Genomic DNA, 57671 nt, shown 5'->3' with positions numbered 1-57671 from the left:
AGGAGCAGTCGCCATACACGTATTTTTGCAAAAAAGACAGGGAATCACTCCGCCGTTCAAATCAGAGGGTGAAGAAGTGAAATACACATCTCATTTCTGGCCCGATCAGCTCCTGAAAGATGGAATTGCAATACTTATCGTATTTATATTGCTTTCAGGATTTGCAATATACTTTGAAGCGCCTCTTGAAGATATCGCAAATCCCACCGATACATCATACGTACCGAAACCCGAATGGTATTTTCTTTCGATGTATCAACTTCAAAAATATTTTCCGGGCAATCTCGAAATAATAGGAACAATAATAATACCAACAATAGGAGTACTCGCACTAATGCTGCTGCCGTTTTACGATAAAAACAGATCAAGAAAATTGAAAGACCGGAAATTAGCCCTAACTTTAATGTCATTTGCTCTTATTGCCGTGGGAGTGCTCACTTTATTAGGTTCTTATGATGATGTGATTGCTGTGAAGCCATCGTCTGTCAATGATTCCGCTTCACCTGATAAGGAAACCTCCACAAGAATTCAGCCTTTCGAGTTGGCGGGAAGGTATATTTATGAGAACGGTTCATGCGTTCAATGCCACAACATCGGCGGAGTTAACGGAACCGGAAAATCAGACCTTTTAAAATCTGCCGGAAAGTTTGATGATAAATGGAAAGCGGCACACTTCATAAAACCATCCCCCGAAATTGAAGAAGTTAAGTTCAGAACCGATCAATCCGCGGCGTTAACTTCATTTGTCGCAAGGCTGTCAACTCCTCAGAAGAGCCAACTTTTAGAAACACCGGATAATATCACATTCGCCGCTAATTTGTTCTTGAATTATAACTGTGGTGTCTGCCATGCGATTGAAAGTGAAACACCCGGGTTTGGTCCGAACTTAGCAGGGGTCACAAAAAAATATGACCGGAATTATATCTACGAACATCTTATAGACCCGCAAAAATTTGTGCCTGCGAGTATAATGCCGAAATTCAGCAGACTCCCTGAAAACGAGTTGAACGCATTAACAGATTTGATGTACTATATAGATAAATAGTTATTCGTCGTTAGGCATCAGAGATCTTTTAGCATAACGCTGTATGTTTCACATTCTTTAAGATTGAATTGAACCGAGTTTTTAACTTCCGACGGAACTTCTTTTCTTGTGATGAATCTGAACCCGTTCTTTTCAAAAAAACCAACGGCGCCTTTGGCGAGAAGAACTACGCTCTCGAGCTTCATCTTTTTTGCTTCGTGCATTATAGCGTCATAAAGCTCTTTCCCGAAACCTTTAGCCCTGTATTCTCCGGCAATTACAAACGACCTGAATAATCCGATTTCCCCCCAAACTTCAAGTCCGACACCCCCGATTGTGATGTTGTCATTCTTCAGCACTAAAAAAAAGTCTATCCATTTTTCAATATCGTCGGGCGGAAGGTTCTCTTTTCTGAGGAGCTTGCTCAGCGGTTCAATATCATCTATTGTGGCTTTAAGGATTACCGGGTTTAAAACGTTTTCAACATACATAATCAAGATTCCCGTTTAAAAACAGATTGATATTCTCCAACGGTTCTTTAAGCGGAATAACATAGATGAATTTACTATTTATTTTAATAATTCGATAATACTAAAACTATCGAATCATTATGGCAGTTTATTCTTAAACGCTACACTATTATTAAAAATAAAGTGAATTTTATTGCTCTGATTAGCGCAAAAGCTTGCAATATCACTGAAAATAAGTATATTAAGCCGAGATATGAAAAACGCAAATTATATGAATCTTACACTCACAAGGGCATTCCTCTTGATACTTCTAATACTCTCTCCTATGGCAGGAGTGTTAGCGGATATCAGGTGCATTGAAGATTGTAATGATCACTCTCAGATGAAAATGATTATGACTCAATGTTGTCATATGGTCAAAATGGGAATTTCAGTGCAGTCAGCACAAGGGTGTGATGATGAACTGACTTTTAATGTAGATGAGTATAGACAGCTGATTAAAACAAAATCAGTTAAAAATATTTTATTCTCGGAGAAAAATAGTTTTCACATCGAAGAAGCATTTCCTAAGTTTCGACTCGAGAATGATTTGTCTAATAATTTCTTAAGTATCACAGCTAATGCCATTTATCTTCTTGATTCAGCTTTCTTGATTTAACGCCGCCATCTTTCAGACTGTTTGATTTCCCTCTTACGGGAAATCTTTAAAATATTCGCATATATGCGAATTAGTAAAAGAATGGGGTTAAAATTATCGTGAAATACTTATTTGTAGTAATTATCAGTTTCGTCTCACTGACAACAGTGGCGGCGCAAGAGTCGGAACCCAAAAGCGACGTTATCTCTGTCGAGGAAGCGATCAATGTTGCATTAGAATCGCATCCGTCTCTTAAGGCGGCGGAGTGGAAGGCTAAAAGAGCCGTAGAGATATCGAAACAAGCCGGTTCGTGGAAGGATCCGATGATAACTTTCGGATTAGTGAACATACCCTATGAGAGTTTTGCTTTCAATCGAGAGCCGATGACAGGAAAAAAGGTATCGCTCATGCAGCAAGTTCCATTTCCCGGAAAACTCGGCGCAAAAAAAGCGGCGGCACTATCGGAAGCAGAGGCAGTAAGTGAGGAAATTTCCGAGCTCGAAGGATACCTTGTAAAAAGGGTTAAGGAAAGTTACTATAATATATTCGCTATTGATTGGTCTATTAAGATTACGAATGAAAGTCTCGATTTACTCTCGAGATTTGTCGATATTGCGGAAACGAGATATTCAGTAGGAAGGGGGATTCAGCAGGACGTATTAAAAGCTCAGGTGGAACTCTCCAAATTTGAGGAGCGGCTGATAAAATTACAGTTTAAGAGGGTAAAATCTGTCGCGAAGCTGAATACTCTTATGAACAGAGATTCTAATTCGCCTATCAAAGTTATCGAAATTTTTACTCCGACGAAATTTGAATATACTGAAATGGAACTAATTGAATTAGCAGAGGAACAAAGACCCGCGCTGAAAGCCGCAAGATACCGTATTGCAAGTAAAGAACGATTGGCTGATTATTCCCGAAAACTTAAGATGCCGGATTTCGGGATCGGAGTGGCATATACACAGCGGGACGAGTTGGTCGGAGGGAATTTGCTGGGTGCAGACTTTATATCAATGACTGTGGGATTTAGCCTGCCGATAAAACCCGGGAACAGACAATCGAGTAAAGTTGAGCAATCTGAAGCAGCAACCCAGATGGAACGGGAAATATATAATAATTTTTTTAATAATGTTAAACAAGACCTTAAAATTTATTATGCTGAGGTGGAGAAAGGTAAAAAGCTGATTTCACTTTATGAAGAGCGGCTGCTGCCTCAGGCAGAACAAAGCTTTAACTCCGCCCTATCAGGTTATCAGGTAGATAAAGTGGATTTTATCACGCTACTGAATAATGAGGTCACGCTATTTAATTACAGAATTAATTACTATCGCATATTAACTGATTATGAAAAATCAATTGCGGCAATCGAAGCCGTCGCCGGCTTCCGAATAAATAAGTAGATGGGGATGATAAAATGTTAAGAAAAACCATATATATAATTGTAGGAATAATCGTGATATTGGGTGGATTCGGATATTATTCAGCTGTCAATGACCATGAAGAAACAATAAATGCTGTGCCTGATAATGAAGATCAGAAACAGGATGAGCGAAAGATAAAATACTGGGTAGCTCCGATGGACCCGAATTTCATCAGTGATAGACCGGGTAAATCTCCTATGGGAATGGACCTTGTGCCTGTATATGAGGATAAGAGCGGAGGTTCTGAATCAGTGATAATAATTGACCCTACAGTTGTTCAGAACACCGGAATAATGACAACCCCGGTTGAAATACGCAGCATATTTAAAGAGATTAGAACTATTGGGCTCGTTGATTATGACGAGACACGATACACTCACATTCACACTAAGGTCAAGGGTTGGATTGAGCGTCTCTACGTAAATTTTACAGGTCAGAGAGTTAAAAAAAACCAGGCGTTGCTTGATATTTACAGTCCTGAACTTGTCTCAACACAGGAAGAATATCTCTCAGCGCTATCGAGCCTTACCACCAGTAGTGTAGGTTCTGAAGCACTTTTGCGTTCCACAAGAGACCGGTTATCAAATTGGGATATAACTTCGGAACAGATAGATAAGCTCGAACGAACCGGTAAGGTGAGCAAAGTAATGACCCTATACTCTCCCTTTAACGGTATTGTAGTTGAAAAAAAGGCTTTAGCGGGAATGAGCGTAGTTGAAGGGATGAATCTTTACGCCATCGCCGACCTATCAAAAGTATGGGTCTATGCAGATATTTATGAGTTCGAGTTGCCCTGGCTGGAAGAGCAGCAGGAAGCCGAAATGACTCTTACTTATATACCGGGAAAGAAATTCAAAGGCAAGGTAGCGTATATCTATCCGTATTTGGATTCTAAGACAAGAACAATAAAGGTAAGGCTTGAGTTCGATAACGAAAATGGTGAACTTAAACCGGGAATGTACGCTAACATTGTTATAAAAGCTGCAGAGAGAAAAAACTCAATTGTAATACCGAAGGAATCTGTTATACATTCAGGAGAACGTGATATAGTATTCATCTCTTATGGAAAGGGGAAATTCGAGCCTCGCGAAGTTACTCTTGGAGTCTCCGGCGAAGGAGGATATTATGAGGTTCTTGACGGGCTTACAGGAAATGAAATGGTAGTTACTTCCGGTCAGTTTATGCTTGATTCCGAAAGTAGCTTAAGAGAAGCCGTCAGGAAAAGGTTAAGAGCGATGAAGAGAAAATCAAATGATGAGAATATGAATATGGAAATGGAGTAGTACCGGTGTTCATCTATAAACTTGGGCGGAGGATGAAAAGTAAATCAAATCTGATAATATACATGATTCTGTTCGTATCATTGCATTATAGCAATGTCGTGTTGGCTCAGGAAAATCCTATTCATATTTCAACAATGAAGATATCTCTTTGGTCAGAATATGATAATCAAAATGTGCTTGTGATGTATAAAGGGAGCGTAAGCGCGAACGTGAAATTGCCGGTCAAAATTAAATTCAGCATCATTCCGGGCGTTGAGCCGCACGTGGCATCTGTTACGCCGACCAATGACCACATTCATGACCCTTTCGATATTGAAAAAGAAGAAGGTGATACCTACGTAAAATTCCTCTTAAAAGAAAGGGATTTTGCAATTGAATATTATTATAAAGCGTTCCCAAAGTTGGGATCGAACAAATCGTTTATCTATAATTATAAATCGTATTATCCGATAAAAAGTTTTTCATACGAAATTCAGCAGCCGATAAGCGCAACGAATTTTATCACACAGCCCTCAAGCATCAGAACTGTTTCAGACAGCAAAGGAATTCTCAACCATTTAGTCCTGACAGGTAAAGTAGCAGCAGGCGAGATTAAAACTGTCAGCGTGAGCTATTTTAAATCGAGTAAAAAGACAAGTTTACAATTATTAGAAAACCCTGACGGGAAATGGAGCGCATATAATATAATTTCCACAATTGTACTCGTGATGTTAGTTGGTTTGCTTATTAAGTCTTACATTAAAAAAGGCGGCGGAAAGAGGAGCAAAATTCAAAGAGCAGGCGCTAAAAGAGCCGCTCAGAAAGTACAGAGTCATAATCAAGAGAGAAAAATTCCCGTTGAGAAATTGGAGTATAGATCCGATAGAGTTCCAAAATTCTGCTCTAATTGCGGAGAAAAAGCAGATGTTGATGCGAATTTCTGCGGAAGTTGCGGTAACTCATTAGGTTAATAATAAAGTTGATAAATGTTATATGAAGAGTTAAATTTGAGCTGAAAGGGATGAAAATGAAAACGATATATAAATTTATTATATTAAGTTATTTACTGATTCTTCCGTTCGGCAGTGTGGCAGTGTCACAATCGAAAACCAACGCGGATGATGTTATTCACAAGCTTACATGTCAGTGCGGTACCTGTCCTAATTTAGCCCTTTACTCCTGTTCCTGCGGCACAGCGGAACGTATGCGTACAGAGATAAGAGATTTGATTGACAAGGGTATGGAATCGAATGAAATTATGGCACGGTTTATATCAACTTATGGGGACAGAGTATTGGCTACTCCAAGGGCTGAAGGATTTTATCTCACCGCATGGGGAATGCCGATTCTGTTAATATTAGGTTTCGGCACATTGATCATTATTACTTTAAAACGCTGGTCTTCGAGCTCGGCAAAAGCAGCTGTAGCAAATGCTCCGGGGAAAAATAAAGTGATTAACGAATATTCAGACAAGTTGGATTCTGAGCTGGACGATTTTTAGTGGGGATTGATTGACATTTCTGATTATGGGAATGCTGGTAGCGTTCATTATCTATATATTGCTTCGTCCTGTCCTGAGCGAAAAGTATAAGGTAGACTACAGAAGAAGCGATGAAGCTATCGCAATTGCGGAGCTGGAAAGAAAGAAGTCCGGTCTTATCAGGGAAATAAAGGATATAGAGCTCGATCATCAAATGGATAAAATTGATGACGCTGATTTTGAGGAACTTACAAACTCATATCGATCTAAAGCTATGGCGGTGATGGAAGAGCTGGATTCTATAAAAGGCGTCAGCGAGAAAAAGGAATATTCGGTCAGTTCCGAATACAACGTTCCCGAAAAAGAGCAATCAGGTTTTTGCAAGGAATGTGGTAATCCGCTATTCAGTGACGCTTCATTTTGTGGAGTTTGTGGAAACCAAGTTTAACTTTGTCGGATAGTCCCAAAGCTTTATTCCTGTTTGATATTGACGGTACTCTGATTTCTACCGGAAAAACCGCCCGAAATATATTCATTGAAATCGTTAGGGAGCTTACCGGTAAAGAAGTGACATTGGAAGTTCGCCAGGTAGCCGGATTTACAGACCCTAAAATCCTCGAAAATATGCTGCAGCGTGCGGGATTGAATGACATTGAAATACCTAATGCTATGGAAAAATTCTTTCCTGTTTATTACGAACGACTGGAAAAAGAATATCATTCCGCGGAAGATAAAATCCTATTCAGCGACATTTCTGAATCCCTTCCGGAATTGTACGAAGTGGACAATATTTATCTGGGATTAGTTACCGGAAATATGGAACGCTCGGCAATGATAAAATTGTCTCCTTTCGGATTAGAAAAATATTTTGACTTGGGCGCTTACGCAAGTGACGAAGCAGACAGGAATGAATTACCTCCTATAGCTGTGGCGCGCGCGGAAACGCTATGGAAAAAGAAATTCGGGATGGATGAAGTATTTGTTGTGGGCGACACTATCTTCGATGTTGAATGCGCTCTACACAATGGATTCAGGGCGATAGGCATAGCCCGTAATGACGGCGAGAAAGAGATGGAGCAGTTAAAAAACGCCGGCGCATCATGGGTATATACATCGCTTCCGGACGTACCGCAACTTAAGGCTATTGCAAATTTAAATTAACCGTATAGATTATATGTTTGTAATGCGGGACAAATTCAATATCATCTTCTTATTTTTTATTTTGTACCTGATTTCCGGTTCAGCAATTTCTGCACAGGGCATTCTTAAGATCGAACGAATAGCTATTGCTGTCGCTGTGGAAGATCGTCAGCCTATAGGAGTATCAGATGTATTCGCTGATACTGTAGGAGCGCTTTATTGTTTTACCGAGATTAGGGGGATGGGAGAAACCACCACCGTGAGCCAGGTCTGGTATTATGGCGAAAAACGGATGGCGGAAGTAAAATTAACTGTGCGGGGATACCGATGGCGGACATGGTCAACAAAAGTTATGCAGGTTGAGTGGACGGGGGATTGGCGCGTTGATGTTGTATCTGAAGACGGTAAAATATTAAAATCAAAGAGGTTTCGAATCGTGGCAACAAATGAATCTGTAGCTGTTCCGGACACTCTTTCCAATCAGTAAATAGTCAGCTGATAATACCGTAACTTCCCGGTCGTCTGTCTTTTAAAAAATAATTTGTCGCATGAGTATCCTTCAATATTCCGAAATCCAGATCGGCATAAAGTATCGCTTCCTTTCCGCTTGGAGCAGATGCGAGTACGCTGCCATCGGGAGTGGTAATAAAAGATTCTCCCGCAAAAGTCAGTTCGCTTTCCTCTCCAACCCTATTCACCAATGCAACAAAATAGCCGTTCTGGAAAGCCGCAACCCGGACTTCAGCTTCATATAGTCCGTTGGGCCATTCACCGACAGTTCCCGCTTGCGGAATCAGTACAAGTTCGGCGCCTTGTAATCTCAGCGCGCGCATAACCTCAGGATAGTGCCTGTCATAGCAAATGGCTACGCCGATTTTGCCGACAGCTGTGTCGTAAACACCGGGAATGTTGGCAGAAGGTGAATAGTAATCCTGTTCATGAAAATATTCATAATCGGTTATGTGCATCATTCGCGTTACACCGAGAATTGAGCCGTCAGAATCAATTACGGGGGATGAGTCGTAAGTTTTTGATCCGTCGCGCTCAAACAAATTCAATACGATTACCAATCCAAGTTCTTTAGCTTTGCGACAGAACAGATCAGTCAGATCACCGGGGATAGTTTCTGCCAGCTCCATGTGCTTTCCGTCTGAATGACATCTCGGGTAAAAAGGTTCGAACGCAAGCTCGGCATAGGCCACAAGATCGGCGTCGTTGGATGCGGCCTCTTCGAGCGCAGCTAATCCTTTGCTGATATTCTCTTTTTTATTCGGTGTGACGAATTGCTGAACCAGCGCAATTTTCAATCTTATTTTTCTCCGGTTTTTTTGTTATCCATTTGCCAGATATAATTCAGGCCTTCAAGAGTGAGATGTGTATTGATTTTATCTACTGTTCGACATTTTGGAGTTATGATGTGAGCGAATCCGCCTGTAGCGACAGTGTTTACTTTTTCTCCTAATTCCTTTTCGATGGCAGTTACAATTGAATCAACAACAGCAACGGCTCCGTTCATTATTCCCGATTGCATTGAATGAATAGTGTTTGTTCCTATTATCTTTTCGGGAAAGTGAAAATCTATTTTAGGCAGCTTGGCAGCTCTCCTGAAAAGATCTTCCGCGGAAGTTTCTACTCCGGGCGCAATAATACCTCCTAAGTATTCGCCTTTTTTCGAGATTACGTCAAATGTGGTCGCAGTTCCGAAATCCACAACTACCAGAGGGAGGTCATAATCCCGTACTCCGGCAACCGCGTTACATATTCTGTCCGCACCTAACTGTTCGGGATTGTCTATCAATAGCGGAACTCCACAATCTAATTCGTGAGAAACTATCAACGGAGTCTTACTTAAGTATTTTTCCGACATATGGGCGAAGACATCAGTGAGAGAGGGAACTACAGATGATATTACTATTCCTGTTATCATATCGATTGATTTGTCAGCATTAGAAAGAAATTGATTTATGAGAACGCCATATTCGTCTGAGGTTCTGTGGGTGCTGCTTGTGGTTCGCCAATCGTAAGCAAGAGTGGAATCAGAAAATAATCCCAAAGTAGTGTTGGTATTGCCTATGTCAACTGCTAATATCATCTATTCTATTCCTCCATATCCAAAGAAATTTCTCCATATTGTATATTATGTATTCTTCCTGCTTCTTCCCGGAGCTTGAACGAAAGGTCGGCAGAAACGTCATTAAAAAATCCACGCAGCGTTTCACCGTTGGTCATTAAGGTAACTATCCGGTTTGAATGAATACATTTGTTCTCCCACATATTAATAGTGCACTCAACTCTATTGGAATAATAATCGTCAAATATAGATAGTATTCGATTCATCAGCTGTTCACCGTTAACTTCCTTACCTGTTACTTCTTTGATGGAAATAGCTTTATTCCGCAGCTCCTCAGGATAATCTCCTGAAGAATGATTGAGGTTAATTCCTATGCCGACAACAGCGTGTTGCAGCGTTTCTCCCGAGATTACCGTCTCCAACAAGATGCCGCCGAGTTTTTTCCCGTCCATATAAATATCATTAGGCCACTTAATTCCGGCGGGAATTTTTGTTACCTCCTCAATAGCCATGCACACGGCTACGGCTGATTGGAGAACAAGAAAGTTTGCTTTTGTTGCTTCCGTCATTGGTCTGAGGAGAACTGAAAAATATAATCCCATTCCGGGAGGGGAATACCAAATTTTTGTGCGTCTGCCTCTTCCTTGAGTCTGTGATTTTGCGAGAAACACTGTTCCCTCGGCGGCTCCTTCAGCAGCAGCCAGAAGAGCGGACTTATTGGTGGAGTCCACACTGTCAAATCGGATTATAGTGTTACCAAGAGGCACGGAAGGATGCATAGCTAAGAAGGAGTATACTCCCCGAACACTTTTCTTAAAGAATCGGAAATTTCTCCGAGAGTGGCTTTTGTTTTAACGCAATTAAATATATCGGGCATAATGTTTGCTGTGCTCTCGGCAGTTCGAGACAACTCCGATAACGATTTTTCAACGGCGTTCGAATCTCTTTCGTTTTTCAATTTGGATAAATTTTGAGATTGTCTCTCGGCGATCTTCGGATCAATTTCAAGAGTTTCGGGTTCAATTTCCTCGTCCGATTGATATTTATTCACACCCACGATAACAGATTCCGAGCTTTCAATAGATTTCTGATATTCATAGGCGCTTTTAGCGATTTCCTTCTGGATATAGCCGGATTCGATCGCCTGTAACGCTCCGCCCATATCATCAATTTTGGAAATAATCTCAAATGCCTCAGTTTCAAGCCGGTCGGTGATGTGTTCTACAAACCAGGAACCTCCTAAAGGATCAACTATTTTCTCAACACCTATTTCATTAGCGATAACCTGCTGAGTGCGGAGGGCAAGCCGGACTGAATCCTCAGTCGGCAGAGCAAGCGCTTCGTCAAAAGAATTTGTGTGAAGCGATTGGGTCCCGCCAAGAACGGCGGCAAGCGCCTGAAGTGAAGTGCGGACGATATTCACAGATGGCTGTTGCGCAGTAAGGGTGGAGCCGGCAGTTTGTGTATGAAACCGTAAAGCCATGCTTTTCCGGTTTTTTGTTTTAAATCGTTCTGTCGCAATTCGCGACCAAATACGTCTTGCTGCTCTGAACTTTGCTATTTCCTCAAAAAAATCGTTATGACAATTAAAGAAGAATGAAAGATTGGGAGCGAATGAATCAAAATCCAATCCGGCAACGATTGCAGCATCACAATAAGCGATTGCATTGGCGAACGTGAATGCAAGCTCCTGTGCTGCCGTCGCTCCTGCTTCCCTGATATGATAGCCTGATATTGAAATGGTATTCCAGCTCGGCAGATTTTCCGAGCAATAAGCGAACGAATCGGTAATCAGCCTCATGCTTTCTGACGGCGGATATATATAAGTTCCGCGAGCGATATACTCCTTTAACACGTCATTCTGGATTGTGCCCGAAAGTTGGGATAAGTCGGCGCCGTTTGATTCGGCGACTGTTGCGTAAAATGCCAGCAGAATAGGCGCGGTGGAGTTAATTGTCATCGAAGTTGATACTTTCTGAAGATCTATCCCATCGAATAAGGTCTCCATATCAACGATGCTGTCAATTGCCACACCGACTCTGCCTACTTCGCCTTTGGCAAGCGGATTGTCGGAATCGTAGCCAATTTGAGTCGGAAGGTCAAACGCTACCGATAGCCCTGTGATACCCTGTTCAAGCAAAAATTTATAACGTATATTTGATTCCTCTGCGGAGGCATAACCTGCGTATTGCCGCATAGTCCATAATTTTTGCCGATACATTTCCGGATATATTCCACGTGTAAACGGCGGATTGCCCGGATCGCCTAAATCTTTATTATAATCGTGCGATGCGTCTGCCGGTTTGTAAAAAGGTTTGTCGGTATTAATTTTAGAAGCGCTCATTTGATAACCATCAGTAAAGAATTATTTGAAACGCTTTGACCTTCTGAAACAGTGATTTTTATGATTTTACCTTTAACCGGAGATTTAATCTCATTTTCCATCTTCATAGCTTCAAGAGCAAGTAACGGGGTGCCTATTTCAACGCTGTCGCCTATAGATACATTAATTCTGACTACGAGACCGGGAATAGGCGCATGTACATTACCCAAATTCTTTTGAGATGGTTTCCGAATTCCATATTCTTTTTGCAGCAGGCTGAGTCTGTCTTCAATCTCAACAGATAATTCCTCTCCGTTAACTGATGCGATGATACCATTGGCGGTTTTTGTAATTGAAATTTGGAACGAATGATTATCAATCAGCAGATGAAAAATTCCGCTGCTCATCTGTACTAAATCAATAGTTTCGCCGTTAACGGAAGCCACTTCTATATTATTTCCTTTTCGGTCGAGGGTAAACGAAAACTCTTTATCTCCAATTTTACTTGTGTATTTCATCTTAAAGAGGATTTTCTGCCGTGAGTTTTCCACCGGGAACCGCTTAAATTCGATGCCTTGCCATTTAAATTGTAATTTGGCGAGGAGGAGAATTTAAACGCGGATGCTCCAATGGCAGCAGCATTTAGCAGATGCCCATTAACGATTTTGTTTTTGGAATTACCTATTTTGCCTGTAAGATTAAGGTCATACTTACCGTTCCTGAATTCTGCGTTTGTCAAAACCTTTTTACAAAATGGAAGGGAAGTCGGCAGACCCGCAATAATGTATTCTGATAACGCTCTCACGCATCGGTCAAGCGCCTCATCCCTGTCATTTCCCCACACAATTACCTTAGAAAGGAGCGAATCGTAATAAGGAGATACAACCGTACCGGCTTGAACACCGCTGTCAACCCTGACACCGGGTCCTCCCGGCTCAAAATAATCGGTGATAGTGCCAATGGCAGGCGCAAAATCATTAGACGTATCTTCCGCGGTGATTCTGCATTCAATCGAATGACCTGAAAACGAAATGTCGTCCTGAGAAAATGGGAGCTTTTTACCTTCGCCGATTCTTATTTGTTCCTTGACCAAGTCAATGCCTGTTCTCATTTCGGTGACGGGATGCTCAACCTGCAAGCGAGTATTCATTTCGAGAAAATAAAAATTCATACTGCTGTCAATCAAGAACTCCACAGTTCCTGCGCTTCTATACTTAGCCGCTTTAGCTAAATCTACGGCAGCTTTTGCCATCTTTTCCCTGATATCGTTCGTGATAAACGGGGAGGGTGATTCTTCAATGATTTTCTGGTATCGGCGTTGAACCGAGCATTCTCTATCGCCGAGATGAACAACATTTCCGTGGCTATCGGCAAGAATTTGAATTTCTACATGATGAGGATCTTCAATCAACTTTTCAATAAAAACAGATGGATCATTAAATGATGACTCAGCTTCTGAACTTGCGGTTCGGAACTGTTCTTCAAATTCAGCTGCCGAATTCACTGTTCGCATTCCTTTTCCGCCGCCGCCTGAAACCGCTTTCAGCAGTAACGGAAACCCGATTTTTTCAGCAAATTCAAATGCGGGTTCCACAGCTTTGAACGCTTCAGAAGAACCGGGTACGGAAACGATGCCGCATTTATCCGCCATATTCTTAGCTGAAGTTTTATTACCCAGTATTTTCATAGATTTCGATGAGGGTCCCAAAAAGATAATTTTATTTTTCTCTACTTCAGAGGCGAATTCGCTGTTCTCAGAAAGAAAACCGTATCCGGGGTGGATTGCATCAACGCGTGCGGATTTGGCGACTTCCATGATCTTGTCAATCCGCAGATAGCTTTCTGCGGCAGGCGGTTCTCCAATGGAGTAAGCTTCATCCGCATATAAAACGTGTCGGGAAAGTCTGTCGATATCGGAAAAAACCACAGCCGACGTTATATTAAGTTCGCGGCATGCTCTTATAATCCTGAGCGCTATCTCTCCTCGATTAGATATGAGTATCTTTTTTATTTTCAATTTTATTCAACTTGGTCAGCTTGTATCAAGGTAATGAAAATAATACTAATCTTCCTCTCCAATAGTCAAGATGTTTGAAAAGGTCAGGTTTGGGCATTTCAGACCGAATTTGTAATGTATTGGCACCACGCTTTACCTGTATTCCTTAAATGTTCATAACCAAGAATTAGAATCAGATCACCTAATTTAAAGTAGCGTTTGATAACGAAATCACTGAATATTACAGTTAAAATAAAGATTGCATAGGTATTGTAATTTTATTAAAATATAAAAGAATTTTTTTGGTGGCTCACTAATTCAATCCACCTGATAAGAAAAACGATAATACGCGATATTTATGACCACCACGCCGGACATAATGGAAGATATAAAATCTTACACCGAAATTCTTAGTGACTTCGAATTGGAATTTCTCCTCAGAACTGCAGCTGAATGTAAAATGATTCGCAAGGATGATGGACTGGCGGAATTTATCGAAGCATTTGAAAAAACACCCGACGATGATCAAAAAGCTGAAATATTAAAAGCGTTAGGCAATATTGCTATGGGTGTTGACGGTCCTTTATTGGCGGGCGAATTCCTAATGAAAGCCTATTCTATTTCTAAATCAGATAAGGTGAAAACCAAGGTTAATACCGCATTAGCAAATTATCATATAAGTTTATCTCAATACAATAAAGCATCAGAGGCTATTGATGGAGCAATGACCACTGCTACCGATGACTTCCAAAGCGCGGACACACTTAGCGCTAAAGGTACGTTGAATCAAAGAAAAGGCGATTATAAAGGAGCCATCGCTTTGTACGGGAAAGCAGTTTCACTTTATTGGAAGGACGAAGCTCACAAAGAAATCTCCGAAATTCATAGTAACATCGGCGACGCTTATCTGGCTACAAATGAAATTGAATTGGCGCTGGACTCTTACAGAGAAGCGCTGCGATTTGCTCAAAAAACCAAAGGAAAAATTCCGTTAGCTCCTTTATTCTTTCGTTTAGGGGAGTTGAATCTGACTACGAATAAGATCATTCCGGCGATTACATATTTCGAGGATTGCTTGAAAGATAAATCGTTCCCGCTATTGAGAGTGAAAAGTTTACGAAAATTAGCACAATGTTACTCAATTATCGGGGGAGAAAAAGATGCCAATAACTTATATGAGGAGGCCATCTCTCTGGCGACGTCCCTGTCGGATGATTCTGAAATAGCGTTAAGCAGAGATGAATTTTCTGCACATCTAATCTCAAGCGGAAAGTTTAAGGAGGCTAAAGAACTTGTAGATAAGAATTATAGTCTAAGAGCCGAATATTTTTCAGGAAAGGGAAAAGAACTGCCAGGTGCGTGGAATTATGCTGAATTGTTATATAAAATTTACTCACATCAAGAAATTAAAAGTGAACCTGAAAAGGGAAGTAATGCCTTAGACGAAACAACCGATAAAGCGTTATTAACCGGTGAAATAGTGTCTGAGGTAAGAAAGCTGATAGAGATGATGCATCATGTTATGGACAGACCGAAAAACATAGCTCTTGATTATGAGAATCTGTCGCTTAAAGAAGCTGTGAGATTGTTTAAAAAGGAATTCCTGACAGAGAAGCTTGCGATTAATAATTGGGATAAGAATAAAGTAGCTGATGATTTAGGCGTCACTCTGAGTAATCTTTACCATCATCTTGAATCACTTGGAATGAATAAATAGCTTCAGTGTCAGAGCGAATATTATTTCGTAAGTAAATTTTCTCTGCCGGGAGCGACAGAAATCATATTTATCGGAAAGTTTAAAAACCCTTCTAACGCGGTTATATAATCCTTAGCTTTTTGTGGAAGCTCGTCATAGACAGTGACATTATCAAGCGGAAGCTTCCATCCCTCGAATGATTCGTAAATTGGAGTCACTGAATTAAACTCATCTGCATTTATCGGGAAGTGATCTATTAGAACACCGTCATTAGCATATCCGACACAAACCTGAATTTGATCAAGATCGTTCAACACATCAAGTTTTGTCAGGGCAATTTGAGTTGATCCATTGATATCTATGGAGCGTTTTGCCAAAGGAACATCAAACCATCCACACCTTCTCTCTCTGCCTGTTGTCGCTCCAAATTCATATCCGGCTTCCCTTATAAGTAATCCGATTTCTCCTTTCAGCTCTGTGGGGAACGGACCGAGACCGACTCTGGTTGTGTATGCTTTCATTATAGATACTACCTCGTCAATCTTGGTGGGACCTATTCCCGTTCCTGAGCAAGCGCCACCTGCCGACGAATTAGAAGAGGTGACGAATGGGTAAGTTCCATGGTCAATGTCCAGGAAAGTTCCTTGCGCGCCCTCTAATAGAATATTTCTACCGTTCAAAATATCGCGATTTAAGAGTGAAGTTACGTCAGATATGAATGGCTCAAGCTTTGAAGCATTTTCATAAAATGCGTTGAATATTTCATCGAATGAAGGCAGGTCGCTGATATTCAACGAATCAAAGTTTCGAAGCAGTTTAGTTCGAAATCCTTCCTTGTCAAGAACATCTATGGCTCGAATTCCAACACGGGCTATTTTATCGGTATAAGCAGGTCCGATTCCTCTTAAAGTGGTACCGATGGCAGCTGAACTGAGTTCAGACGCTTTATCTGCAATCTTATGCAGCGGCGTTACGAGATGAGCGTTTTGGCTGACGAATAATCGGTCTTGTACACTTATGTCTTCGCTGTTTAAGAACTCAATCTCAGACAGAAAAGCTTCAGGGTCGATTACAACGCCGTTTCCTATATAGCAGGTTGTGCTTTTTCGAAGAATGCCGGACGGAATAAGGTGTAATATAAACTCTTTACCATCAAAAATTATTGTATGCCCTGCGTTTGCCCCGCCTTGATAGCGCGCAACAACATCCATTTTTTCCGAGAGAATATCGACGATTTTTCCTTTGCCTTCGTCGCCCCACTGACCGCCTACAACTATTGTTACAGGCATAGAAAAATAAAGTTCGAAGTATTAATAATGTATCCTATTTAGTAAAAACAGCCAGACTAAACTACATGAAGCTTGCGATGGCTTCATCCATATTATCGTATGATGTGAAAACCGAAGATAATTTAGTTATATTAAGAATATTTTTAATCTTATCGCTTGGATGAGCTAGACAGAGATTCCCACCGTTGTTACGGACAGTCGTAAGACCGCTGATTAAGATTCCCAACCCGGAGCTATTTATCCAATCAACACCCTTTAAATCAATCACAACGTTCTTAACATCCGCGTCAATCAGCTTATGCAATGATTCATGCAGTTGAGTTGCATCAGGACCACCCATCAACTTCCCCTGCAACTGTAGAACAGTCACATTACCTTTGTCGATTTGTTTTAATTCCATGATTTACCTCGTTCCGCTCGCTGCAACAGTAGCGCGTTTTTTGGCAGCATCTCTTGCCTGCCATTCGATGAGAACCGGGCTTGCGATAAATATAGATGAATACGTTCCGATTACCACGCCGATCATCATCGCAAATGAAAATCCTGAGATAACTTCTCCGCCCATTGTATAGAGAATAAATACCACCATAAATGTAGTAAAGGAAGTGACAACAGTTCTGGCAAGTGAATTGTTTATACTTGTGTTGACAATAGTTTCGTACGAATCATGACGCATGGATTTGATATTCTCTCTTATCCGGTCATAAATTACTATAGTATCATTCAAAGAGTAGCCGACAATCGTTAGAAATGCCGCGATTACAGCAAGATTGATTTCGATATCTAACACGCTGAATATGCCGAGAGTGATTATCACATCGTGAGCCAAGGCGATTAATGCGCCGATGGCGAATTTAAATTCGAACCGGAAAGTTATATAAATAACGATGCCGATCAGTGCTACGAAAATTGCCAGGACAGCATTTCCTCTCAATTCCGCTCCGATTTTGGGTCCCACTTTTTCTACTTTCCGAATCTCATAGGCATTACCTGAGAAATAATTTCCGAGTGCCTCAGAAATTATTTTTGCATCTTCTCCACTTCCCTCTGCTTCAAGTATTCTGATAAGCACTTCACGGTCATCGCCGAACTGTTGAATAACAGCGCCTTCATACCCTGCTTCGGAAACAGCCGAACGAACATCAACGCTTGAAACCGGTTCTTCAAATTTCATTTGAACTAACGTTCCGCCGAGGAAATCAATTCCCAATCGCGGTCCGCCGTGAACGATCAGCGAAAGTATGCCAACGATAATCAATGTGAGTGAGAATTTCATTCCAATTTTACGTTTCCCGATAAAATCTATTTTTGTGTCTCTAAAAAGTTCCATATTATATACTTAATTTTGTGACCGTAAAACGATCTGTTATGAATGTGAATATAGTTCTGGTTATGAAAATCGCCGTCAACATACTGGCAAGAATTCCCCAAAACAGAGTAACTGCGAATCCTTTTATTGGTCCTGTCCCGAACTGGAATAGGACTAAAGCCGCTAAAATTGTCGTGACATTTGCGTCAATAATTGTTGTTAACGCCTTAGAAAAGCCTGCGTCAATGGCTGAACGAACAGTTTTACCTTTTCTTAATTCTTCTTTGATTCGTTCGAATATTAACACGTTTGCGTCCACAGACATTCCCACTGTCAATATCAACCCTGCGATTCCGGGTAGTGTCAAAGTTGCCCGAAGCGTTGCCATAATTGCCAGCACAAACGTAAGATTCAGTACAAGAGCGAAGATTGCAATTAGCCCTGACCCCTTATAATAAAATGCCATAAAGATTACAACGAGTATAAAGCCTGTGAGCGCCGCTCTTGTTCCAAGTTCGATTGAATCTCTTCCCAGCGATGGTCCTATAGTGCGTTCCTCAATTATTTCCATTGGGGCGGGAAGAGCGCCGGCTCTTAAAATTATAGAAAGATCTTTTGCCTCATTTATGGAAGACATCCCTTCTATGACAGTATTGCCTGATGAAATTTTATCTCTGATAACCGGAGCTGAGTGAACCTTATTATCCAGAACAATGGCAACTCTTTTATTTACGTTTGCTCCGGTAAGACGTGACCAAATTCGCGCTCCATCGCTGTTCATGCTAAGATAAACTACGGGCTGACCGGAAATGGAACTTGCTCCACCGCCGAAATTGGCTGAGGCAGAAGTAACAACTTCGCCTGTCAAGCCGGGTTCTCTGTTGATTGCGTATAAAACATGGAATGTTTGAGAGGGAAGACCTGTCCCGCCGTAATCTTTTGTTTTGTTAGCCCAAACGAATTTCATATCAGCAGGTAGAGCGGCTTTAACTTCATCTAAATCTAAAATTCTTTTTACTGCTTTAAGGTTTTCCGCCGGTACGCCAATATCGCCCTGAATATTTCTCAGAAGAGCCGAAAAAGGTCGATCTTCAAATATCTGTTCGTCAACTATTACTGAATTATCGGAAGTTCCGAAATTTGCGTCACCAATCGATTCGCCGAATATTTCCGAGACGCTGATAGCTTTGTCTTGACTTTCCTGAGGAGCAACGGCGATGGTATCGGCATTCTCGTACTCGTCAGCTGTTTTGTTAGAGGAAATAAGACTATCCAAAGGTATACCGGTTCTCCTGCTTTTCAAAACGTTGTCGATGCGGGCTATGACGGTTTGTACGACATCAGGTTCTTTAAGAAGGCTGAATTCAAGAAGCGCCGTTTGGCGTATTAGATTTCTTGCCCTCTCGGTGTCTCTAACACCGGCAAGCTCAACAATTATTCGATTATTGCCTTGCTTCTGAATTGTCGGCTCGGATACTCCGAACTGATCAACTCTATTCCTGATAACCTCAAGTGCGCGGGTCACCGCGTCATCGGCTTCGTCTTTTAGCGAAGAAATAATTACCGAGTTTTCAATGCCTCTGTCAATAAAATGTCTGGCAAGTTTAATGTCCCTTTCATTTACCTCTAAGAGGAGAGCGTCAAGATATTCAATCCCATCGTTTTTCGCCCGGACTTTAGCGGATTCCAAAACATCGTAAAGGACTGTTCTGTTACCGGCAAGATTTTCCACAAGTTTTGGAATGTCCACTTCCATAACAACATGCATTCCGCCCTGAAGATCAAGCCCCAACTTCAATACGTTTTTCTCAACAAGCTCGCCGTCGCTTGATTCTGTAGTATTTAAAAAGTAATGCTCAATAGTAGGGATGAGATTATAGACTGCTAAAGTTATAACAATCCCTATTAAAATTAACTTCGGTGTTTGTCGCGTTCCCAAAAAATCCTCGTATTTTCTAATGTTTCAGCAAAAAAATGAATTTAGCTCAAAGAGCAGGTTATGTCAAATGAAAATTTCAATTATTCTAACATATATTTTTATAAAGCGCTCAAAAGTCTAAAAGGTTATAAATTAATACCGGAGAGATTTATCAACCACACAGTTCAATTCCTTTCCATTCATATATCTATCAAGATTTCTTCCGAAATCCGTAGCCGCAAGTGGAGTGTATTCGGAAAAATTTCCGGCAACGTGCGGCGACATAAAAACATTATCCAAATCAAACAGCGGGCTTTCTTCGGGAAGGGGCTCGGTATCATAAACGTCAATTCCGGCGCCGGCTATTTCCTTTTTAACAAGTGATTCATAAAGAGCCGATTCGTCAACTATCGCCCCTCTGGCAATATTAATCAGGATAGCGCTCTTTTTCATTCGGGATAATTTTTTTGCATCAATTAATCCACGGGTTTGTTTGGTTAGGGGCGCACAAATAGCAAAGTAGTCCGATTTTGACATCAAATCTTCCAATTCATTTAGAGGATAGGAAATATCCACATTATCAAATTGGGACTTAGAGTCGGAAGTTCTGGTAGTCACAATTACCTTCATTCCAAATGCTTTCGCCATCTTTGCCAATTCGCGACCGATAGCGCCCTGACCAAGAATTCCGAGCGTCTTTCCCGAAAGAGTGCCGGTTTGCTTGACGATCTCCTTCTGGTTCCACTTTCGAGAAGATTTAAATTTCAGAGATAATTCAAGATTCCGTTCAAAGTATAGCATCATTGCGACTGCATATTCAGCCGTTACTTTCGAATGAAAACCAATGGCTTTGGTTATTAAAACATCGCTGCTGACGATGCTCTCGTACATAGCGTGGTCAATTCCCGTTACCGCGAAATGTATCCATTTCAGACCCGAAAGTGTTGAAAAAACAGCTTCTTTCATTCTGAAACAAACTGCTACTTCAACGTCAGAACCGGCTGATGCGAATTCCTCGTCTGAAGAGCAGAAGATGAATTCGACCTTTTCAGGCGTTTGCAATTCCGCGCGGATATTTTCCGTTACTCTGTCGAACATCGGCTGATTGTTAGTCATACGGATGGCGATCTTGAGATTGTCGGAACTCATTCTAATTTAATCTAAAGTGAAGGTTTACCGGAAGCAACTTATAATATGAGTGAGTGGAAGTGGTTCATTTTAAACAGATATTGAAAGATTAAAACGCATTTGTGAATATCGGTATCACACCCTCCGTCACTTCCCCCGCCGATGGCGGGATTCGTGACACCTCCCTCAAGGGAGGAGATTCAGATCCCCTTCTTTAAAAGGAGGTGTGGATTTTGGTGGAGCCAAAATTCGAGGTGGTTCGGGAGTTGAAGACCTTGAGCAGTGCGAATACTATGGACTAAGCCAAGTAACATATTGGCGTGCGGTCAGAGCAAGTGAATCCCGCTGTAAGCGGCGGCCCTAACCCGCACACGGGGAAAAGCTTATTGAGTTATGAAAACGTGCTGGTTGGGGCTTGCCCCGACAGCATGTGGGATTTCCCCGGATGAACCTTCTATTGTTATTTGGAATTAAAGTCAAATAATATGTTTCAGTAAGGAGTCTGAGCCACTGAAATTGCCGTTTCTCATTCAAAGCGTTCTTGCATTTCGTCCGATACGCAACTACATTAGAAAGTTGAATAATAAACTTATTATAGTAACTGAATATTGACGAAAACTATTGTTATAGCCAATCAAAAAGGCGGTGTGGGAAAGACAACCACGGCGGTGAATCTCGCGGCCTGTATGGCGGTCATCGAAGTACCTACTCTTATAATCGATATGGATCCGCAGTCAAATGCAACGAGCGGATTAGGGGTTGAGCTTACCCCGAAAGACAAATCTATTTACGATGTTTTGATTAATGATACGGATACCAACGAAGCGATTCATAAATCTGCTCTTCCTCTTCTTGATATACTTCCTGCGGCAACGAAATTAGTCGGAGCGGAGATTGAACTGGTTCCGGCGTTGGCGCGAGAGACAATCCTCAAAACAGCTTTGAAATCAATCAACGGAAAATACGAGTATATTTTTATAGACTGTCCTCCCTCTTTGGGCTTATTAACGCTAAACAGTTTAACGGCAGCTGACAGTGTGCTGGTCCCTGTGCAATGCGAGTATTATGCTCTTGAAGGGTTAAGCCAACTTTTAAACACGATTAGGCTTGTGCAGAAAAGTTTAAATCGGAAGCTTGAGATCGAGGGCTTCCTAATTACTATGTTTGACGGACGGCTAAATCTCAGCAGGCAGGTTGCCGATGAAATAAGAGAATATTTTAAAGAAAAGGTATTTAAGACAGTCATCAACAGGAACGTTAAACTTGGAGAAGCGCCGAGTTTCGGTAAGCCTATAATATTGTATGATGCGGTGTCAACCGGAGCAAGTAATTATATGAATCTTGTTCAGGAGATGTTAAAAGATGCCAGCTAAATCACTCGGGAAAGGACTTGGAGCGCTAATACCGGAAGTAACTGAACCTTCTTCCGCAGACGTGGCAGAAATCCTGGTGGACGATATATCAGTTAACCCGCAGCAACCGAGACAGGACTTTAATTCTGTAGCCCTTGAGGAACTGGCTGCCTCTATAAATGAGAACGGGATTGTTCAGCCGATCACCGTTCGACAGAAGAACGGCAAGTATGAACTGATAGCGGGAGAGAGAAGACTTAGGGCTGTAAAGCTGATAAATATGAGATCTATCCCCGCATATGTAATGTCCGTTGATGATGAACGTATGCTGCAACTTGCGCTCATTGAAAATATACAGAGAGAAGATCTGAATCCGATTGACATTGCGCAGGCGTATGATGATCTGATTGAAACTCATGGATTGACACACGGCGAAGTGGCGGACAGGGTCGGTAAAAACCGATCCACGGTGGCAAACTTCCTTCGACTGCTAACTCTTCCTCCTGAAATAAAAGATGCTCTGCGAAAAGGAGAAGTTTCGCAGGGTCACGCAAGAGCTTTGTTAGCGTTTAAAGATGTGAACAAAATTAAAAATCTGTTCAGAAAATTAATGAAAAACGGGTTGAGTGTTCGGCAGGTTGAGGAGATGGTTAAACGCGGTGATGGTGCTGCGCAAACATCATCGTCAAATAAACAGAAGCCGCTTAAATCGCCTCAGCTCAAAGCAATAGAAAATGACCTGATGATGAAACTCGGTACAAAAGTAAAAATACGTGAAAAAGGATCAGGCGGAGAACTGCTTGTGGAATATTATTCTGACGAAGACCTCGACCGGCTGATAGAGCTTTTCGGTAAATTGGCGGATTGATTAGTACAATCGGTTGGTATCTATGAAAAAAGGTAAATATTACACAGTTATTCTAATTCCTGACGATACGGATAATCCCAGAACATATCGATTAAACCGAAAATTAGTACGGTCGGTAATAGTGTTTTCTGTACTTTTGATTTTTTCAATAGCTGTTTCATTAGCTATTATTCTTCCGAAAGCATTACGATTTAATCAAATCGAAGCTGAGAATAAGAAGCTAATGCGTGAGCATTTTAAGGTACTTGGTCTGATTGACGATTATGCGCGCATAAAAAAAAGGGATATAGCCATCAGGAAATACCTTGGTCTCGGTCTGAATCTCAAATCTCCATTCGGCTTTATAGAAGTGGAAACCGATACCAATACTGTAAACTTTGATTCACTGATGTTGATTCCGCTGAACAATATAGATCCAAAAGATATTCCAAGGTTTAGTAATATTAATTTCATTGAAAATGTGCCTACCACGCCTCCTCTTGAAGGAGTGGTTACGGCAGGATTTGCCCGGTCAACAATATTCCGGGAAGACCAGCATGTGGGAATAGACATTGCCACACGAGTTGGAGAGGCGGTTGTGGCGGCGGCGGAAGGGATTGTAATATTTTCTAATTGGACTTACCGTTCTGGTAATAGCGTAATTATCTATCACGGTGATGATTATTTTACGGTTTACAGCCATAACGCGCGCAACATAGTCAGGGAACACGAAAGAGTTCATAGGGGTGATACAATAGCTCTCGCGGGGAATACGGGGATGAGCAGGGGACCGCATTTGCACTTTGAGATTTGGAATAAAGGAGTTCCAATTGACCCTCGAGAATTGATTCCTTTATACCGCGAAAAGGATATTTCGGTCAAATAAGACAATAGAGGTTTTATGAAAGGATTCAGTAAAAAAAATGTTGATAGAATCGAGACGCTTGTTGGCGTAGGTTCGACGATAAATGGCGATATTGTCGCTAACAACAGTTTACTCGTTAACGGTGTTGTTACAGGAAACGTAACCACAGATAGCACAATCAGAGTTGGAACTACCGGTATTATTAGGGGAGATGTGAAAGCAAGGTCGGCGATAATCGGCGGCGTAATTGAAGGAGACCTCAATACAAAAGAGAATACAATATTAGGGCCTCAGTCAAGATTATTGGGAGACCTGAGGACATCGAAGTTGAAAATCGAAGAGGGTGCAACATTTGAAGGCAGATGTATTATGCTCAAGGATGATTCAAAAAATGAATCGTCCGAAAAATCCGGAGCTGAAAAAGAAAACGAGAGCAAGTTTAATTTAAGTTGACAGATATGTCACTAAATGATGAAACAAAAAAAAGAACCCCTCAATCAAATACAAAATATTATGCATTCGGAATGCAGATTGCAGTCTCATTCGCATTTTACGTCCTCGGCGGCTATTGGCTTGACACAAAATTTTCTACCCTGCCGCTGTTTTTAATCATAGGTGTGGTTTTCGGTATCATTTCATTTATTTACTTTATGAAAAAGCTTTACTACGAAAAATGAACCTGATTATTTTTCCTGAAATAATTGTGTAGATGAAAAATAACTTTCATCTGTTAGGCTTCGGTGTGGCAGCTGTCGCCGGAACTTCGATATATCTTATCCTTTCGATGCTGAAGGAAGTGAACGGATTCCTTTTTATATTATCCCTCGCTACAGCGGTGGGATTGATGGAAGTCAGTTATCTTATCAGAGAATGGGGAGCAAGAGGCGATCAAAACCGCGTATTAAAAAGCGTTTCATACAGTTTGGGAAGTAAAATATTGGTGGTAGCGACCTCATATTTCACAATAAGATTCCTGACTAATTTAAATTCTAAAGATTTTTTGCTAATTCTGGTTGCTATTTACTTTCTCTTATTTATCTTTGAGGTTCTGTATATGATGAAAGTAGAAACCGGGAGTTTGAAAAAAGAGTAAATGTTGTTATCAGAGGGGTCAAAAAAGGTTCGTAGCTTAGATGAGATAGAACCTATTCATGTAGTGGGGGACATCTTTCACGAAGTAAGCGATCAGGTTTGGATACCTCTTGATCTGTACGGTTTTGATCTGTCAATTACAAAACTCACGATATTTATGTGGATAGCCTCGTCAATTTTACTCGGGGTCGCCTTTTCGGTCAGGAAAAATCTTTCTCTTGCTCCTACGGGTCGGCTCGCTAATGCTGTGGAAGCATTATTTATGTTCGTTCGTGACGATATCGTCAAGCCGAATCTGCATGACGATTGGAGAGGGTTTATGCCGCTATTCGCTACTTTCTTCGTCTTCGTGTTGATAAATAATTCAATCGGAATGATTCCATATTTTGCTAATCCAACAGGCAGTATCAGTGTTACGCTTATGCTGGCAACTATGACGTTTCTGACGATAATAATCGGTAGTATACATAAAAATGGAATTGGCGGATTTCTAAAATCATTCGTTCCACCCAATGTGCCTACTTTTATTTTACCGATAATAGTATTGGCGGAAGTATTGGGGCTTTTCACAAAATCATTTGCTTTATGCATCAGGCTGTTTGCTAATATGATAGCGGGTCACATAGTAATTTTAACATTGTTCGGTCTTATCTATATCCTTCACAGTTGGATATTAGTTCCCTTCACAATAGTTACGAACATTGGTATAAGTATACTTGAAATTTTAATAGTTCTGATACAGACGTATGTGTTTACATATCTTTCCGCAATATTTGTGGGAATGAGTTTAAATCCGGAACATTAAATAATTAAAAATAGATAATAATTAAGGAGAAATTAAGATGGATTCACAAGCATTAGCGTGGTTGGCTGCGGGTATTGGCGCAGGAATGATCACAATCGGAACTGCTTATGGAATCGGGAGTATCGGTGCAGCGGCAATGGAAAGTATCGGAAGGCAGCCTGAAGCAGCCGGTGATATCAGAGGCGCAATGATTGTTGCCGCAGCGCTTATTGAAGGTGTAGCATTCTTCTCGATAATCGTAACCATTCTGTTGATAGTTCTTACAGGAGCATAGGCGAAGAAAAAATATGGAATTTACACTATTAGATGTAAGTGTGGGACTTGTATTCTGGTCAACAATTACATTTCTATTGCTTCTCGTTATCCTGAAAAAATATCTATGGAAACCTCTTATAGATAATTTGGATAATAGGGAGCGGATGATAAACGAATCAATAAAAAACGCCGAAGAGATTCAGAAGAAATCGGAAGAATCTTTTGAAGAATATAATGCGAAGCTTGCGGAAGCGAGAGAAGAAGTTCGTAAAGTGATTTCCGCAGGCAAAGATTCCGCCGAAAAAGCAAAAGCCGAGATTCTTGAGGAAGCTAACAAACGGGCTGCCGCTCTGATAGACAAAGCGAAAAAAGAAATTGAAGCGGAGAAGACCGGCGCTCTGAATGAAATCAAGAAAGTAGTGGTGGATATATCGCTTGCTGCTGCGGAAAAAGTGATTAAGAGTAATATTAGGTCAGAAGATCATATGAGGCTTATTGAGGAAACGATGAAGAGCATGGCGGCGAAGGATTGAAGGACTTAGCGGCCGCGCGAAGATATTCTTCTTCACTCCTCGAACTCGCGATTGAAAAGAACGAAGTTTCTGAAACTGCTGAAGGACTAAAAGATCTGAAACAAGCTCTAAAAGAGCTGCCGGAGCTTAGAGCCTTCCTCTATTCGTTTAGATTCGAGACTGACAAAAAAGTAGAAACATTGGGCATAGTGTTCGGTGATGATTTTACCGATCTTTTGTCCAAATTTATGAAAACGATAATTAACAACAAAAGACAGGACTTGATTCCCGATATTTCAGACCGGTTTAACAAGATGGCGATGGATTCAATGAACAAAATTCTCGTCTCAGCCTTCACACCTGAAGAGCTTTCTGAAGATACCAGTAAGATGATAAAGAAAAAATTAGACGGTTTACTCGGCAAAGATGTGGTAATCAATTCAATAATCGACCCGAATCTTATCGGCGGAATGATATTGCGGATTGACAACAGTGTCATAGACGGTTCTGTTCGAGGTTACTTGACGCGTATGCGCAGGGAACTTTTGAGTTAGCTGATAATTAGGAGTTAGAATGGCAATAAAAACCGACGAAATAGCCTCTCTATTAAAAAAGCAGATTGAGGGTTTCAAGGTATCGGTCGACGTTCAAGAAGTCGGCGAAGTAATTATGGTTGGTGACGGAATTGCTCGTGTTGTTGGGCTCGAAAATGCTATGGCATCCGAGCTTATCGAGTTTTCCGGAGGAATTTTCGGAATGGCGCTCAACTTAGAAACGGATAACGTTGGCATAATCCTTTTTGGGGATGACAGAGAGATTAAAGAAGGCGACACCGCGAAACGCACAGGAAGATTAGTAGATATCGGAGTTGGTGATGAGATGCTTGGAAGAGTCGTTAATCCCATAGGCATTGCGATTGACGGTAAGGGCAAACTCGATCCCAAAAAGAGAATGCCCATCGAAAACAAAGCGCCCGGCGTTATAGCCCGTGCGCCCGTATCGGAGCCTTTAGCCACAGGCATAAAATCGATAGATTCGATGATTCCTATCGGACGTGGACAAAGGGAACTGATAATCGGCGACAGGCAAACAGGAAAGACTGCAATCGCCGTGGATACCATTATCAACCAAAAGGGCGGCGATGTAAAATGTATCTATGTGGCGATTGGACAGAAAGCCTCTACAGTAGTTTCCGTGATTCAGACATTGGAAGATCACGGCGCGATGGAATATACGGTTGTCGTGGCGGCTAACGCTTCAGACCCTGCTCCGATGCAATTCATCGCTCCATATGCGGGAGCGGCAATCGGTGAATTTTTCAGAGATAAAGGAGAGCATGCTCTCATAGTTTACGATGATCTTTCAAAGCATGCCTGGGCTTACAGGCAAATTTCGCTTCTGCTTAGAAGACCTCCGGGACGGGAGGCATATCCGGGCGATGTGTTCTATTTGCATTCGCGGTTGTTGGAGCGAGCCTCGAAATTGAGCGATAAACTCGGCGGCGGTTCACTTACAGCGCTCCCAATAATCGAGACGCAGCTGAGCGATGTATCGGCGTATATCCCTACAAATGTTATATCAATTACCGACGGTCAGATATTTTTAGAAAACGATCTTTTTTATTCCGGAATCAGACCTGCTATTAATGTAGGCATTTCCGTCTCCCGTGTAGGCTCAAACGCTCAAATCAAGGCTATGAAACAGGTGGCCGGCTCGCTGAAGATAGACCTTGCTCAGTACAGGGAGATTGAAGGCTTCGCTAAGTTCGGCTCTGATCTTGACAAGGCAACGTTAGCTCAGTTAACGCGTGGTGAGAGACTTGTGGAAATTCTGAAACAGAAACAGTTCAAGCCGATGAATTTCGGAAATCAGATAGCTCTGATCTTCGCCGGAACTAAGGGTTATTTGGACGAAATACCAACGGAAAAGATTGTCCAATTTTCATTAGATTTTGACGCATATATGGAACAAGAGCACAGTGATATCCTTAAGGAAATCGATACGGAAAAAATCATTTCCGATGAGCTGGAAGGGAAAATGGCAAAAGCCGTCGTGAGCTTTGTAGAGACTTTCAAAGTTAAAGAGGGATAGTGGCAACACTAAAAGAAATAAAGACACGGATGTCTTCTGTTAAAGGCATCGAGCAGGTTACCCGCGCTATGAAGATGGTAGCCACTGTAAAATTACGTCGTGCTCAGGAAAAGATAATTGAAGCCAGACCTTATGCGTTCCGGATTAGAGATTTGCTAAATGATCTGATTCCGCAAGTAGATGTGACGCTCAACCCTTTGCTGGCGACACGCGAACAGAAAAAATATTGTGTTGTAGTAGTCACATCGGATAGAGGGCTTTGCGGCTCATTCAATACGAACGTACTGAATAAATCGGAAGAGATTATAAACAGCTATGGGAAAGATTCTACATATGTAATTGCCATCGGGAAAAAAGCGCGCGATTTCTTCAAAATCCGGGATTATGATCTGGTGGAATCCTACGTGGATTTTTCCAAAAAATTAAATTTCGATCACGCAGTGGAAATCACTGAGACAATTACGTCGCAATATCTTTCCGCTGATATTGACAGGGTGGATGTGGTCTATCATGAATTTAAATCAGCTGTAAGACAGGAATTGATAGCCGAGCGATTTTTGCCCTTGAAACCGGGTGATGCAAGAGAAGATTTTATGCCCGGAGCAGCTGATGAGACCGCTGTGGAGGAAGATAGCAGTGTCAAAAGCGGTGATATGTTGTTCGAACCGTCTGTTGAAGCGGTGGTTAATGCTATCGTCCCGAAATTTCTGGTAGTTCAGATGTGGAGAATTCTACTCGAATCTAACGCTTCGGAACAGGGGGCAAGAATGACGGCAATGGAAAATGCCACAGATGCGGCAAATGAAATGATAGATGATCTTCAGTTATCATATAATAAAGCAAGACAATCTTCGATAACAAGCGACCTCCTCGATATTATAGGCGGAGCGGAGGCGTTAAATAATTAATAATTTAGCTGTAGATAATTCAAGGAACAGGAATGAACAAAGGTAAAGTACTTCAGGTAATGGGTCCCGTTGTGGATGTAGATTTCAGTGACGGCGAAATCCCTCCGATATTTCAGGCGTTAAAGATAGCAAGAGATGGAGGGGATCTGGTTTTAGAAATTGAGCAGCACATTGGCGAATCGGTAGTTCGTACGGTAGCAATGGATTCCACCGAGGGACTTGTTCGCGGTGATGAAGTGGAGGACACGGGTGGACCGATTACAGTTCCCGTAGGTCCGGAGGTGCTTGGCAGGATGACAGACCTTCTGGGGAATCCTATTGACGAACTGGGCCCTATCAATTCGAAGATCAGGCTTCCTATACATCGTAAGGCGCCGGATTTCAGCGACCTTTCAACATCGCCTGAACCGTTTGAAACAGGTATAAAAGTAGTAGATCTCCTTGAGCCGTATATGAAGGGCGGTAAAACAGGCCTTTTTGGTGGTGCGGGAGTCGGTAAAACTGTTCTGATTCAGGAACTAATTCGAAATATCGCTACCGAGCATGGCGGATACTCAGTGTTTGCGGGAGTGGGAGAGCGAACCCGAGAAGGTAATGACCTTTGGTTAGAGATGAACGAATCCGGCGTAATTGATAAGACCGCTTTGGTATTCGGACAGATGAACGAGCCTCCGGGAGCAAGAATGCGAGTTGGTCTATCCGCTCTAACAGTTGCCGAGTATTTTAGGGACGAAGAAGGAAAGGATGTTCTTCTTTTTATTGACAACATCTTCCGTTTTGTGCAGTCGGGTTCGGAAGTTTCCGCATTGCTCGGAAGAATGCCGTCCGCCGTAGGTTATCAACCCACGCTGGCAACGGAAATGGGCAATCTTCAGGAACGGATTACATCGACAAATAAAGGTTCCATCACCTCCGTGCAGGCGATTTATGTTCCGGCTGATGATATAACCGATCCGGCGCCGGCTACTACATTTGCGCATCTTGATGCTACTACCGTGTTAGATAGAGCTATATTCGAGCTTGCGATCTACCCTGCTGTTAATCCTCTTGATTCTACTTCAAAACTTTTGGATCCGAATATATTGGGAGAGAACCACTATCGTGTTGCGATGGATGTTCAGGAAATTCTGCAAAAGTATAAAGATCTTCAGGACATTATCGCCATACTCGGAATGGACGAACTATCTGATGAGGACAAGGTAGCTGTCAAAAGGGCTCGGAAAATACAGAAGTTTCTTTCCCAGCCGTTCTTCGTAGCCGAAGTATTTACGGGAATTGACGGTCGTTATGTTAAAATGGAAGACAGTGTGGCCGGCTTTGACGCTATTATCAAAGGTGAAATGGATGACCTTCCCGAACAGGCATTCTATATGGTCGGAACGATAGACGAAGCTGTGGAAAAGGCAAAGAAGATAAGGGAGAACGAATAATAGTATGGCAGAAAACTTCTCAGTAGAAGTTGTAACACCAATATCAATTCGCACTTATGATAGTGTAAGCCATGTTCGCGCTACCGGCGTGGATGGCAAATTCGGGATATTACCAAGACATATTTCTGCAATAATGGCTCTTAAACCCGGTGAACTGAGAATTGACACAGACAACAAACAGCTTCTGTTGGCAACAAGCGGAGGCTACTGCGAAGTGCAGCGGGGAAAAGTGCTGTTCCTCGTGGAAACAGCCGAAATTCCCGGGGAGATAGATGTTGAAAGGGCACAAAAAGCCTTAGACAGAGCGAATGAACGGCTTAAGGAAAAACCTGCTGATTTGGACCACAAGCGAGTTAGAGGAGCAATTGAAAGAGCAAACAACAGACTTAAAATTTCTGCCAGGAAGTAATAAACTCCAAAGAACTTCATTTCTATAAAAGTATCATTAGAATAATAAGTTATACGAATATTATTCTTCATTAAGTATATTTCAAGACTACAATAAAATGGATATTGATTAAGCTATATGAAAGACCACTATAAAGGGATGCGGACTCACTTCTGCGGCGAGCTGCGCAAGGAAGATTCGGGTAGTGAAGTTACGCTGATGGGTTGGGTCAGGCGAAGGCGCGACCACGGCGGACTTATATTCGTTGACCTGAGGGACCGGTACGGTATTACACAGGTGGTCTTTAATCCACAGATGCCTGATGAATTGTTTAATCTGGCAGAAAAGCTCTCTGTGGAAGACGTATTGAAAATAACGGGTAAGGTCGGTGAGCGACCCGAAGGAACGTTGAATCCGAACCTTGACACAGGGGAAATAGAGGTAAACGCAAAATTTCTTGAACTGCTGAGCGAAGCGGAAACTCCGCCCTTCGAAATTAAAGAAGAAGTGGAAGCATCGGAAGACCTTCGTCTCGAGTACAGATATTTGGATTTGCGGCGTGTGAATATGCGTGACGCTATTATCACAAGGCATAAATTCTATCAATCCGTACGAAAATTTATGTCGGGTAAGGGGTTTATCGAGATTGAGACTCCTGTTCTTACTAAGTCCACACCAGAGGGCGCCCGCGATTTTCTTGTCCCCAGCCGGATAAGCAAAGGGAAATTTTACGCTCTGCCCCAGTCACCTCAGATTTATAAACAAATACTTATGGTCTCTGGATTCGATAAATATTTTCAGATAGTGAAAGCATTCAGGGATGAAGACCTTCGCGCGGACAGACAACCCGAGCATACTCAGATAGATATTGAAATGTCGTTCGTAGAAGAACGGCATGTTCAGAAAATGGCTGAAGAACTTATGGCAACAGTATTCAAGGAGATAATAGATGTAGAACTTCCTCTGCCGTTTCCGCGTCTAACCTATGATGATGCGATGAAGAGATTCGGCTCAGATAAACCGGATATGAGATTCGGCGTGGAATTGACAGATATTTCCGAACGCGCCGCGAACAGTGATTTTCAAATATTTAAGGACGCTGTCGCGGAGGGGGGAATCGTGTCCTGCATATCCGCCCCGGCTAAAGGAAGTTTCAGCCGGAAAATAATTGATGAATTGACGGAGTTTGTTAAAATTTATGGACTGAAAGGACTTTCGTGGGCCAAAGTTGAAAACGGCGGATTGACAGGCGGTGTGAGTAAACATTTCCCTGAAAATCAGCAGAGTGAACTAATAGAGGAAGTGGGCGCTGAAGATGGCGATGTTATCTTTTTTGCGGCCGATAAGGCAGAAACTGTGTTAAACGGGTTGGGGGCGTTAAGACTTGAAATCGGTAAAAAACTTGAATTAGTGACTTCAGATGAATTCGTTCCACTCTGGGTAACGGATTTTCCTATGTTCGAGTTGGATGAGGATACCGGAAAATACACTGCTATGCATCACCCGTTCACATCGCCCCAAACAGAAGATTTGGACTTCCTCGAATCAGAGCCGCTGCGCGTAAAGGCGAAAGCATACGATATGGTATTTAACGGTAGCGAATTAGGTGGAGGAAGTATCAGAATTCATTCAAGGGATGTGCAGACAAGAGTATTCAAAGCTCTCGGAATCGGTGAAAAAGAAGCTGATGAAAAGTTCGGATTTCTACTTAAGGCGCTTTCATATGGAGCGCCGCCGCACGGCGGTATTGCGCTTGGTTTGGATCGCATTGTTGCGGCTATGTTACGGAAGAATTCGATTCGTGATGTAATAGCATTTCCGAAGACAGCAAGCGCATCGGCGCTTATGGAAAAAGCTCCGTCGGAAGTGTCAGAAGAGCAGCTGAAAGAACTTGGAATAAAGCTGGAACCTAATCTATAAACTGACGTATAATCTGTTGTAGAACGAATGTTAACTAATATAAGTTGTTGTTATTATTAAATATGAAGAAAATAAAAAATGAACCGATAAAATAGAGATAAACGGATGAATATTATAATAGAAAAAGTAATTTCAGGAAAGAAACAAAGATTTATTACGTTAATGCTGACAGCGGTATTGCTAATGGCATCATGCGGCGGCGGTGGCGGATTAACTTCCGAACAATTGAAGGAATTGGAAGAGACGAAAGAAGCAGCATTATCAGCAGAAAATAAAGTGCAGAGTCAGAAATTAGAAAGAAAAGCTCTACATGAAGATTTAGCGGTGAAAAAATCGGATTTGAAGAAACTTTTAGAAGAGAAAGAAGTCCTGATGGAAAGATTTCGGAAGATTCAAGATTTGAACATAGATGGGACGGAAACGGATGCGAATAATATTGAGGAAGGTGAGAACGGAGGAGATAATTAAATGAAGCTGAAAATGATATTAACAGGCGGTCTGCTATTAAGCGGCGTGTTATTCTCGACGGTGCAGGTCAACGCTCAAGATGTATCAAAACTTTCTCCCAAAGAGTATAAGGCGGAATTGGCACGCTGGCAATCGAGAGAAACATCCGCAGGCTCGGAATCTTCAAGACTTGGTCGGGATATTGAATCCTTGATTAAGCAGATTGCGGATATAGATAAGACAATAGCGCTTGAACGGCAGGCTATTTTCGGATTGAGAGCATCCTCTGATGAAGAGATTCGAGAATATATGGATATGTTGAAGGAATTGGAACTTGATGTGGCAAATCTCAATAATTTATCCGAAGAAGAGCTGATGGGAGATGCTGAATTATTGGAAGATATGGAGCTGCGGCTTGAAAAACTCAGCGAAAACGATCTTGCCGCATTGGAGCAAAACCGGAATCTTCTCAGCGACATAGATAAAATGTTATCAAATTACCGGACTGTCATTCCCGAACCTACTCAGGACGATGAATCCTTAGCCGAAGTGAAGACAGACGGTGAAGTACCCAAAGTTGTACAATTTGATAGGAAAGCCGATTCTTACAGAGTTATCCGCGGAGACAGTCTCTGGAAAATTTCAGGAAAAGAAATAATTTACAATGACCCCTTTCAATGGCTGAAAATTTATTCTGCCAATCGGGATCAAATCTCGAATCCTGATCTGATCGAGATAGATCAGGTATTTGTTATTCCGAGGACCCCGGCGAGTAACGAGCATTGGGTAAGCAGAGGCGAGAGTCTATCAAAAATAGCGGCAATGAGATACTCCAATCCGTTTGAATGGACAAGGATTTATCAGGCGAATAAAACTATATTGGAGAGCCCAGACCTGATACATCCACACACAATATTGATAATTCCAAAAAAGAATTAGAAAAAGGACGCAGCTCCTGTAAATATGTAACAAATGGTATTTGATTCAACGGTTTACGTTCCGAATCTCCAAATAATTCCGCTTTTCACCCTTAATATCATTAGCTTTCATAGCTTAATCGTGCTTGTAACTGTCGATACTTTTTGATAATTTGGATGGCATTAATTTGATGGAGAAAACTATTTGATAAAAGAAACTGAAATTTCCTTAAAGGGAGTGGATCCGCTATTATTCCTCGGCAGTAAAGACGCGAATATCAAAGTCGTAGAAAAGCATTTTAACTCAAGGATAATTGCAAGAGGGAATGTGCTGAAGATAAAAGGCGAAGAGGAAGAAATTGCCGATATTCGGAAAATAATTACTCAGATGATGTTGGAATTAAATAATTCAGGCGGATTATACGAAGACGATGTAAGGTCTATAATTACGTACGGAGAGGCAGGCGAATTTAAGAGTGACGACGCTGACCTGGACCAAATAATTCTGTTTACCAAAGGCGGTTTCGTGAAGCCGCGTTCAGAGGGACAGCTCAAATTATACGAATCCTCTCAAAAAAATGATATTGTCCTTACAATAGGACCGGCCGGAACAGGGAAAACTTATTTAGCGGTTGCCATAGCAGTTGCGAACCTAAAGAGTAAAGCGGTAAATAAAATTATACTTACCCGACCTGCTGTAGAAGCAGGTGAGAAATTGGGCTTTTTGCCCGGTGATTTAAGGGAGAAAATCCAACCTTATCTTGCTCCGTTATATGACGCATTGGACGATATGATGCCGTCAGATAAAATTCACGGTCTTATGGACAGACGGGTCATTGAAATAATTCCTCTCGCATATATGAGAGGGCGGACACTAAACAATTCGTTTGTGATATTGGATGAAGCACAAAACTCCACACCGCTCCAAATGAAGATGTTTCTGACGCGATTAGGCATAAGCAGCAAAGCGATTATTACAGGCGACATAACCCAAATAGACCTTGAGTCCAATCAAAAATCCGGACTTATCGGCGTACAGACGATATTAAAAGGAATTGAAGGGATAGACTTCGTCTATATGGATTCAAACGATGTGGTTCGTCATAGGCTTGTTAAGGAAATCATAAACGCTTATGACAAACCGAATGGAAACAAAGAAGCAGGGAATGGAAGGTAGTAACTTACCGGTAATCGCGGCTGCATGCAGAACTCCTATCGGCTCGCTTAACGGCGCTATTTCCTCAATTTCGTCTCCAAAGCTGGGCAGCATAGTTGTCAGGGAAACGGTAAAAAGAGCCGGAATAAAAGGCGAAGATATAGAAGAAGTTATAATGGGATGTGCCCTTCCCGCAGGTGTAGGTCAGGCGCCGGCACGTCAGGCGGCACTGTTTGCGGATCTCCCGAATAGTGTACAGTGCACTACTATAAATAAAGTTTGCGGTTCGGGGATGAAAGCGGTGATGCTTGCCGCACAGTCAATAAAAGCAGGGGATGCAGAGGTTTTTGTGGCGGGTGGTATGGAGAGTATGTCCAACGCTCCGTATCTGTTGAAAAAAGCGCGGGAGGGATATCGCCTCGGAAATGGCGACCTTATAGACGGTATGATATTGGACGGTTTATGGGATGTGTACAACGATTATCATATGGGAAGGGCAGCTGAACTTTGTGGACGGGAATGCAATGTACCCCGGGAGGCTCAGGATGAATTTGCTGTTTCAAGCTATGAAAAAGCGTTGAAGGCGCAAGAAGAAGGCTTGTTCAAAAACGAGATTGTTGCCGTTGAGGTACCCGGCAGAAAAGGAGAAACGACCTTATTTGAATTGGACGAAGAGCCGGGGAAGGTCAAATTTGAAAAAATACCTACTCTAAAATCCGCATTTGAAAAAGACGGAACGGTCACAGCGGCTAACTCTTCAAAGATCAATGACGGCGCTTCGGCAATGGTGGTTCTATCGCAGGCGAAAGCCGATGAGCTTGGCGTAAAACCTATGGCAAAGATTGTGGCATACTCTACGGCAGCGAAAGCGCCCGAATGGTTCACAACGGCTCCTGTTCAGGCGATAAACCGTGTGCTGAAAGTCGCCGGATTAAAACTTGAGGATATTGATTTATTTGAATTGAATGAAGCGTTCTCTGTGGTGGGGCTGGCGGTTTCAAACGAACTTGGAATTGATATGAACAGGTTGAATGTAAACGGAGGAGCGGTTGCCCTTGGACATCCAATCGGCGCAAGCGGCGCTCGAATCATCACAACACTTCTCCACGCAATGATACAGAGAGACGCTAAATTCGGTTTAGCCGCAATATGCCTGGGAGGCGGCGAGGCAACTGCGATGATCGTGCAACGGTAAAAGATTATGGACGAAATTCAAAAAGTCAGTGTAATAGGCGCCGGCACAATGGGTACGGGCATAGCGCATACTTTCGCTTTAGGAGGCTATAAAGTCAATTTGGTTGATACTGACGATGATTTATTGACTAAATCTCTTGCAGCAATCGAATCGAATTTGCAGCGGCAAGTAACTAAGAATGTCATCACGACGGACGAGGCGGAAACTGCTCTGAAAAATATCTCCACAAATAGTAGTATTGATTCATCTTCTGATTCCGGTTTAGTCGTGGAGGCAGTCTTCGAGAAATTAGATGTGAAGTTGAAAGTATTCGAGACATTAGACAAAGTTTGTAAATCAGAGACGATATTAGCGTCTAATACTTCTTCCATCTCAATCACAGAGATAGCATCGGCAACTAATAGGCAGGAAAAAGTTATTGGAATGCATTTTTTCAACCCTGTGCCAATAATGAAATTGGTTGAGATTGTACGCGGTAATGCGACATCCGACAGAATCTTCGGCATTATTAAAAATGTAGTAGAGAAACTCGGAAAATCCCCGGTAGAAGTGAAAGACTCTCCGGGGTTTATTTCTAACAGGCTGCTTATGCCGATGATAAATGAGGCTGTTTTCGCTCTAATGGAGGGCGTATCTTCAGCAGAAGATATTGATAATGTAATGACGCTCGGGATGAATCACCCGATGGGTCCTCTGAAGCTAGCGGATTTTATCGGACTTGACGTTTGTCTGAATATTATGGAGGTTCTACGGGACGGATTAGAAGAAAACAAATATCGTCCGTGTCCTTTATTGGAGAAAAAAGTTGCTGCCGGAGAATTAGGTAAAAAATCAGGAATAGGGTTTTATGAATATTCAAACGTATGATATTATGAAGATAACTTCGAATAATATGACAGAGAATAGGTGAGACAATAAATGGATTTTAATCTCTCAGATGAACAGATAGCCATTAGAGAAACCGTACGGGATTTTGCGGAAAAAGAAATTGCTCCCACAGCAAGAGAGCGGGATGAAAATTCCGAGTTCCCTTATGAAATAGTGAAAAAACTCGCAAAGCTGGGAATGTGCGGAGTGGTTGCGCCTCCGGAATACGGTGGTTCAGGGATGGATTATCTTTCTTACGTCATTATCATTGAAGAATTGGCAAGGGTTGATGCTTCCGTGGCAGTAATAATGTCTGTTACAAATACTCTTGCAGGATTTCCCCTGAGAAAATTCGGCAGCGAAGAACAGAAAAAGAAATTTTTAATCCCACTCTCTAAGGGTGAGAAATTGGGAGCATATTCTTTAAGCGAACCGCAAGCGGGTTCGGACGCTTCCAATTTGGCTTGTACGGCGGTGCTGGACGGCGACCATTATGTTCTGAACGGTGTGAAAAATTTTGTCACGAATGGATCTAACGCCGAGGTGATAATCGTTTTTGCAGTGACGGACAAGGAGAAAGGGAAAAAGGGTATCTCAATTTTTATCGTTGAAAGCGATATGCCCGGTTTTTCTGTCAGTAAAGTGGAAAAGAAACTGGGAATTAAATCGTCGGATACCGCTGAGATCGTTTTTGAAAATTGCAGAGTTCCTGTTGCGAACCGGATCGGGGAAGAGGGTGAAGGGATGAAGATAGCATTGACAACGCTTGATTACGGCAGAGTCGGAATAGGCGCTCAGGCGTTGGGTATAGCACAGGGAGCAATGGAGCGCGCTATTGCATATAGTCAGGAAAGAGAGCAATTTGGAAAGAAGATAATTAGTTTTCAGGCAATACAGTTTAAGATATCCGAGATGGCGGTCAATGTAGATGCTTCGCGATTGCTTCTTTATCGAGCCGCGAAATTGCAGGACGAAGGGAAAAATTTTACAGCCGAGTCGGCAATGGTTAAATTATTCGCTTCCAAAACTGCTATGAAAACCGCAAATCAGGCGGTTCAGATTTTTGGCGGTAACGGATATATGAGAGAGTATGAAATAGAGCGGTTTATGAGAGATGCAAAAATCACAGAAATATATGAAGGAACTTCAGAGATACAAAAAATCGTTATCTCAAGAGAAATCATTAAAAGATATAGCAAAGCGCAGGGGTAGATATAATGGATGTATTTGAAGCGTTAGAGAAGAAAAGCCACGAGCAGGTTGTCTTTTCGAACGATCCCACAACGGGTCTTAAGGCGATTATAGCAATTCATGATACCACATTGGGACCGGCTCTCGGCGGCTGCCGGATGTGGAACTACAAAGAAGAAAAGGATGCTCTGACTGATGTCCTTCGTCTATCTCAAGGGATGACGTACAAAGCCGCGGTAGCGGGACTTGATCTGGGTGGAGGGAAAGCCGTCATAATCGGAAATTCAAAGACTATGAAAAATGAATTTATTTTTCGCTCATTTGGCAGATTCGTGGACGGACTTGCCGGCAGGTATATAACAGCGGAAGATGTGGGGACAAGCGTAAGCGATATGGAATGGGTTAGACGTGAGACGAAATATGTTACCGGAATATCTCGCGCGCTTGGCGGAAGTGGCGATCCATCTCCGGTAACCGCTCTTGGAACCTATGTCGGCATAAAGGCATGTTTAAAGAGAGTCTATGGCTCAGATTCCGTAGAGGGAATAAAGATAGCTGTGCAGGGGATGGGGCATGTGGGACAATATCTCATAAAACTTTTGAGCGATGAAGGAGCAAAACTTTATATTTCTGATATTGATAAGAATAAACTGCAAAAAGCGACAAAGGAGATAAAAGCTAAAGTTGTGTACAACAACGAAATTTATAAACTTGCTGTAGATATATTCGCGCCATGTGCCATGGGCGGAATTATAAATGATGAAACTATTCCAATGCTCAAATGCAAAATAATAGCCGGCGCGGCAAACAATCAGCTGGAAAAAGAGAGAAAGCATGGAAAAGCGCTGCTTGAAAAGGGAATATTGTATGCTCCCGATTATGTTATAAACGCCGGCGGGTTGATAAACGTTTACAATGAATTGCAAGGCTATAACCGAGAGAGAGCATTGTCGCAAGCAGAAGGGATATATAATATTTTAACAGAAGTGCTTGATGTGGCGGAAAAAGAAGGAGTACCGACTCCAGTTGCTTCAAATAGGTATGCAGAAGAACGGATTAAGAGCATTAGAAAGCTGAAAAAAACTTATGTCGGTCAGAAGAATCTTGGTGAAACCAGTCAGCGAACGGGAAGAAATTAGTTTTATATGAAAACGAACAGAAGAAAATCAAGAGAGCTGGCGCTGCAAACACTTTATGCGTTCAATATGCAAAATGAGGGCGAAGAATCCAAAGCTGTTAAGATGGATGATTTGAAAAACGAGCTTATTTTCAGCAGAAATGTGAAGCAGGTGGTGGCGGAATACGCATCTGATCTGATTGATATAGAACGGAAACATCAACGAAAAATAGGCAACATTCTTTCGGCGACTTCAGAAAATTGGGATGTTGATCGGTTTTCTCAGGTGGATAAAGCGATACTGCTTTTAGCAATTGGCGAACTTCTCTATTTCCCGGATGTACCGGTAAAGGTAGTGATAAACGAAGCGCTCGAAGTGGCTCGGATGTTCAGCACTGACGAAAGTGTTTCGTTCATCAACGGCATACTTGACAAGGTCAGCTCCAAATGGCGAAAAAACGATAGTGTTAAAAAAGCGGGAGAAGTTGTCAAAAGTTGAGAATCGGTTTGATATCGGATATACACTCAAATCTCGAAGCGCTATCCGCCGTACTGTCACGATTAGAAAGTATGAGTGTTGACAGGGTTATTTGTCTCGGTGATATTGTCGGGTACGGGGCGAATCCGGTGGAATGTATAAATATGGTAAGGGAAAAATGTGATGTTGTCTTAGCCGGCAATCACGATTTTGCGGTAGCCGGGACTCAATCGGTTTCATGGTTCAATCAAGACGCTTTGGATTCGGTGATTTGGACAAAAAATATTATAGATGATGATATGTCGCATTACCTTTCGTCACTTCCCTTAACTCATGTAGAAAAGGATGTAGTGTATGTGCACGGAACTCCTCATAAACCTGAAAAGTGGAGTTATATTGTTTCAATGGAAGACGCTCTTTACGAATTCAGGTATTTTAAAGGGAGTTTGGCGTTTGTAGGTCACTCTCATATAGCAGGCATATATTGTCATGACGGCAGTTCGTGTGAAACGGAAATTAATCTTGAAAGGACTAAACGCTATATTATTAATGTGGGCAGTATAGGACAACCTCGTGATGGAAACTCCGATGCCGCATTTGCCGTATACGACGATGACAGCAAAAAAGTTAATATTGAGAGAGAGCCGTACGATATGGAATCAGCAGCGCAAAAAATATATGATGCCAGCCTTCCTGACTACCTTGCAAGTAGGCTTTCAAAAGGCATATAACGGATTAAGAATAAGGATAAGCAGTAATTAATTATGGGTAATATCTTAACAGCTATTTTCGGGACTAGCTCGGATCGAGTAGTGAAAAAACTCTCGAAAGATGTGGAGCAAATCAATTCTATCTTTGAGAAGTTGCGCGACGTGCCTGATGACTACTTTCCGAAGAAGACTGCCGAATTCAAGGAATATGTATCAAAACGCAGTAACGAGGCTGCTGATGCTGTGGAGGATGAAGAGCTTTCGGCTGATGAGTTACGCGAACTGAGAATCGAAGCTGAGGGTGAGGCTTTGGAGGAGCTGCTCCACGAAGCGTTTGCGATTGTTAAAGAAGTTTGCCGTAGGCTTGTAGGCGAAACTTGGGTGGTAGTAGGTCAGAAAACCAAGTGGGAGATGGTTCCGTTTGATGTGCAGCTAATTGGGGCTATAGAGCTGCATCAAGGTAACATCGCTGAAATGAAGACAGGTGAAGGGAAAACTCTTGTCGCCACAATGCCGTTATATTTAAATGCTCTCGCAGGAAGAGGAGTGCATCTTGTAACGGTAAACGACTATCTGGCGCAACGTGACTCCGAATGGATGGGTAAGGTTTACGAACGACTTGGTCTCACAAGCGGTTGTATCCTTAATACTATGAACAACGAACAGAGGAGAGCAGAATACGCTAAGGATATTACTTACGGTACTAACAACGAATATGGATTTGATTTCCTCCGGGATAATATGGCGATACACAAAGAGGATCAATCACAGAGGGATCATTCTTATGTAATTGTTGATGAGGTTGATTCGGTACTGATAGATGAAGCGCGAACTCCTTTGATAATTTCCGGGCAGGTAGAAGGCGCATCCAACGATCAATTCTTAGAATTGAAACCGAAAGTATCTTCGCTTGTGCATGCCCAGAATAAGTTGGTGGAAGAGCTGATTGAAGATGCGATAAAACTGCTTGAAACTGATGAATATCAGGCCGGCATAAAGATACTTACCGCTCAGAAGGGAGCTCCGAAACATAAAAAACTCCTGACTCTGTTTGAGCAAGAGGGGAATAAGAGGCTTTCGCAGCAAATCGAAAACGATTATATCCGCGATAAAAAACTTCATGAAATCGATGAAGAACTCTTATACAGTATTGAAGAAAAAAATAATGTCATTGACCTCACCGAGAAAGGAAGAAATTTTATCTCTCCTCACGATATGGAAGCATTTACCATTCCCGATCTCGGAACCGAGTACGAAATTGTCGAGAACGATGAGAATTTAGATGAAGAGGGAAAAACCAAAAGGAAGACTGAAATATTAGAAGTTTATGCTACACAGAGTGAGAAGATTCACAACATAAGTCAACTGCTGAAAGCCTATTCACTTTTTGAAAAAGACGTAGAGTATGTCGTTACCGACGGTAAGGTGATGATAGTTGACGAGTTTACAGGTAGAGTGCTTCCGGGCAGACGCTATTCAGATGGTTTGCATCAGGCAATCGAGGCGAAAGAAGGCGTAAAAATTGAAGCGCAAACGCAGACGATTGCCAGTATAACCATTCAAAACTATTTCAGAATGTATGATAAACTTGCGGGAATGACAGGAACAGCCGAGACGGAGGCGGGAGAATTTGCCTCTATCTATGATATGAATGTAACGGTGATTCCGACTCACGAAACTATCATACGAGATGACAGAGAAGATCTGATCTACAAGACCAAAAGAGAGAAATATAAAGCCGTTGTGGAAGAAGTCATTGAGTGCAACAACAGAAAACAACCCGTCCTCGTAGGTACTATTACCGTTGAAGTCTCTGAACTTCTCAGCAAAATGTTGACGAACAGAGGTGTTAAACACAGAGTATTGAATGCAAAAGCTCATCAGAGCGAAGCCGAGATCGTGACAAACGCAGGAGAACCGGGTTCAGTCACAATCGCTACAAATATGGCTGGACGCGGCACAGACATAAAACTCGGCGAAGGGGTTACCGATTCAGGCGGATTACATATAATTGGAACGGAACGGCACGAATCAAGACGTATAGATCTTCAGCTGCGTGGAAGGGCAGGCAGGCAGGGGGATCCCGGTTCATCAGTTTTTTATATGTCATTGGAAGACGATCTTATGCGGCTGTTCGGGAGCGATAGGATAGCGCGGATTATGGACAGACTCGGTCTCGAAGAAGGAGAAGTCATAACTCACTCAATGATTACCAAATCAATTGAGAGAGCCCAGAAAAAAGTTGAGATGAGGAACTACGGGATTCGGAAACATCTTCTCGAATATGATGATGTAATGAATAAACAGCGTGAGATAATCTATGACAGACGAAATAAAGCGCTGATAGGCGGAGAAATGAAAAGTCAGGTGATGGAACGGATTGATGAGTATGTGGAGGATATCGTTGATCAATACACCGTTGATTCACCGCACCCGGATGAATGGGATTTGCATGGCTTGTCAACTGATACAATGAACACTATGATGGTGGATTTAAATGAAACTCAAAACGGAGATGATGAACTCACTCCCGAGCTGTTGGAAGATATTCTGCTCGAGAAAGCGCATGAAAATTATGATCGAAAGGAATCTCTTCTCGGTTCTGATATGATGAGACAGCTGGAACGGTTCGCGGTTCTGCGGGTGATTGATGAACATTGGAAAAATCATCTATTTGATATTGATCAAATTAAAGAAGGGATTAACCTTCGCGCTTATGGACAAAAAGATCCGCTGCTTGAATACAAAAAAGAAGCATACAATCTATTTTTAGAAATGCTCAGCGATATAAGTAAAAATACTGTGAGAACGGTATTCCGTTACACACCGGCGGAACGGATGAGCCCGGTGGATGTTGTTCATGCGCGTAACGTCCAAACTACTCATGACGAAAGTTCAGGAATGGGTTTTGCAGGTATTGCGGGTAGTGGCAACGGTGGGAGACAGGAGACGAACGTTTCTTCCGGGGGAAGGCACGCCTCACAGACTGGAAAACAAACGCCGGTTGTAGCGGGAGCGAAGATAGGGCGGAACGATCCTTGTCATTGCGGTTCAGGGAAGAAATACAAAAAGTGTCATGGACGTTAATTTTAAATAAGGCTTAATAATGGGATTTTCTACAGACGCAATACACGCAGGACAAAAACCTGATCCATCAACAGGAGCGGTAACGCTGCCGATTTATCAGACTTCAACATTCGTACAGCCGAAATTGGGCGAGCCGATTGACGATTATGATTATGCCCGGGCGAAAAATCCGACGCGTACGGCTTTGGAAGCTAATGTCGCAGCATTGGAACAGGGTAAATATGGAACTGCATTCGGCTCGGGAATGGCGACTGTGACGGCGTTGACGGGATTTCTCAAGTCAGGTGATCATGTCATAGTCGGTCACAACACATACGGGGGAGTTTACCGGTATTTCGAGCAGATGGTAAGAGATTTCGGAATTGATTTTTCATGGATAGATACTTCCGATATTGAAAACTTAAAAGCGGAAGTTCGTGAAAATACCAAGATGCTCTATATCGAATCACCCACGAATCCGATGCTCACTCTAACAGATATACAAGCGACCTCGGAAATCTGTAAAGAAAACGATATTTTGTTCGTTGTAGATAATACTTTTATGAGTCCATACTTTCAGCGACCTCTCACACTCGGCGCGGATATAGTAACACACAGTTCTACAAAATATCTTGCCGGGCACAGCGATTTGATAAGCGGAATTATGCTGACGAATGATGCCGTGATAGATGAAAAGCTCAAGTTTGTTCAAAAGAGCGCAGGAGCTATTCCGGGTCCGTTCGACTGTTGGTTGTTGCTTCGCTCTACCAAGACACTTTCGTTGCGGATGCGGCAGCACGATGAAAATGCCGGAGCTATCGCGAAATGGCTAGATGAGCGTTCGGACGTTGAAGCAGTGATTTTCCCCGGACTGGAAAGTCATCCTCAGCACGAGCTAGCGAATCGGCAGCAGTTGGACCCATTCGGGAATCCCGGCTACAGCGGGATGATATCTGTTGAATTGGGCAGCTTTGACAAAGCAAAAAAAGTCGTTGAAAACGTAAAAATATTCAGTCTAGCTGAAAGTCTCGGAGGTGTGGAAAGCCTTATAGGTCATCCGGCTATACAAACTCACGCATCCGTTCCAAAAGAGGAGCGGGATAAATTGGGTATTACGGAAGGGCTGATTCGACTTTCAGTGGGTGTGGAAGATGTAGAGGACTTGATTGAGGACTTGGAACAGGCGATGAGTTAACTCATCTATCTTGACTCGGTTTGAATTTAAAGTTATTATTCATTCTTAGCCGCGGTGGCGGAATTGGTAGACGCGCCAGATTTAGGATCTGGTGAGCGATTGCTTGTGCGAGTTCGAGTCTCGCCCGCGGCACGAATTATAACAATAATTCATATGAGTTTTGATAGGAGTTGATAATGATTTCGATGAGACGAATATAATGATAAGGTCACTAACCGCTAAGATTATCCTATTTGCGTTGATAATCATAGGCGGAATTTTTGGTGATATTTCAGCGGTTCTTGGTCAACATTGTCCTGACGATATATTGACAAACGGAAATTATTTTTTTAAAGAGAATAGATTACAGGATTCAATAGCCACTTTTAAATCAATAACATTTATGTTCCCGGCATCCGACGCTGCTGAAGAAGCGCACTATATGATTATAGCGGCGTATAGGGAGTTGGCTGATAGGCAAAGAAAGGTTCTGTGGCTAAGCAAGGCAAGAGATTTTATAAGAATATATAAACGTAAATATCCGGATGGGCGATTCGTTGGTGAAGTTCAGGCGGAATCAGACGGTGTCGAACGAATTGAAGCACAGCTTACGGGAGTAAGTAGAGGAATGTTTATAACGCTTACTTCCATTGCTGTCGGTTCTGTGGTGCTTTTAGCAGTCGCTTTCGGTCTTTAAATAATATCCATTCTTTGATAATAACGCTCTCTGATTAAACTTGACTTGGCAGCGGTAAGCATCTAAATTTAGGCGCTCCGCAATAAAAGGATACAGATGAAAGTAAAATCAACAAAAGAAGAAAATAGTATCATAAGGTTGGAAGTTTTTCTGCCCTGGGCAGATGTTTCGGATGACTATGATAACGTAATTAAAGAGATCAGCAAGAATATTAAAGAACCCGGCTTTAGAGCCGGGAAAACGCCTGCGGATATAATTCAAAAAAAATATAAGAATGAGATAGAATCTGAATTTATCGATTTGATGCTTCAGAAACTCTATCATGAAATTATAAAAGAAGCAAAGATAGACCCTGTTGACAGTGGAAAACTCATAAATGTCAATTTTCAGAAAAACGAAGATTTATCCTTTTCCATTGAAGTTCAAATCGAGCCGGAGTTCAAGCTATATAATTATAAAAAGAAGAATCTTGAAGTCCTGAAATATATTATTGAAGTCGAAAAAGATGATATTGATAGAGCTATCAACGGGATCAGGGAGCAGTATGCTGAAGTTAAGGATTCAGACAAAGGCGCTGTAGAGGGAGATTATATCGAAGCCGACATTCAGGAGCTGGATGAATCTTTAGCCCCGATTATCGGTAAAAGAATGGAAAAGAGGTTAGTCAAACTCGGCGAAGGGGAATTTGGAAAGCAGGGTTTAGAGCAGCTTAAAGGCGCTGTAGCGGGGGATGAAAGAGTTGTTAAGATTCACCAGGAGCACGGCGACCACTCTCACAATTTCACATTCAGATTTACCGTTTTGAATGTGCAAAAGCATATTCTTCCCGAATTAAACGATGAATTTGCCAAGAAGGTTAATAAATCATTTGAAAACATCAAAGATTTGGAAGAAAACGTAAAAAAGAATATTCAATCTCGCTATGACGCTGAGAGTCGAAATCTTGTAAACAATTCGCTTGCAGACGAATTGGTCAGAGTAACCGACCTTGAAGTTCCGGTTACCATGATAGAAAGCTATCTTGACGGATTAATTTCGCGCTCGAAAGAAGGCAGTAACGGAGAAATTGACGAGGCGTACATCAGGGAAAACTATAAAGCTAATGCAATTTGGAATATGAAGTGGCTTATGATTCGTAAGTCAATATTTAAAAAAGAGAATTTTATTGTTGAAGAGAGCGAAATTGACGATTGGTTTGAAAGAACTGCCGAGGTAATGGCGGTTGACAAAACTGCTGTGTTAAGTATGAAGAAAGATGAAGATCAGAGGGAAAAAATGCGGCAGGATATTATAGAATCAAAAGTAATGGAAGTCATACGCTCAAATTCAAATTATAACGAGAAAGAAATAAATGTGGTCGATTTTAACGCGCTACTTAATAACGATCATCATCATCATTAATAAGGAGTAATAACGGTTTGTATATACCGATGGTAGTAGAACAGGTTGGAAGAGGAGAAAGATCATATGATATTTACTCTCGCCTTCTAAAAGAACGGATAGTTTTTATCGGCGGCGGGATAGATGACAGCGTAGCAAATATAATAATCGCTCAATTGCTGTTTTTGGAAGCTGATGATCCGGAAAAGGATATCAATATATATATAAATAGTCCCGGTGGAAGCGTAACAGCCGGATTAGCAATTTACGATACGATGAATTATGTAAAGCCGGATTGTTCTACAATGTGTATGGGTCAGGCGGCAAGTATGGCCGCGGTGCTATTGGCAGCGGGCGCAAAATCCAAACGATATATTCTTCCTCATTCGCGTGTAATGATACATCAGCCGTGGGGCGGAGTTCAGGGTCAAGCGTCTGACATCGAAATCCACGCTAAGGAAATATTGAAATCGAGGTCACTGTTAAATAAGATACTATCGGATACAACAGGTCAGAAATTATCAAAAATAGAAAAAGACACTGATCGGAATTTCTTTTTGGGAGCCGAAGAGTCAGTCAAGTACGGACTTGTGGATAAAGTTATGGTTCGTTCAAAGGAATTGAAAAAAAGTAAAGCAGAAGATAATTGAAAGATAAAGAAGATAAAGAACAAATTTTAACTTGTTCGTTTTGCGGTAGGTCTGAAGATCAGGCATACCGTATTATTCAAGGGTCGAATGTATCCATCTGTGATCATTGCGTTTTTGAGTCCGTGGAGCTTATCAAGGCAGATGCGGATAGTGATATTACGCCGCAAAAATTCAAAATACCGGCGCCGCATGATATCAAGAATGAACTCGACAAATATGTAATAGGACAGGATAAAGCAAAAAAAGCTGTAGCTGTTGCAGTTTATAATCACTATAAAAGGATAAGCAGTCGGAAACTTTTTGAAGAAGTTGAGATAGATAAAAGTAACATACTGATGTTAGGTTCCACCGGTACGGGTAAAACGCTTATCGCCCAAACACTCGCCCGATTTCTTGAAGTTCCCTTTACGATTGTTGATGCAACCATCCTTACTGAAGCAGGTTATGTCGGCGAAGATGTGGAAAACATTTTGGTAAGACTTCTTCAGTCAGCCGACTATGATTTACAGAAAGCGCAAAAAGGAATCATCTATATTGATGAGATAGACAAGATTGGAAGAAAAACATCTTCTCCTTCGATAACGAGGGATGTATCCGGCGAAGGCGTTCAGCAGGCTCTGTTGAAAATTCTCGAAGGGACGATCTCCAGCGTTCCGCCGAAAGGAGGCAGAAAACATCCCGAACAACCACTTGTGAACGTTAATACGAAAGATATTCTATTTATTTGTGGTGGCGCTTTTGACGGACTTGAAGAAATAATACTTAGCAGAATTAAAAACGGTATTATGGGATTTGGCGCTGAAGTCAAAGGGAAAGAGGATATGAAAATCGGGGATACGCTATCATTGTGCGAGCCATCCGATTTAATTAAATTCGGATTGATACCGGAATTGGTAGGAAGACTTCCTGTAGTTGCTACTTTAGATGAATTGGATGAAAAAGCTCTCTATAGCATTCTGATTGAACCGAAAAATTCACTTATAAAGCAGTATAAGAAACTTTTTGAAATGGATGGTGTTGAACTTCTTTTCGAAGAAGACGCCATTAAAAAAGTAGTGGAATTAGCGAAGAAAAGAAAAACCGGAGCTAGAGCGCTTAGAGCTATTCTTGAAGAGGCAATGCAAGAAATAATGTTTAATATACCATCAATGAATAATGTTCGGGAATGTGTAATAACCGAAGATGTCATTATTTCAAAAAAATCACCGGTTGTAAGGTACCGCAGAAAAAGAGCTTAGTACTATTTCCCTCCATAATATTTAGCGACCAGCTAAACGAAAGGTAGCTTATCTCCAAAATATTTTCAATTATTCTCCTGTGTGTACTGTTTCCTGTAAGTACACTCTTATCCGCTGGTAAAAAACCAACAAAAAATTTTCCACGAATAAAACATCCGGAATCTGGAATTACATCGAAGACTGGTAATGGGAAGATAATAAAAATTGATTACAGCTCCACAGGGATAAATCCTACTTTGATTGATACAACCGGAAATATCTTAAGTATGTTTTATGGAGGATTAAATCCGCTAATGTATAATGTTGAGACCGGCGCGCTTATTTTTACCGGCAGGATATTAAGCGATAACAAAGCGGGACCAAAGATATTAGGGTTCGGCTATTCAGATGATTCGGGAGAATCATGGTTTGTTCAAAATGATCTGAACGAACCGGATAACCATAACTTTGAAGCGCAGTTTCCCAGTATAGTTTCAGGAGCAAATATTGATGGAATAGACGTACCGATAATTTTCTACAGTGAAGAAGTTGGAGGAGGTGGAGAATTTGGTGGTGATCCGATATTGTTATATAATGCAATGAAGTATGACGAATCATTTTGGAATTGGGTGGACTTCCATAGCATAGCGCCATATCCCGACCTGTATGTGGCATCCCCCGTAATTACAAGCGGCAATAAAGTCTTCACATCATTCATCAGTTTTACCAGAGGAGAGGATTATTATATCGTATATGAAGCAGACGTTTCTAATATTTCGGTGGTAGAGCCGAACTTAGATGCCAGCATATTTCCGGTTGAAGTACCCGGCAGCGCGGAGGTTGCTTCAGTATTTAACCATACAGCCTATAACTACGTTCGTGGAAATCATGTGGCAGTGGGCGGAGCTTGGGATATGGATGATTCGTCTTCTTCGCCCAGGTTTCCGGATAGAAACCTTATCTATAAATTATCTTCTGATAACGGAGCGACATGGGGATCTCCTGTATTGATAGAAGAAGAAAATATTGTTGGGTTTCCGGCTCAAAGTTTTGATGCTGATGCTTTTATTTCAGCGTGGACGACAAGTATGATTATAGATCCTTTTGGAAGAGTACATTTTTTCGTGAATATTATAGAAACCCTGAACCGACAAAAATCTCTTATTAGTCATATTGGTTTGGAAAAGGGTAAATGGACTCTTCACGTCATTGACACACTCGATTTCGAACTCAGTTCCAACGAAACATGCGAAATAGGATGCGGACTAACCCAGCCATTTGTAACGCCTTCAGGTTTACTTGCATTGGTATATTCAGCAGGCACAAGCATAAGTGATACTATAAAGGGTGGAATGATTGCAAGCGATTTGTTCCTGAGTATTTCAAGTGACTTGGGGGCCACCTGGACAGAGCCGGAAAATATAACCAACTCGCCCGGTATCAACGAAACCAAAATTCAGGGATCGCCTACAGTTGAAACCGGCGACAACGGATTCGAAACATTACATATGGTGTATATGGTAGATGTGGAAGAACCGCTCGGCGACCAGCAAGGCAAACATGTTTATTATCATTTAGCACATGATCTGTCAATTTTAGCCGTTTCGGATGAAGAGAAAACGATTCCCGTGTCGATGGAATTAGAACAGAATTTTCCTAATCCATTCAATCCGGAAACTACAATTGAGTTTTCACTTCCGGTTAGTGGTAAGGTCTCACTTGTAGTCTACAATCTGAGAGGTGAGCAGGTAGCTAATCTATTTGATGGGATTCAGAGCGCAGGAAGGCACCAAATAGTTTGGGACGCCTCAAAAGTGGCATCAGGAATGTACTTCTACCGACTACAAGCAGCTAATTTTGTTCAAGCAAAGAAGATGATTTTGCTGAAATAATTTCTTATTTATTGTATTAATCAATAATTTGTATTTATCATAAACTATTATTATCTTAACACCTTAAGTTCATATTTCAATTGAGGAAAACGTATGCGTGTTAAATTTTGGGGTGTACGTGGAAGCACTCCGATTCCTGAACAGGGATTTCTCAGATATGGCGGGAATACTCCATGTGTGGAAGTTCAAACGTCTGAGAAATACAAAATTATTTTTGATTCAGGAACGGGAATTCGTAATCTCGGCGACCGGCTTTCAAGTAATTATCCCGATGAACCGCTGGAACTTCACATATTTTTTTCTCATTTACATTGGGACCACACGCAGGGCTTGCCATTTTTTAAACCTCTTTTCGAAAAGAAAAACAAGGTGGTTCTATACGGTAGAAGATACGAGAATTCAAAGTTTTACGATAAACTAAAAGTCTTGATGGGAGATATATACTTCCCTGTTCCGTTTGACCACTTACCATCTCAGGTTGAAGTCGTTGAGATTAATGGCGATAAGATTACTATTGGAGATACGGTTGTCAGCTCGACTCATCTTTCACATCCGGGCGAATGCCTCGGTTTTAGAGTAGAGCACAACGGTAAAGTGTTTACGTATGCCACGGATAATGAACATCCGAAGGAAGGCGTTGACCCAAATCTGGTTGAAATTGCTCAAGACGCCGACCTTCTTGTTTATGACGGACAATTTACGCCGGAAGAATATCTGGACGGTCATCAAGGTTGGGGTCACAGCACATATGAAGAAGGTGTGAAAGTCGCTGATGCGGCTAACGTGAACAAATTAGTGTTGTTTCATCACGATCCGAGCCATACAGATGAGTTCATTGATGAGTATATATTGGCTCCTGCCCAAAAGTTAAGAGATAACGTTCTTGCGGCTCAAGACAGGCTTCTGCTCGAGTTATAAAAAGTTATAGCATTTCTTTAAAAATTTAATAGTTTATTGGTAAATATAGCTTGACTGAAATTCTAAGTCTGTCTATATTTATTGATGCCTCTGAAATGAGAGGCAACCTCTTGGAAGCGATAATTCGCATACGATGAGGTAATGATCTTTGACAACTGGTATGTGCGGATTATACGTTGATAACGAGCCCTAAAACAACTCAAAGGTGTAAAAAAACAACAACGGAGAGTTTGATTCTGGCTCAGGACAAACGCTGGCGGCGTGCCTAACACATGCAAGTCAAACGAGAAACACGGAGCTTGCTCCGTGCAGTAAAGTGGCGAATGGGTGAGTAACACGTAGGTAATCTACCTCAGGGATGGGGATAACTTCTCGAAAGGGGAGCTAATACCCAATAATGCAGCGGGCTCTTCGGAGCATGTTGTTAAAGCTGGGGATCCTTCGGGACCTAGCACCTTGAGATGAGCCTGCGCCTGATTAGTTTGTTGGTAAGGTAATGGCTTACCAAGACTACGATCAGTAGCTGGTCTGAGAGGATGTCCAGCCACACTGGGATTGAGATACGGCCCAGACTCCTAAGGGAGGCAGCAGTGAGGAATTTTGCGCAATGATCGAAAGATTGACGCAGCAACGCCGCGTGACCGATGATGACTCCGAGGAGTGTAAAGGTCTGTTGGGAGGGAAGAAAACCCCCTACGAATAGTAAAGGGTATTGACGGTACCTTCCATAGAAAGCTCCGGCTAACTTCGTGCCAGCAGCCGCGGTAATACGAGGGGAGCAAGCGTTGTCCGGATTTATTGGGCGTAAAGGGCGTGTAGGCGGATTGACAAGTCAGGTTTTAAAGAATATGGCTCAACCATATCAATGGGTCTGATACTGTCAGTCTTGAATTCGAGAGAGGGAAGCGGAATTCCTGGTGTAGCGGTGAAATGCCATGATATCAGGAGGAACACCGGTGGCGAAGGCGGCTTCCTGGCTCGACATTGACGCTGAGGCGCGAAAGCGTGGGTAGCGAACAGGATTAGATACCCTGGTAGTCCACGCCGTAAACGATGGATACTAGGCGTTGGGAGAATATTGACCCTTTCAGTGCCGAAGCTAACGCATTAAGTATCCCGCCTGGGGAGTACGACCGCAAGGTTGAAACTCAAAGAAATTGACGGGGGCCCGCACAAGCGGTGGAGCATGTGGTTTAATTCGATGCAACGCGAAGAACCTTACCGGGGTTTGAAATATAGGTGAAAGTCTTGGAAACAGGACCCCTCCTTTTGGAGTAGCTATACAGGTGGTGCATGGCTGTCGTCAGCTCGTGTCGTGAGATGTTGGGTTAAGTCCCGCAACGAGCGCAACCCTTGCCCTTAGTTGCCAGCAGGTAAAGCTGGGGACTCTAAGGGGACTGCCTCGGACAACGAGGAGGAAGGTGGGGACGACGTCAAGTCAGTATGTCCCTTACATCCCGGGCTACACACGTGCTACAATGGCCGGTACAGCGGGTCGCAAAATCGCGAGATGGAGCCAATCCCACAAAGCCGGTCCCAGTTCGGATTGGAGTCTGCAACTCGACTCCATGAAGTCGGAATCGCTAGTAATCGCGGATCAGCATGCCGCGGTGAATACGTTCCCGGGCCTTGTACACACCGCCCGTCACGCCATGGAAGTCGGTAGCACCAGAAGTCGCTGGCCCAACCCCGCTTGCGGGGAGGGAGACGCCAAAGGTGAGATTGATGACTGGGGCGAAGTCGTAACAAGGTAGCCGTACCGGAAGGTGCGGCTGGATCACCTCCTTTCTAGGGAGACTTGAACTCTAAGGAGTTCAATGTTAGGTCAATCAGTTATCGACTAAAAACGCACATACCATGTTTGTCATTTTAGAGTCCGAGGGTCTCTGCTTGAATTAGGTACCGGCAGGTCTCGGACTTTTTATGTATAGGGCCTATAGCTCAGTCGGTCAGAGCGCACGCCTGATAAGCGTGAGGTCAGTGGTTCGATTCCACTTAGGCCCACTTTCAAAAACCGCATAAAACCTGTATTACAAGGGCTTTTCAGAGATCTAACGAAAAGCCTTCTTTATTTCCAAACCGGACAGAGTAGGACAGAATGGGATAGAAGTGTGTCATATATGTGTCATATATGTGATACTATTGTGACACAGAAAAAACAGTGGCTGAAACCGCTTCTCTCGCAAGAGTTACGTGGCATCGGATTGACGCTTCTGAAGCGTAACGTCCATTTCTGTCCAAACCGAACCTCTTTAACAACAAACAAAAGGAGGTTCGGAAATGAAATTTACAGAGAAAAATCAATTTGCCCGGAAAGTCAACACCACTGGGAAACGCTTACGTCAACCGATGAGAATGCGTCTCGCGCAGGCAGTAGAACGCCATCAAGGTTTTTTGATCGTCATCGCGAAAGAACAGGCGGAAAGATATGGTATCCCAGTCAGATTTAGAAAGGGTCGTCCTGATGGCTGGTTTGCCGATCTTCACGCTGCTGGAACGTACGGTATGGTTCGCGCCGCCCTTGCTTGGCAGCAGAAGAAGATTGAGGGTCTCCGTACGACTGATTTCGACGGTGAGCTCAGGCAAGGAGCGAGGGTAAGGGTTAAGCATCTGGCCAGCAAGATAACTCGATATAGAGCCTTAAATGATGCCGTAATGGAGAATTTAGTAAACAAGGACATCTATTGTATTATGTGAAAGGAGTAAGGCCTGTTCTGTGATCGGGCAGCTCTGAAATAGAAAGGTCTATTTCAGGAAAAGACTGGTCTTTTTCAGAAATAGACTATTATGAGGATCTGATCAATAAAAAAGAGTAGATCCAAATGCTTCATATTATTACACCAACTTATCCCCGTGGATCGGGTTCAACTACCGAACCTCAAGAATCTGTGAAGCGGGGGAGTTTTTGAGGAGAGTATGTCATGAAATATTCTAAGTTAGTGAATTCCCCAGACGTAATGACCAAAATAGTAAAGAAGATGGGTCTTAGGGTGGTTGAGGATGCTGGTCTGTTACCCGCTGATGCGGAAGCGTATCATTTCGAAGAAGATAAAACGATTATAATTGACCCAAGTTTGAGCCAGCCCCGAAAGAATTTCCTTATGGCTTACGGGCTTGCACATCATATATTCTCAGATGAAATAGACATTAAACAATCAGATAGAAGTGCGATACATTGCTTTTCAATTGGAATACTAACAGGGGCGTATGGAGAAAATATGGTTAAGGGTATTGATGATAGAGTTGACAGTGGTGAGATGGATGAGGGGGGCTTTTCATGGGTTGATAATAGTGGTAACTTACAAATTAACGAAAGCAAGGCTGGTACACCACAACAGAGATTAGATGCTGAAATCTTTGAAGAGTTAATCGACCCAAACTCTGATGTTTCCGGCAAAAGATTATCTGAATTGTCAGACGGGATATTGAGTGAAATGTCTGATGCAATTTCTGAAGCATCCGTTAAAAGTGTCCTCAGTAAAGATAAAAATCGTACACCAGAAGAGTTAAACGAAATCAAAAAGATGATATTGGAGAACGGGCAAATAATGCACGAAGTTGATTCCCTAAAAGAAGTACTACAAAAACTCGGGTTCGGTGAGAGCGATATTGAAAAGTTTATTAAAATAGTAGGTGAATAACTAAAGAGGGCACAATGATTAAAGCTGTGACCGAACTTGCTAAGAGATTAGGATATACTGTAAGTTACCATGAATACGTGGTTAATGATGATGTTAGCTCCTTTTGTCGTGAGGAATCAAGAATAAGTATTCGCGAAGATTATAAAAATCGTCCATACTGGGTATCATGGCATATTGCTTGGGGTATAGCCCATTTTGAGTTGCCAGAGGAGTACGATAATTCAATTAAAAATGATTACGCTTACGAACTATCTGAGCGATTGTTCTACCCCCTATTGGGTGGCAAGAGACCTAAGGTAGTCTTAACCGGAGGAATTAGCTGGATGCTCCTAAGTAAATGTAACCCTGATAAAACCCTCAATGATCCTTCAAGCATAACAATCGGGAAGAAGGGGTTAATGCAAGAGAGAAAAGAGCAAACAAAAAGGCAAGAATCATTGGGATTATTAACAGTCAATCATGTTGCTAAAATTCTCAATGTGCATAATAGAACGGTATTTAGGCTTATATGGAGCGATACACTTAAAGCATCCAAGGTGGGCAGGCAGTGGCGAATTCACCGTGACTGGGTAGACGAATACTTAGAGAGACAGTCAGAGAATCGGTCAACAGATGAAAGACAGGGATAGCATGAAAAAGAGGAAAAATCAAATAGGTTATTGCATGGAAGAAACGGCATTAAAGTGAATCGACATCTATAGTAGTATTAGAGGTTCGGATATGTCTATTGTATTGATCATCCCTCGTGAATCGGGCTGTTACACCGAACCTCAGCAGTCTGTGAAGCGGGGGGCTTTAATTGGAGGCAACAATGTCAAATAGTGATCCCTATACTCCCCCAAAAGTATTCAAGGATAAAGAACTTGCTGATAAGGTCTGTGATATCATGCAAAAATTGGTAGATCCGGTTACTGGTGCGACAGAAATGTTAAAATTGTTCAGGTGGAAGCTATATCGCATTTCTGATGATGGCGATTATGTGTCTGCCGAAGGAGGTGCAAAGCTCACTGAGGACGATTTTAGCAGCTACACAGCCATATTGAACGGTGTAATATCGCTTGTTGAAAGGCTTTGCTGGAATCTTACGGAACCCCAGTGGTGGAAAGACCTTAAGGACTGGGAAGCTTATTATGCACAAGAAAGATTTTCAGAGAAGGATTCCAGTAAATTAATAGTCGACAAAAACGGAATCACTAAAATAGAGTGATTAAAAGGGTTAGCATGATAAAGAAGAAAGGTCAAGTCGGTTACTGCATGGAATAGACGGCGAAGTCTTATGGATTCTAGGTTATTGAGACTGAGCTCGACCCGCGAATCGCAGTTATCGCT

At 42.1% G+C, this 57671-nt stretch carries 58 protein-coding genes, 2 tRNA genes and 1 rRNA gene (1 of these 61 running past the window's edge); 49 read left to right on the top strand and 12 right to left on the bottom strand.

Translation table 11 applies throughout. The annotated features are described in order from the left end of the window. Positions 1-1045, top strand: the 3' portion of a protein-coding gene (locus tag IIB39_05090) for a cytochrome b N-terminal domain-containing protein (protein ID MCH8928075.1). 590 nt of this gene lie to the left of the window's left edge; the window shows 1045 of its 1635 coding nt (coding positions 591-1635); the start codon falls outside the window, past its left edge; its stop codon occupies positions 1043-1045. A 17-nt stretch (positions 1046-1062) separates the two neighbouring features. Here the strand turns inward: IIB39_05090 and IIB39_05085 are convergent, their stop codons facing one another. Then, a complete protein-coding gene (locus IIB39_05085; protein ID MCH8928074.1) occupies positions 1063-1515 on the bottom strand; it encodes a GNAT family N-acetyltransferase in 453 nt (150 codons plus the stop codon). A gap of 232 nt (positions 1516-1747) precedes the next feature. Here IIB39_05085 and IIB39_05080 point away from each other — a divergent pair, with 232 nt between their 5' ends. The 8 genes from IIB39_05080 to IIB39_05045 all read left to right on the top strand — a co-directional run bounded on the left by IIB39_05080 (position 1748) and on the right by IIB39_05045 (position 7921). After that, entirely contained in the window at positions 1748-2152 is a 405-nt protein-coding gene (locus IIB39_05080) for a hypothetical protein (GenBank protein MCH8928073.1), read from the top strand. Between the two features lie 98 nt (positions 2153-2250). Beyond that, positions 2251-3531, top strand: coding sequence for a TolC family protein (locus IIB39_05075; protein ID MCH8928072.1), 1281 nt, complete (start codon positions 2251-2253; stop codon positions 3529-3531). A gap of 14 nt (positions 3532-3545) precedes the next feature. Beyond that, positions 3546-4835, top strand: coding sequence for an efflux RND transporter periplasmic adaptor subunit (locus IIB39_05070; GenBank protein ID MCH8928071.1), 1290 nt, complete (start codon positions 3546-3548; stop codon positions 4833-4835). Between the two features lie 32 nt (positions 4836-4867). Next, the gene (locus IIB39_05065; GenBank protein ID MCH8928070.1) at positions 4868-5785 is read left to right on the top strand and encodes a zinc ribbon domain-containing protein; all 918 of its coding nucleotides are present in this window, start codon (positions 4868-4870) and stop codon (positions 5783-5785) included. A 56-nt stretch (positions 5786-5841) separates the two neighbouring features. Next, entirely contained in the window at positions 5842-6315 is a 474-nt protein-coding gene (locus IIB39_05060; protein MCH8928069.1) for a cytochrome c-type biogenesis protein CcmH, read from the top strand. Positions 6316-6325: 10 nt separating this feature from the next. Beyond that, positions 6326-6742, top strand: a complete 417-nt coding sequence (locus tag IIB39_05055) for a zinc ribbon domain-containing protein (GenBank protein ID MCH8928068.1) — start codon at positions 6326-6328, stop codon at positions 6740-6742. Between the two features lie 2 nt (positions 6743-6744). After that, entirely contained in the window at positions 6745-7455 is a 711-nt protein-coding gene (locus IIB39_05050) for an HAD hydrolase-like protein (GenBank protein MCH8928067.1), read from the top strand. A gap of 22 nt (positions 7456-7477) precedes the next feature. Next, positions 7478-7921 (top strand): DUF2914 domain-containing protein, encoded by a 444-nt coding sequence (locus IIB39_05045; GenBank protein ID MCH8928066.1) that lies wholly within the window; start codon positions 7478-7480, stop codon positions 7919-7921. 4 nt (positions 7922-7925) lie between these two features. Here IIB39_05045 and IIB39_05040 read toward each other — a convergent pair whose 3' ends face one another. From IIB39_05040 to IIB39_05015, 6 genes are read right to left on the bottom strand one after another with little or no spacing between them, the layout of a single operon-like run. Further along, the gene (locus IIB39_05040) at positions 7926-8741 is read right to left on the bottom strand and encodes a carbon-nitrogen hydrolase family protein (protein MCH8928065.1); all 816 of its coding nucleotides are present in this window, start codon (positions 8739-8741) and stop codon (positions 7926-7928) included. A gap of 2 nt (positions 8742-8743) precedes the next feature. Further along, complete coding sequence (locus tag IIB39_05035) at positions 8744-9526, bottom strand: type III pantothenate kinase (GenBank protein ID MCH8928064.1); 783 nt, start codon at positions 9524-9526, stop codon at positions 8744-8746. Between the two features lie 5 nt (positions 9527-9531). Then, the gene (locus tag IIB39_05030; protein ID MCH8928063.1) at positions 9532-10284 is read right to left on the bottom strand and encodes a biotin--[acetyl-CoA-carboxylase] ligase; all 753 of its coding nucleotides are present in this window, start codon (positions 10282-10284) and stop codon (positions 9532-9534) included. A gap of 2 nt (positions 10285-10286) precedes the next feature. Beyond that, the gene (locus IIB39_05025; GenBank protein ID MCH8928062.1) at positions 10287-11849 is read right to left on the bottom strand and encodes a methylmalonyl-CoA mutase; all 1563 of its coding nucleotides are present in this window, start codon (positions 11847-11849) and stop codon (positions 10287-10289) included. Continuing rightward, the gene (locus IIB39_05020) at positions 11846-12346 is read right to left on the bottom strand and encodes an acetyl-CoA carboxylase biotin carboxyl carrier protein subunit (protein MCH8928061.1); all 501 of its coding nucleotides are present in this window, start codon (positions 12344-12346) and stop codon (positions 11846-11848) included. The genes IIB39_05025 and IIB39_05020 overlap by 4 nt, the downstream gene beginning before the upstream one ends. Next, positions 12343-13839, bottom strand: coding sequence for an acetyl-CoA carboxylase biotin carboxylase subunit (locus IIB39_05015; protein MCH8928060.1), 1497 nt, complete (start codon positions 13837-13839; stop codon positions 12343-12345). The genes IIB39_05020 and IIB39_05015 overlap by 4 nt, the downstream gene beginning before the upstream one ends. Positions 13840-14182: 343 nt before the next feature. Here IIB39_05015 and IIB39_05010 point away from each other — a divergent pair, with 343 nt between their 5' ends. Continuing rightward, complete coding sequence (locus IIB39_05010; protein ID MCH8928059.1) at positions 14183-15541, top strand: tetratricopeptide repeat protein; 1359 nt, start codon at positions 14183-14185, stop codon at positions 15539-15541. A gap of 20 nt (positions 15542-15561) precedes the next feature. Here the strand turns inward: IIB39_05010 and IIB39_05005 are convergent, their stop codons facing one another. The 5 genes from IIB39_05005 to IIB39_04985 all read right to left on the bottom strand — a co-directional run bounded on the left by IIB39_05005 (position 15562) and on the right by IIB39_04985 (position 21185). Next, positions 15562-16809, bottom strand: coding sequence for an adenylosuccinate synthase (locus IIB39_05005; protein ID MCH8928058.1), 1248 nt, complete (start codon positions 16807-16809; stop codon positions 15562-15564). A 61-nt stretch (positions 16810-16870) separates the two neighbouring features. Next, on the bottom strand, positions 16871-17209 hold the full coding sequence (locus IIB39_05000) for an STAS domain-containing protein (GenBank protein MCH8928057.1): 339 nt from the start codon (positions 17207-17209) through the stop codon (positions 16871-16873). 3 nt (positions 17210-17212) lie between these two features. Continuing rightward, positions 17213-18139: a protein translocase subunit SecF gene (secF, locus tag IIB39_04995; GenBank protein MCH8928056.1), complete on the bottom strand. Its 927-nt coding sequence runs from the start codon at positions 18137-18139 to the stop codon at positions 17213-17215. 1 nt (position 18140) lies between these two features. Beyond that, positions 18141-20057 (bottom strand): protein translocase subunit SecD, encoded by a 1917-nt coding sequence (gene secD / locus IIB39_04990; protein ID MCH8928055.1) that lies wholly within the window; start codon positions 20055-20057, stop codon positions 18141-18143. 132 nt (positions 20058-20189) lie between these two features. Beyond that, on the bottom strand, positions 20190-21185 hold the full coding sequence (locus tag IIB39_04985) for a D-2-hydroxyacid dehydrogenase (protein MCH8928054.1): 996 nt from the start codon (positions 21183-21185) through the stop codon (positions 20190-20192). A 587-nt stretch (positions 21186-21772) separates the two neighbouring features. On the opposite strand from IIB39_04985, the gene IIB39_04980 reads away from it, so the two are divergent. The 39 genes from IIB39_04980 (at position 21773) to IIB39_04790 (ending at position 57549) form a co-directional block, all read left to right on the top strand. Further along, positions 21773-22537, top strand: coding sequence for a ParA family protein (locus tag IIB39_04980; GenBank protein ID MCH8928053.1), 765 nt, complete (start codon positions 21773-21775; stop codon positions 22535-22537). Next, positions 22527-23384: a ParB/RepB/Spo0J family partition protein gene (locus IIB39_04975; protein ID MCH8928052.1), complete on the top strand. Its 858-nt coding sequence runs from the start codon at positions 22527-22529 to the stop codon at positions 23382-23384. The genes IIB39_04980 and IIB39_04975 overlap by 11 nt, the downstream gene beginning before the upstream one ends. Before the next feature lie 22 nt (positions 23385-23406). Further along, complete coding sequence (locus IIB39_04970) at positions 23407-24249, top strand: M23 family metallopeptidase (protein MCH8928051.1); 843 nt, start codon at positions 23407-23409, stop codon at positions 24247-24249. 15 nt (positions 24250-24264) lie between these two features. Next, on the top strand, positions 24265-24681 hold the full coding sequence (locus IIB39_04965) for a polymer-forming cytoskeletal protein (GenBank protein MCH8928050.1): 417 nt from the start codon (positions 24265-24267) through the stop codon (positions 24679-24681). A gap of 5 nt (positions 24682-24686) precedes the next feature. Then, positions 24687-24905, top strand: coding sequence for an AtpZ/AtpI family protein (locus tag IIB39_04960; protein MCH8928049.1), 219 nt, complete (start codon positions 24687-24689; stop codon positions 24903-24905). Between the two features lie 32 nt (positions 24906-24937). Continuing rightward, complete coding sequence (locus tag IIB39_04955; protein MCH8928048.1) at positions 24938-25321, top strand: hypothetical protein; 384 nt, start codon at positions 24938-24940, stop codon at positions 25319-25321. Continuing rightward, positions 25322-26125, top strand: a complete 804-nt coding sequence (atpB, locus tag IIB39_04950; protein MCH8928047.1) for a F0F1 ATP synthase subunit A — start codon at positions 25322-25324, stop codon at positions 26123-26125. It begins immediately after the preceding gene. Positions 26126-26162: 37 nt separating this feature from the next. After that, complete coding sequence (gene atpE, locus IIB39_04945; protein MCH8928046.1) at positions 26163-26399, top strand: ATP synthase F0 subunit C; 237 nt, start codon at positions 26163-26165, stop codon at positions 26397-26399. Between the two features lie 13 nt (positions 26400-26412). Further along, positions 26413-26913, top strand: a complete 501-nt coding sequence (atpF, locus tag IIB39_04940; GenBank protein MCH8928045.1) for a F0F1 ATP synthase subunit B — start codon at positions 26413-26415, stop codon at positions 26911-26913. Continuing rightward, complete coding sequence (atpH, locus tag IIB39_04935; GenBank protein ID MCH8928044.1) at positions 26910-27446, top strand: ATP synthase F1 subunit delta; 537 nt, start codon at positions 26910-26912, stop codon at positions 27444-27446. The genes atpF and atpH overlap by 4 nt, the downstream gene beginning before the upstream one ends. Before the next feature lie 19 nt (positions 27447-27465). Beyond that, complete coding sequence (locus tag IIB39_04930) at positions 27466-28983, top strand: F0F1 ATP synthase subunit alpha (GenBank protein MCH8928043.1); 1518 nt, start codon at positions 27466-27468, stop codon at positions 28981-28983. Next, positions 28983-29891 carry an ATP synthase F1 subunit gamma gene (atpG, locus tag IIB39_04925; GenBank protein MCH8928042.1) on the top strand — a complete coding sequence of 303 codons (909 nt, stop codon included), beginning with the start codon at positions 28983-28985 and terminating at the stop codon, positions 29889-29891. Before IIB39_04930 ends, atpG begins: the two co-directional genes overlap by 1 nt. 32 nt (positions 29892-29923) lie before the next feature. Beyond that, positions 29924-31321, top strand: a complete 1398-nt coding sequence (gene atpD, locus IIB39_04920; protein MCH8928041.1) for a F0F1 ATP synthase subunit beta — start codon at positions 29924-29926, stop codon at positions 31319-31321. A gap of 4 nt (positions 31322-31325) precedes the next feature. After that, positions 31326-31730 carry a F0F1 ATP synthase subunit epsilon gene (locus IIB39_04915; GenBank protein ID MCH8928040.1) on the top strand — a complete coding sequence of 135 codons (405 nt, stop codon included), beginning with the start codon at positions 31326-31328 and terminating at the stop codon, positions 31728-31730. A gap of 117 nt (positions 31731-31847) precedes the next feature. After that, entirely contained in the window at positions 31848-33629 is a 1782-nt protein-coding gene (aspS, locus tag IIB39_04910; GenBank protein ID MCH8928039.1) for an aspartate--tRNA ligase, read from the top strand. A 105-nt stretch (positions 33630-33734) separates the two neighbouring features. After that, the gene (locus IIB39_04905; protein MCH8928038.1) at positions 33735-34097 is read left to right on the top strand and encodes a hypothetical protein; all 363 of its coding nucleotides are present in this window, start codon (positions 33735-33737) and stop codon (positions 34095-34097) included. Further along, on the top strand, positions 34098-35015 hold the full coding sequence (locus IIB39_04900; GenBank protein MCH8928037.1) for a LysM peptidoglycan-binding domain-containing protein: 918 nt from the start codon (positions 34098-34100) through the stop codon (positions 35013-35015). A gap of 186 nt (positions 35016-35201) precedes the next feature. Then, a complete protein-coding gene (locus IIB39_04895) occupies positions 35202-36170 on the top strand; it encodes a PhoH family protein (GenBank protein MCH8928036.1) in 969 nt (322 codons plus the stop codon). Beyond that, on the top strand, positions 36160-37344 hold the full coding sequence (locus IIB39_04890) for a thiolase family protein (protein MCH8928035.1): 1185 nt from the start codon (positions 36160-36162) through the stop codon (positions 37342-37344). Before IIB39_04895 ends, IIB39_04890 begins: the two co-directional genes overlap by 11 nt. Before the next feature lie 6 nt (positions 37345-37350). Beyond that, positions 37351-38211 carry a 3-hydroxybutyryl-CoA dehydrogenase gene (locus tag IIB39_04885; GenBank protein ID MCH8928034.1) on the top strand — a complete coding sequence of 287 codons (861 nt, stop codon included), beginning with the start codon at positions 37351-37353 and terminating at the stop codon, positions 38209-38211. Positions 38212-38262: 51 nt separating this feature from the next. Continuing rightward, a complete protein-coding gene (locus IIB39_04880) occupies positions 38263-39423 on the top strand; it encodes an acyl-CoA dehydrogenase (GenBank protein MCH8928033.1) in 1161 nt (386 codons plus the stop codon). Positions 39424-39428: 5 nt separating this feature from the next. Continuing rightward, a complete protein-coding gene (locus IIB39_04875) occupies positions 39429-40541 on the top strand; it encodes a Glu/Leu/Phe/Val dehydrogenase (protein ID MCH8928032.1) in 1113 nt (370 codons plus the stop codon). A 6-nt stretch (positions 40542-40547) separates the two neighbouring features. Beyond that, the gene (nusB, locus tag IIB39_04870) at positions 40548-41018 is read left to right on the top strand and encodes a transcription antitermination factor NusB (GenBank protein ID MCH8928031.1); all 471 of its coding nucleotides are present in this window, start codon (positions 40548-40550) and stop codon (positions 41016-41018) included. Next, complete coding sequence (locus IIB39_04865; protein MCH8928030.1) at positions 41015-41728, top strand: metallophosphoesterase family protein; 714 nt, start codon at positions 41015-41017, stop codon at positions 41726-41728. Before nusB ends, IIB39_04865 begins: the two co-directional genes overlap by 4 nt. 33 nt (positions 41729-41761) lie before the next feature. Continuing rightward, on the top strand, positions 41762-44794 hold the full coding sequence (gene secA / locus IIB39_04860) for a preprotein translocase subunit SecA (GenBank protein ID MCH8928029.1): 3033 nt from the start codon (positions 41762-41764) through the stop codon (positions 44792-44794). A 19-nt stretch (positions 44795-44813) separates the two neighbouring features. Beyond that, entirely contained in the window at positions 44814-45968 is a 1155-nt protein-coding gene (locus tag IIB39_04855; protein MCH8928028.1) for a PLP-dependent transferase, read from the top strand. A 48-nt stretch (positions 45969-46016) separates the two neighbouring features. Further along, positions 46017-46100, top strand: a tRNA-Leu gene (locus IIB39_04850). 67 nt (positions 46101-46167) lie between these two features. Continuing rightward, positions 46168-46644: a hypothetical protein gene (locus IIB39_04845; protein ID MCH8928027.1), complete on the top strand. Its 477-nt coding sequence runs from the start codon at positions 46168-46170 to the stop codon at positions 46642-46644. 96 nt (positions 46645-46740) lie between these two features. After that, positions 46741-48045: a trigger factor gene (tig, locus tag IIB39_04840; GenBank protein ID MCH8928026.1), complete on the top strand. Its 1305-nt coding sequence runs from the start codon at positions 46741-46743 to the stop codon at positions 48043-48045. Between the two features lie 29 nt (positions 48046-48074). Further along, positions 48075-48674, top strand: a complete 600-nt coding sequence (gene clpP, locus IIB39_04835; GenBank protein ID MCH8928025.1) for an ATP-dependent Clp endopeptidase proteolytic subunit ClpP — start codon at positions 48075-48077, stop codon at positions 48672-48674. Next, positions 48671-49912, top strand: coding sequence for an ATP-dependent Clp protease ATP-binding subunit ClpX (clpX, locus tag IIB39_04830; GenBank protein ID MCH8928024.1), 1242 nt, complete (start codon positions 48671-48673; stop codon positions 49910-49912). Before clpP ends, clpX begins: the two co-directional genes overlap by 4 nt. A gap of 236 nt (positions 49913-50148) precedes the next feature. Then, entirely contained in the window at positions 50149-51783 is a 1635-nt protein-coding gene (locus IIB39_04825) for a T9SS type A sorting domain-containing protein (GenBank protein ID MCH8928023.1), read from the top strand. Positions 51784-51876: 93 nt separating this feature from the next. Beyond that, positions 51877-52701 carry an MBL fold metallo-hydrolase gene (locus IIB39_04820; GenBank protein ID MCH8928022.1) on the top strand — a complete coding sequence of 275 codons (825 nt, stop codon included), beginning with the start codon at positions 51877-51879 and terminating at the stop codon, positions 52699-52701. 218 nt (positions 52702-52919) lie between these two features. After that, a 16S ribosomal RNA gene (locus IIB39_04815) occupies positions 52920-54489 on the top strand. Positions 54490-54631: 142 nt separating this feature from the next. Then, positions 54632-54705, top strand: a tRNA-Ile gene (locus IIB39_04810). Positions 54706-54981: 276 nt separating this feature from the next. Next, positions 54982-55398 (top strand): hypothetical protein, encoded by a 417-nt coding sequence (locus tag IIB39_04805; protein ID MCH8928021.1) that lies wholly within the window; start codon positions 54982-54984, stop codon positions 55396-55398. 224 nt (positions 55399-55622) lie between these two features. Beyond that, positions 55623-56342, top strand: a complete 720-nt coding sequence (locus IIB39_04800) for an ImmA/IrrE family metallo-endopeptidase (GenBank protein ID MCH8928020.1) — start codon at positions 55623-55625, stop codon at positions 56340-56342. 398 nt (positions 56343-56740) lie between these two features. Next, the gene (locus IIB39_04795; GenBank protein ID MCH8928019.1) at positions 56741-56971 is read left to right on the top strand and encodes a helix-turn-helix domain-containing protein; all 231 of its coding nucleotides are present in this window, start codon (positions 56741-56743) and stop codon (positions 56969-56971) included. A 182-nt stretch (positions 56972-57153) separates the two neighbouring features. Continuing rightward, a complete protein-coding gene (locus tag IIB39_04790) occupies positions 57154-57549 on the top strand; it encodes a hypothetical protein (protein ID MCH8928018.1) in 396 nt (131 codons plus the stop codon). Positions 57550-57671 lie beyond the last annotated feature (122 nt).

The organism is Candidatus Neomarinimicrobiota bacterium, assembly GCA_022573815.1.
Taxonomy (GTDB): domain Bacteria; phylum Fidelibacterota; class SORT01; order SORT01; family SORT01; genus JACZTG01.
The sequence above is the reverse complement of the archived record's forward strand: the minus strand, read 5'-3'. Positions and strand labels throughout refer to the sequence as shown.

Bases quoted from the DNA above. Each gene is read 5' to 3' on its own strand.
- IIB39_05085 (MCH8928074.1), bottom strand. From the start codon at position 1,515: ATGTATGTTGAAAACGTTTTAAACCCGGTAATCCTTAAAGCCACAATA.
- IIB39_05080 (MCH8928073.1), top strand. From the start codon at position 1,748: ATGAAAAACGCAAATTATATGAATCTTACACTCACAAGGGCATTCCTC.
- IIB39_05070 (MCH8928071.1), top strand. From the start codon at position 3,546: ATGTTAAGAAAAACCATATATATAATTGTAGGAATAATCGTGATATTG.
- IIB39_05065 (MCH8928070.1), top strand. From the start codon at position 4,868: ATGAAAAGTAAATCAAATCTGATAATATACATGATTCTGTTCGTATCA.
- IIB39_05060 (MCH8928069.1), top strand. From the start codon at position 5,842: ATGAAAACGATATATAAATTTATTATATTAAGTTATTTACTGATTCTT.
- IIB39_05045 (MCH8928066.1), top strand. From the start codon at position 7,478: ATGCGGGACAAATTCAATATCATCTTCTTATTTTTTATTTTGTACCTG.
- IIB39_05035 (MCH8928064.1), bottom strand. From the start codon at position 9,526: ATGATATTAGCAGTTGACATAGGCAATACCAACACTACTTTGGGATTA.
- IIB39_05030 (MCH8928063.1), bottom strand. From the start codon at position 10,284: ATGCATCCTTCCGTGCCTCTTGGTAACACTATAATCCGATTTGACAGT.
- IIB39_05025 (MCH8928062.1), bottom strand. From the start codon at position 11,849: ATGAGCGCTTCTAAAATTAATACCGACAAACCTTTTTACAAACCGGCA.
- IIB39_05020 (MCH8928061.1), bottom strand. From the start codon at position 12,346: ATGAAATACACAAGTAAAATTGGAGATAAAGAGTTTTCGTTTACCCTC.
- IIB39_05010 (MCH8928059.1), top strand. From the start codon at position 14,183: ATGACCACCACGCCGGACATAATGGAAGATATAAAATCTTACACCGAA.
- IIB39_05005 (MCH8928058.1), bottom strand. From the start codon at position 16,809: ATGCCTGTAACAATAGTTGTAGGCGGTCAGTGGGGCGACGAAGGCAAA.
- IIB39_05000 (MCH8928057.1), bottom strand. From the start codon at position 17,209: ATGGAATTAAAACAAATCGACAAAGGTAATGTGACTGTTCTACAGTTG.
- secF (MCH8928056.1), bottom strand. From the start codon at position 18,139: ATGGAACTTTTTAGAGACACAAAAATAGATTTTATCGGGAAACGTAAA.
- IIB39_04985 (MCH8928054.1), bottom strand. From the start codon at position 21,185: ATGAGTTCCGACAATCTCAAGATCGCCATCCGTATGACTAACAATCAG.
- IIB39_04975 (MCH8928052.1), top strand. From the start codon at position 22,527: ATGCCAGCTAAATCACTCGGGAAAGGACTTGGAGCGCTAATACCGGAA.
- IIB39_04970 (MCH8928051.1), top strand. From the start codon at position 23,407: ATGAAAAAAGGTAAATATTACACAGTTATTCTAATTCCTGACGATACG.
- IIB39_04965 (MCH8928050.1), top strand. From the start codon at position 24,265: ATGAAAGGATTCAGTAAAAAAAATGTTGATAGAATCGAGACGCTTGTT.
- IIB39_04960 (MCH8928049.1), top strand. From the start codon at position 24,687: ATGTCACTAAATGATGAAACAAAAAAAAGAACCCCTCAATCAAATACA.
- IIB39_04955 (MCH8928048.1), top strand. From the start codon at position 24,938: ATGAAAAATAACTTTCATCTGTTAGGCTTCGGTGTGGCAGCTGTCGCC.
- atpB (MCH8928047.1), top strand. From the start codon at position 25,322: ATGTTGTTATCAGAGGGGTCAAAAAAGGTTCGTAGCTTAGATGAGATA.
- atpE (MCH8928046.1), top strand. From the start codon at position 26,163: ATGGATTCACAAGCATTAGCGTGGTTGGCTGCGGGTATTGGCGCAGGA.
- atpF (MCH8928045.1), top strand. From the start codon at position 26,413: ATGGAATTTACACTATTAGATGTAAGTGTGGGACTTGTATTCTGGTCA.
- IIB39_04930 (MCH8928043.1), top strand. From the start codon at position 27,466: ATGGCAATAAAAACCGACGAAATAGCCTCTCTATTAAAAAAGCAGATT.
- atpD (MCH8928041.1), top strand. From the start codon at position 29,924: ATGAACAAAGGTAAAGTACTTCAGGTAATGGGTCCCGTTGTGGATGTA.
- IIB39_04915 (MCH8928040.1), top strand. From the start codon at position 31,326: ATGGCAGAAAACTTCTCAGTAGAAGTTGTAACACCAATATCAATTCGC.
- aspS (MCH8928039.1), top strand. From the start codon at position 31,848: ATGAAAGACCACTATAAAGGGATGCGGACTCACTTCTGCGGCGAGCTG.
- IIB39_04905 (MCH8928038.1), top strand. From the start codon at position 33,735: ATGAATATTATAATAGAAAAAGTAATTTCAGGAAAGAAACAAAGATTT.
- IIB39_04900 (MCH8928037.1), top strand. From the start codon at position 34,098: ATGAAGCTGAAAATGATATTAACAGGCGGTCTGCTATTAAGCGGCGTG.
- IIB39_04890 (MCH8928035.1), top strand. From the start codon at position 36,160: ATGGAAGGTAGTAACTTACCGGTAATCGCGGCTGCATGCAGAACTCCT.
- IIB39_04885 (MCH8928034.1), top strand. From the start codon at position 37,351: ATGGACGAAATTCAAAAAGTCAGTGTAATAGGCGCCGGCACAATGGGT.
- IIB39_04880 (MCH8928033.1), top strand. From the start codon at position 38,263: ATGGATTTTAATCTCTCAGATGAACAGATAGCCATTAGAGAAACCGTA.
- IIB39_04875 (MCH8928032.1), top strand. From the start codon at position 39,429: ATGGATGTATTTGAAGCGTTAGAGAAGAAAAGCCACGAGCAGGTTGTC.
- nusB (MCH8928031.1), top strand. From the start codon at position 40,548: ATGAAAACGAACAGAAGAAAATCAAGAGAGCTGGCGCTGCAAACACTT.
- secA (MCH8928029.1), top strand. From the start codon at position 41,762: ATGGGTAATATCTTAACAGCTATTTTCGGGACTAGCTCGGATCGAGTA.
- IIB39_04855 (MCH8928028.1), top strand. From the start codon at position 44,814: ATGGGATTTTCTACAGACGCAATACACGCAGGACAAAAACCTGATCCA.
- IIB39_04845 (MCH8928027.1), top strand. From the start codon at position 46,168: ATGATAAGGTCACTAACCGCTAAGATTATCCTATTTGCGTTGATAATC.
- tig (MCH8928026.1), top strand. From the start codon at position 46,741: ATGAAAGTAAAATCAACAAAAGAAGAAAATAGTATCATAAGGTTGGAA.
- clpP (MCH8928025.1), top strand. From the start codon at position 48,075: ATGGTAGTAGAACAGGTTGGAAGAGGAGAAAGATCATATGATATTTAC.
- IIB39_04820 (MCH8928022.1), top strand. From the start codon at position 51,877: ATGCGTGTTAAATTTTGGGGTGTACGTGGAAGCACTCCGATTCCTGAA.
- IIB39_04805 (MCH8928021.1), top strand. From the start codon at position 54,982: ATGAAATTTACAGAGAAAAATCAATTTGCCCGGAAAGTCAACACCACT.
- IIB39_04800 (MCH8928020.1), top strand. From the start codon at position 55,623: ATGAAATATTCTAAGTTAGTGAATTCCCCAGACGTAATGACCAAAATA.
- IIB39_04795 (MCH8928019.1), top strand. From the start codon at position 56,741: ATGCAAGAGAGAAAAGAGCAAACAAAAAGGCAAGAATCATTGGGATTA.
- IIB39_04790 (MCH8928018.1), top strand. From the start codon at position 57,154: ATGTCAAATAGTGATCCCTATACTCCCCCAAAAGTATTCAAGGATAAA.